Genomic DNA, 57,671 nt, shown 5'->3' on the forward strand with positions numbered 1-57,671 from the left:
GTGGGTGACGGGGCAGCCGGAAGGGGCGGGGGGAGGGGCGGGAGGGCGGTCGGAAGGACGGCCGGGTGGACGGTTGGGTGGTCCGTTCGCAGCAGTGGGTGGGGCGTCGCGTGGCGGGCGGTCGGAGGGCGGCCGAGGATGGAGCTCGCACCTGTCTCCTCACGGTTGGGAACAGCACATGATGCGTCGTCTCACTGTCATGCTCACCGCTCTCTTCGCCGCCGGGCTCCTTGCTACAGGGTCCGCCGTCGCGGCGCCCGAACCGGAAGAGCTGACCCCGCGGGAGCAGGCGGGGCTGCAGTTCGCCGGCGATGTGCTCGGCGCGCTCTTCGGTGGCGGTCTGCGCTGACGCCTCGCGGCCGCGTTGGCGCCGCCGCAGAGTAACGCCGGCGTCGCGCAAAGAAGGCCGGCGTCGCACAGCGACGCCGGTCTCGCGCTGGAGTGAACGCCGGTCCCGCCCGCCGGTCCCGCGCGGTGGCAACGGCCCACGACTCGCCCTCGTACGGTTCTCAGGGGCCGTTCACCTCGTTGGCGATGTGGTGGGCCCAGTCGCGGATGCGGGTCATGTCCGGGTGATCGGTAGTCGGGGTCCGGTTGTCGTCGGGTCGCTCCCGATCCCGCTCCCGGCCCAGGTCCCGCTCCCGGCCCAGGTCCCGCTCCCGGCCCAGGTCCCGATCCCGCTCCCGGTCCCGATACCGGCCCCGGTCCGCCGTCGAGCGGCCGGAACGCCCGGGGCGACTGAGCCGACCGAACCGACCGAGCCGACCAGGGCGTCCGGGACGACCGGGACGGCCGGGACGGCCGGGACGACCACCGAACGTGATGTGCCCGCGGGCCCCCGCCCGGTCCATCGCGCGGCTCGCGCCCGGTACCGGTGGCGCGTCGGGCTCGCTCGCCGAGGTACTCGAAGGGCCGCTGCTGAACAGCCACACCGGGCGGGAGCGCAGCTGCGCGGAGTGCCGGCGGGCGAAGCGGCGGGCGTCGCGGTGCCAGCGGTTCGCGCGGAGCGCGCCGCCGAGTACGACGGCGTCGTACGGGCCCACGCTGACCACTTCCGCCGCGGGGCGCAGCTCTGTATCGAAGCCGTCCTCGCGCAGCACGGTGGCTATTTCCTCCGCGATGGCCTGGGTGAATTCGGCCTTGGGGCCGCAGGCGTAGGCGATCAGTACGCGGTGCTTGGCCATGGCGCTTCCTGGGGTTATGGCGCTTTCCCGAGACGGTCGGTGAGCTCGACGACGCCGTCGACGCGGGAGCCGGCGAGGGGGCTCCTCCGGCTAGCCACCGGGGATCTCCTCCCGCTCGAAATCCGGCTCGCGACCCGCCTCCGGGCCGCGGCCCCGTACGACTTCCCGATCCCGTACGACTTCCCGATCCCGTACAAGCTCCCGATCCCGTACACGTTCCGCGATGACCGCCGCCTGGATGCGGCGGCCGACCTTGAGCTTGGTCAGGATGGCGGAGATTCGGTTCTTCACTGTCTTCTCGGCGAGAAAGAGGCGGTCGGCGATCTGGCGGTTCGTCAGGCCCTCGCCGATCAAGTCGAGGATCTGCCGCTCCCGAGGGGAGAGGCGGGCCAGTTCCGGTGGGCCGGCGGGCGCCACCGGGCCGCGGACGCGGGCCAGAACGCGGGCGGTGGCGCCGGGGTCCAGCATCGACTGGCCGGCCGCCACCGTCCGTATGGCCGTCACCAGGTCGGATCCCTTGATCTGCTTCAGTACGTACCCCGCGGCGCCGGCCATGATGGCGTCGAACAGTGCCTCGTCGTCATCGAACGAGGTGAGTATCAGGCAGGCCACTCCGGGGAGCGCGCCGCGCAACTCCCGGCAGACGTCGATGCCTTCGTGGTCCCCGCTGTCGGTACTGGAGCCCAGGCGTACGTCGAGCACCGCGACGTCCGGCCGCAGGGCGGGGGCGCGGGCGAGCGCCTGGCGGGCGTCTGCCGCGTCGCCGACGACGGTCAGGTCCGGCTCGGCGTCCAGGAGGTCGCGCAGGCCGCGGCGGACCACTTCGTGGTCGTCCAGCAGGAAGACGCGGATGGGGGATGCCTTCGTACTGCCGGGCTCCGTCATGGTCTCGGCTCCGTCCTTGTCCTTGTCCGGTCGCTGTTCAGTCCGCTCGGTCCGCTCAGTCCGTATCCGGGCCGCCGACCCCAGCGTGGTGCACCCGCGCACGCACCACCATGGGCCGACAAGCCCCATCCGGGACCGGAGTGCCCTGGCAACCAAGGCCAGTCCGCGACCGTGTAGGCGTGTTGGTCAGTCCTCGACCGTCAGAGCCTGGGGGCCGGCTTCCTTCATGCGGGTCTTGATCCACTTGATGTGGGTGAGGGTTTCCTTGTGGTGGGCCGTCACTTCGGTGAGGAGGTCCTGGTCGCGCACCGCCTGGGCCACCTGGCCCAGGTAGATCCAGTGCACGTTCACGGCCTGCGCCGCGAGGAAGAGCTGCCGCAGGTCGCGGAGCAGGAGGAGGCCGGACTCCGGGCGGCGTGGTTGTCGCACTGGGTCGCGATGGTGCGGCACGGGTACGACGTGCCGTGGTCGGCGGCCTGGCGCTCGGCGGTCCGGCGGCAGGCGGTGGCGAAATCGGTCTCTGCGTCGTGGAGTTCGGAGAGCAGCAAGCCGATTTTGTTCATGGGATCAGCCTTCCGGGGATCAGCCTTCCGGGCCTTCCGTGGCGATGCTGTGCGGAGGAGGTGCCCCGTCCTCTGTTGGCTTCTCTTCCCCCGACGACTTCCGCACCCGTACCGCCGTCACCTTGTAGAGCGGTTGTTTGGAGACCGGGTCCCACACTGGGTCGGAGTGAGTTCGTTGGCAGCGCGGGTGTGAGGTGCGCGTGCGTCGTCTACGGGACGGCGGTCGAAGTACCCGTAGCGGAACGGGGCGAAGACGACCCCGGCCGGCCTTGCGCCAAGGCGCCCGATGCGGAGCCGGTAACGTGGCGGGATCATGATGAACTCCGGAACGGTTTCCCGCGACGACGAACTGCGTAACTGGCCTGCCGATGAGGCCGCGGCCCGGGCCGCCCAGGACCGGCTGCGCCGCCATGTGGTGCTCGACGAGCCGGGCCCCGAGCCGGACTTCGACGGCACGGTGGCAGGCGTGGACGTGGCGTACGACGACGAGCGGGGCGTCGTCGCCGCGGCGGCCGTCACGCTGGACGCCCGTACGCTGCGCGTCGTCGACGAGGCGACGGCGGTGGGGCCGGTGTCCTTCCCGTACGTTCCCGGCCTGCTCGCCTTCCGGGAGATCCCGACCGTGCTCGACGCGCTCGACCGGCTCGAGCGCGTCCCCGACCTCGTGATCTGCGACGGTTACGGGCTCGCCCACCCGCGCCGCTTCGGGCTCGCCAGCCACCTGGGAGTACTCACCGGGCTGCCGGTGATCGGCGTCGGGAAGAACCCGTTCACCTTCACGTACGAGGCGCCGGGGCCGGACCGCGGTGCCACCTCCGCGCTGCTGGACGGTGGCGAGGAGGTCGGCCGCGCGCTGCGAACGCGGCGGGGTGTGAAGCCGGTTTTCGTGTCCGTGGGGCACCGTGTCGGGCTGGACCACGCGTGTGCCCATACGCTGCGGCTGGCGACGAAGTACCGGCAGCCGGAGACCACCCGGGAGGCCGACGCCCTGTGCCGCCGGGCACTCGCGGAGGCCTGAGCGTCGAAAGCGTCAAAAAGAGGCCCGCGCCCGGGCCTTGAGCGGCGCGGCCGGGGGCTCCCGTTCGTCAGTCCGTCAGGTCCTGTTGCTCGACCACCCGGAAGCGCATTCCCGCCTTCGTCAGCCGTTCCGTGAGCGCGTCGCCCATGGCGACCGCGGCCGTCACCTGGCCTGCGGTCTCGGGGAGTTCGTCGTACGCGAGGGACAGGGCCGACTCGGCGAGCATCTTCGCCGTCTCGTCGTATCCGGGGTCGCCGCCCGCGACCTCCGTGACGAGCCGTCGGCCGCCGCCCTCGCCCACGAAGCGGACCTTGAACCAGCTCTTCGCCCGGCGCGTCTCGTCCGGGCCGTCGCCGGGCGCGAGCCGGGCCGACAGCCACCGGCGTGCGGGCGGGAGCTGGGCCAGTCCGGCCGTGACGCCTGCGCCCAGTACGCATCCGACCGCCACCGGAAGCGACTTGACGCCGGCGTAGTGGCGGTAGCGGAAATCCGGCCCGTACCGCTCCAGCGCGGCCGCCGAGCGGGCGACCATCTGCGGGTCGAGGGTCGGCAGCGGTACGCCCCAGACGCCCTGCTGCCGGGTCGGCGTCCCGGGCGCCGCGCGCACCGCACGGCCCACCGGGCGCGGCTCGACGCGCTGCCGCTCCCGGGCGGCGCGCGCCATGCCGAGCGGGCGGGACATCGCGGTGAGCGCGGAGGCCAGCGTGCCGCCCGAGAAGGTGGCGTTGGTGCGCACGAAGCCGGCCACCCGCAGCGGTACGCCCTCGGGCAGCAGTCCCACCGTGTAGTGCACGCCGAGGTCGTACGGAATGCAGTCGAAGCCGCAGGCGTGCACCAGGCGCGCGCCCGAGGCGAGCGCCGTCTCGTGGTGGCGCAGATACATCCGGTCGACGAATTCCGGTTCACCGGTGAGGTCCACATAGTCCGTGCCCGCCTCGGCGCAGGCCGCCACCAGCGGCTCGCCGTACGCGAGATACGGGCCGACCGTCGTGGCCAGTACCCGGGTCGCGGCGGCCACCTCGCGCAGAGACGCGGGGTCGGCGGCGTCGGCGTGCAGCAGCGGCAGATCGGCGCAGGCGGGGTGACGAGCCGCCAGTTCGTCCCGGAGCTGCTCCAGCTTCGCCCTGTTGCGCCCGGCCAGTGCCCAGCGGCAGCCCTCGGGGGCGTGCGCGGCCAGGTAGGCGGCGGTGAGCCGGCCCGCGAAGCCGGTCGCGCCGAAGAGGACGACGTCGTACGCCCGTCCCGCGGCAGCCTGTCGTCCCATGGTGCGGCCCTTCGGTGTGATCGTGTCGGCAGGTGTCGCACGCTAAGGACGAGCTGTACGTGGCGTCAACACGGCCCTGCGCGCGACGTGGCGGGAAGACGGCCGTTCCGGCCGGCCACGGGACTCACTCCGTACGGTCGGCCTCCCGCCCCATAGTGATCCCACGGACGCCGTCCAGCTCCGCCAGGCGTTCGAGCAGATCGTGCGGCGAGGCGGTGCCCTCCAGGCGGAGGAGTACTTCGCTGGCGACCCGGTCGGGTTCTTCCGGCCCGGTCTCGACCTGTACGTCGGTCACCTGGAAGCCGCTGCCGGTGCACAGCTCCAGCATCCGGCCGAGCAGGCCGTGCTGGGAGCGGTAGGCGAGCCGGAGTTCGAAGCGTTCCAGGGACGGGGTCATCGACATCCGGTCGGTGATCTTGGGGAAGCCGCGTACGACGAGGAAGTGCACGGCCGTCGAGGCGAGCGCGAGCAGCGGCAGCCCGCCGCCGCAGGCCATGCCGATGGCGCAGGTCAGCCAGATGGTCGCGGCCGTGGTCAGGCCGCGTACCGCGTCCTTCTTCACAAAGATCAGGCCACCGCCGATGAAACCGATGCCGGAGACGACCTGCGCGGCGACCCGGGACGGGTCGAGTCCGACGCCCTCGATACCGGTGACCGCCCCGAAGCCGTGGATCGACACCTCCATGAAGAGCGCGCTGCCGACGCCCACGAGGGTGTGGGTGCGCAGGCCCGCGCTCTTCTGGCGCGCCTCGCGTTCCAGCCCGATGAGGGAGGACAGCAGCAGCGCCATGGCCAGCTCGATGATCTGGCGCCAGCCCTGGCCGGTGGCGGGGTCGAACAGTGCGGCGGCGAGGTTCGAGGAAGGCATCCGGCCATTGTCATCACTGTCCCCGCGCGGACAAGGGAGGCCGCCCGCAAAGCTCCCAGGAGCCCGCCCGGAAAGCCCCAGGAGGGGCTTGTGGAAAGTGGAACACGTTCTTAACATCACGAGTGTTACAGCATTGGTGTCACAAGCTGGGGGCGCGATGGCGCAGACAGGGAACGGCCCGCTGAGCGGAGTGCGCGTGGTGGAACTCGCCGGTATCGGGCCGGGCCCGTTCGCCGCGATGCACCTCGCCGACCTCGGCGCCGACGTCGTACGCGTGGACCGCCCCGGCGGCTCCGGCATCGGCGTCGATCCGGCGCACGACCTCACCAACCGCGGCAAGCGCTCGGTGCTCGTCGACCTGAAGGCTCCGGAGGGGCCGGGGCAGGTGCTCGACCTGGCCGAGCGGGCCGATGTACTCATCGAGGGCTACCGGCCGGGCGTCGCCGAACGGCTGGGTGTCGGCCCCGAGGCGTGCCTGGCCCGCAACTCCCGCCTCGTCTACGGCCGGATGACCGGCTGGGGCCAGGACGGCCCGCTCGCCGACACCGCAGGGCACGACATCGGGTACATCGCGCTCACCGGTGCGCTCGGCATGACCGGCACCGCCGACGGGCCGCCCGTCGCCCCCGCCAACCTCCTCGGCGACTACGCCGGCGGCTCGCTCTACCTCGTCATCGGCATCCTCGCCGCGCTCCAGCACGCGCGCGCCGAAGGCGGCAGTGGCCAGGTCGTGGACGCCGCGATCGTCGACGGCACGGCCCACCTCACCACCATGATCCGCGGCATGCTGGAGGCGGGCGCCTGGCAGGACCGGCGCGCCGCCAACCTCCTGGACGGCGGGGCGCCCTTCTACGGCACGTACGAGACGGCCGACGGCGGCCACATGGCCGTCGGCGCTCTGGAGCAGCGCTTCTACGCCGAGTTCCTGCGGCTGCTCGGCCTGGCGGACGAGGTGCCTCCGCGGGAGGACTTCGCCCAGTGGGGCGCGCTGCGTACGGCCATCGCCGACCGGTTCCGTACCCGTACGCGCGAGGAGTGGACGGCCGTCTTCGACGGGTCCGACGCGTGCGTGGCGCCCGTGCTGTCGCTGCGCGAGGCGCCGGACCACCCCCATCTCGCGGCCCGCGGCACCTTCGTCGAACACGCCGGTGTCACCCAGCCGGCGCCCGCGCCGCGCTTCTCGCGCACGCCCGGCGCGGTGCGCGGCGGCCCCGCCCTGCCCGGCGCGGACACCGAAGCGGTGGCCCGCGACTGGGACGTCCCCGCCCTGACCACCACCGCTCGTCCCGAGGACGGCACCGAGGAAGGCCCGCAACGATGACCCAGCCGACGCAGATGGCGCGCCAGATCTTCACCGAGGACCACGACGCCTTCCGCGAGACCGTGCGCACCTTCCTCAAGAAGGAGGTCGAGCCGCACTACGAGCAGTGGGAGCAGGACGGCATCGTCAGCCGGGAGGCCTGGCGCGCCGCCGGCCGCCAGGGACTGCTGGGGCTCGCCGTGCCCGAGGAGTACGGCGGCGGGGGCAATGCCGACTTCCGCTACTCCGCCGTGCTGGCCGAGGAGTTCACCCGGGCCGGCGCCGCGGGCCTGGCCGTCGGCCTGCACAACGACATCATCGGCCCGTACCTCACCTCGCTGGCCACCGAGGAGCAGAAGCGGCGCTGGCTGCCCGGCTTCTGCAGCGGCGAGATCATCACCGCGATTGCCATGACCGAGCCGGGCGCGGGCTCCGACCTGCAGGGGATCAGAACGACCGCCGAGGACCGCGGCGATCACTGGGTACTGAACGGCTCCAAGACCTTCATCTCCAACGGCATCCTCGCCGACCTGGTCGTCGTGGTCGCCAAGACGACCCCCGAAGGGGGCGCTCACGGACTCAGCCTGCTGGTAGTCGAGCGCGGCATGGAGGGCTTCGAGCGGGGCCGGAACCTCGACAAGATCGGGCAGAAGGCCCAGGACACCGCCGAGCTGTTCTTCAATGACGTGCGCGTGCCCAAGGAGAACCTGCTCGGGGAGCTGAACGGCGCCTTCATCCACCTGATGACCAATCTCGCGCAGGAGCGGATGGGCATAGCGGTGGCCGGCATCGCCGCGGCCGAGCACCTGCTGGAGATCACCACGCAGTACGTCAAGGAGCGCGAGGCGTTCGGGCGGCCGCTCGCCAAGCTCCAGCACATCCGGTTCGAGATCGCCGAGATGGCCACCGAGTGCGCTGTGACGCGGACGTTCCTGGACCGCTGCATTGTCGACCACTCGGCCGGGCAACTGGATGCCGTACACGCCTCGATGGCCAAGTGGTGGGCCACCGAGCTGCAGAAGCGGGTGGCCGACCGCTGTCTGCAACTGCACGGCGGGTACGGCTACATGAACGAGTACCGCGTCGCCAAGGCGTTCACCGACGGCCGCATCCAGACGATCTACGGCGGCACCACCGAGATCATGAAGGAGATCATCGGCCGCTCGCTGCTCGGCTGACGCTACGTCAGCGCGGCTCACCCTCACCCCTTTGAAAGGCTGCACACCGTGACTTCCGAAGCGTACGTATACGACGCGATCCGCACCCCGCGCGGCCGCGGCAAGGCCGCCGGCGCGCTGCACGGCACCAAGCCGATCGATCTGGTCGTCGGCCTGATCCACGAGGTGCGCCGGCGCTTCCCGGACCTCGACCCGGCCGCCGTGGACGACATCGTGCTCGGCGTCGTCGGCCCGGTCGGCGATCAGGGCTCCGACATCGCCCGTATCGCGGCCATCGCCGCCGGGCTGCCCGACACCGTCGCCGGCGTACAGGAGAACCGCTTCTGCGCCTCCGGCCTGGAGGCCGTCAACCTGGCCGCCGCCAAGGTCCGCTCCGGCTGGGAGGATCTGGTACTGGCCGGCGGCGTCGAGTCGATGTCGCGCGTACCGATGGCCTCGGACGGCGGCGCCTGGTTCAACGACCCGATGACCAACTTCGACACCAACTTCGTCCCGCAGGGCATCGGTGCCGACCTCATCGCCACCATCGGGGGCTGGAGCCGCCGCGACGCGGACGAGTACGCCGCGCTGTCCCAGGAGCGCGCCGCCGCGGCCTGGAAGGACGGCCGCTTCAAGCGGTCCGTCGTCCCCGTCACCGACCGCAACGGGCTGACCGTCCTGGACCACGACGAGCACATGCGCCCCGGCACGACCGCCGACTCGCTCGCCGCCCTCAAGCCCTCCTTCGCCGCCATCGGCGACATGGGCGGCTTTGACGCCGTGGCGCTGCAGAAGTACCACTGGGTCGAGTCCATCGACCATGTCCACCACGCGGGCAACTCCTCCGGCATCGTGGACGGCGCGGCCCTGGTCGCGATCGGCTCCAAGGAGGTCGGCGAGCGGTACGGCCTGACCCCGCGCGCCCGGATCGTCTCCGCGGCGGTCTCCGGCTCCGAGCCCACCATCATGCTCACCGGCCCCGCCCCCGCCTCCCGCAAGGCGCTCGCCAAGGCCGGCCTGACCATCGACGACATCGACCTGGTCGAGATCAACGAGGCGTTCGCTGCCGTCGTGCTGCGCTTCGCGCAGGACATGGGCCTGAGCCTGGACAAGGTCAACGTCAACGGCGGCGCGATCGCCATGGGCCACCCGCTCGGCGCCACCGGCGCGATGATCCTCGGCACCCTCATCGACGAGCTGGAGCGCCAGGACAAGCGCTACGGCCTGGCCACCCTCTGCGTCGGCGGCGGCATGGGCGTCGCCACCGTCATCGAGCGCCTCTGACCGTCCGTCCCGACCCCTTACGGAGAACGCACCATGAGTGAAGCCAGCACCATCCGCTGGGAGCAGGACGAGACCGGCGTCGTCACCCTCGTCCTCGACGACCCGAGCCAGTCGGCGAACACGATGAACGACGCCTTTAAGACCTCCCTCGCCGCGGTCGCCGACCGCCTGGAGGCCGAGCAGGACAACGTACGCGGCATCATCTTCACCTCCGCCAAGAAGACCTTCTTCGCCGGCGGCGACCTGCGCGAGCTGATCGCCGTCCGCCGGGAGAACGCCCAGCAGGCGTTCGAGGCGGGCCAGGGCATCAAGCGCGACCTGCGCCGCATCGAGACGCTCGGCAAGCCCGTCGTCGCGGCCATCAACGGCGCGGCGCTGGGCGGCGGTTACGAGATCGCGCTCGCCTGCCACCACCGTGTCGCGCTGGACACCCCCGGCACCAAGATCGGCCTGCCCGAGGTCACCCTCGGCCTGCTCCCGGCCGGCGGCGGCGTCGCCCGTACGGTACGGCTGCTCGGCATCGCCGACGCGCTGCTGAAGGTCCTCCTCCAGGGCACCCAGTACAACGCCACGCGCGCGAAGGACAACGGGCTGATCCACGAGGTCGCGGAGAGCCCCGAGGAACTGATCTCCAAGGCGCGCGCGTTCATCGACGCCAACCCCGAGTCCCAGCAGCCCTGGGACGTCAAGGGGTACAAGATCCCCGGCGGCACGCCCGCGAACCCCAAGTTCGCGGCGAACCTGCCGGCGTTCCCCGCCAACCTCAAGAAGCAGCTCAACGGCGCGCCGTACCCGGCCCCGCGCAACATCCTCGCGGCCGCCGTCGAGGGCTCCCAGGTCGACTTCGAGACCGCGCAGACCATCGAGGCGCGGTACTTCGTGGAGCTGGTCACCGGCCAGATCTCCAAGAACATGATCCAGGCGTTCTTCTTCGACCTCCAGGCCGTCAACTCCGGGGCCAACCGCCCGAAGGGGATCGAGGAGCGCAAGGTCACCAAGGTCGCCGTGCTCGGCGCGGGCATGATGGGCGCGGGCATCGCATACAGCTGCGCCCGGGCCGGCATCGAGGTGGTGCTGAAGGACGTCACCCCGGAGGCGGCGGCGAAGGGCAAGGCGTACAGCGAGGGGCTGCTCGCCAAGGCGCTAGCCAAGGGTCGCACGACCGAGGCCAAGCGCGACGAGCTGCTCGCCCGCATCACCCCGACCGCCGACCCGCAGGACCTTGCGGGCTGTGACGCCGTCATCGAGGCGGTGTTCGAGGACACCGCGCTCAAGCACAAGGTGTTCCAGGAGATCGAGGGCATCGTCGCGCCGGACGCGCTGCTGTGCTCCAACACCTCGACCCTGCCGATCACCGGCCTCGCCGAAGGCGTCCAGCGCAAGCAGGACTTCATCGGTCTGCACTTCTTCTCGCCGGTCGACAAGATGCCGCTGGTGGAGATCATCAAGGGCGAGCGGACCGGCGACGAGGCGCTGGCCCGCGCCTTCGACCTGGTACGCCAGATCCGCAAGACCCCGATCGTGGTCAACGACAGCCGCGGCTTCTTCACCTCCCGCGTCATCGGCCACTTCATCAACGAGGGCGTGGCGATGGTCGCCGAGGGCGTCGACCCGGCCTCCGTCGAGCAGGCCGCGGGCCAGGCCGGCTACCCGGCCAAGGTGCTCTCCCTGATGGACGAGCTGACCCTGACCCTGCCGCGGAAGATCCGCAACGAGACCCGCAAGGCGATCGAGGAGGCCGGCGGCAGCTGGGCACCGCACCCGGCGGACGCGCTGATCGACCGCATGGTCGACGAGTTCGGCCGGCCGGGGCGCAGCGGTGGCGCGGGCTTCTACGAGTACGGGGAGGACGGCAAGCGGGCCGGTCTGTGGCCGGGCCTGCGCGAGCACTTCACGAAGCAGGACGTCTCGATCCCCTTCAAGGACATGCAGGAGCGGATGCTCTTCTCCGAGGCGCTGGACACCGTGCGCCTCTTCGAGGAGGGCGTGCTCACCTCGGTCGCCGACGCCAACATCGGCTCCATCTTCGGTATCGGCTTCCCCGGCTGGACCGGCGGCGTGATGCAGTACATCAATGGGTACGAGGGCGGCGTGGCCGGCTTCGTGGCCCGCGCCAAGGAGCTCCAGGCGGCGTACGGCGAGCGGTTCGCGCCGTCGGCGCTGCTGCTGGAGAAGGCCGCGAAGGGCGAGCGCTTCAGCGACTGACGGAGGTGGGGGCGGGTCGCGCGGCGGCCCGCCCCCGCTCCCTCACCGCCCGCCGAACCACTCCCGCAGTTCGTCCTTCATGGACCTTTGAAAAGCAGTCACCAGCGCCTGCACGACCAGCGGCTGCATGTCGGCGGAGAGGGACTTGCGCCGGGCCACCTCGGCGGCGTCCGGCCCGCCGTCCTCGTACGCGGCCCCGACCTCGTCCCTGAACAGCCGGCTCAGTTCCCGGGCCGCCGAGCGGGTGTGCTCCAGCACGACCGTACGGGCCGCGAGGATGGTCTCCAGCGCGATCGGCACGTCCAGCAGCCGCACGCCCAGCTGCAGCAGCCCCGGATCCACCTGGAAGACGCCCGCCTCCTCGGTGCGCACCAGCACGCTCATCGCGCCCAGCCGGTCCAGGTCCTGCTCGGTCAGCGACCGGCCCACCCGCCGCTCCAACTGCGCGAGCGTCTGCTCCTCGGCCCGGTCCGGGAGCCAGCCGGCGACGAGGGCGCGGTGAATGGCCAGGTCCTGGGCGCTGAGGTCGGGCGGCAGCTGGTCCAGGTACCGTTCGATCGCCGACAGCGTCATGCCCTGGTGCTGCAGCTCCTCGATGAGCGCGAGCCGGGAGAGGTGGTCGGGGCCGTACCGGCCGACGCGGCGCGGGCCGATCTCCGGCGGCGGGAGCAGCCCGCGGGTGCTGTAGAACCGGATCGTACGGACCGTGACACCGGCCCGGGCGGCCAGCTCGTCGACGGTCAGGCTCAGCTCGGCAGCGGACTCCATCATGTTGAACAGTATTGCTGTCTCACCACTGATGTCACCACTCCTGCGGGTGAGGGAGCGCCGATTCGCCTCCCGGCCCACTGCCCCTGTCAGTAGCGTCCAGTGTTCGGTACAGCGCTCTCGGGGGATGCATGCTCGAACTCAGCGACGACCCGTTCACCGTCCGGGTACTGGTGGTCGGGCCGTCCGGATCAGGCAAGACGGTCTACCTCTCCAGCCTCTTCAAGCGCCTCCAGGTGCAGAGCAGCGCCGCGATCTTCCTGGAGTGCTCGCAGGCGCAGCGCGTCGAGCTGATGGGCATCTACCGCCAGGTGCGGGACAGCGGGGAGTGGCCCGCCTCGACGCGTGTGCACAACGACCGTGAGTACACCTTCGACTGCAAGACCCGGCGGAACGCCACGAACCACTCGGTGCTGCGCATCAAGTACCTGGACTACGCGGGCGAGCTGCTCACGGAGGCCACCCAGGACGACGCCGCCTCGCGGGCCCAGGAGGAGCTGACCGAGCGGCTGGTGGCGGCCGACACGGTGCTGTGCCTGCTGGACGGGCAGTACGTACGCGAGCTGCTGCGCGGCACCGACGAGGGCCTGGACCACTTCCACCACGAAATGTCGATGATCTTCGGGCTGCTGCAGTCGGCGGAGAAGCCGGTGCACTTCGTGATCACCAAGTGGGACCTGATCGCCGGATACGCCGGTACGGAAGCGGACTCGCTGGCCGCCGTCCAGGAGGCGCTGTGCGGCATGGAGGAGTTCGCGCACCTCGTGGGGAACGTCGCGATGGCGGGGAACGAGTACGTACCCGCCGTCCGGCTGCTGCCCGTCAGCTCGGTGGGCCCCGACTACGCGACGCTGGAGCCGGACGGCCGGATGCGCAAGCACCCGGGCGCGCTGCCGCACCCGCAGTACGTCGAGGTCCCGTTCCTCGCGATCCTGCCCGACATCTTCTCCTCGATCCTCGGCCGGCTGGACGAGGCGACCCGCCGCCAGCTCATCCGCGAGATCCAGCGCTGCACCGCCCTGACCGCCGCCGAGCGGATCAAGTGGCTGAGCGGCACCCTCAGCGCCCGGCTCAGCAAGGCCATCAGCGGCGTCCTGGGCGCCGTGGTGGGCGGCAAGAAGCTCGACAAGGTGAGCGAGGCCGCGGTGGAGATGTTCGCCAGCCGGCTCACGGAGCAGGGCGAGCGCAAGATGGGCCTGCGCGAGCAGGAGCTGGGGCAGGTCGACCGGCTCACCGAGGAGGCGGCCTCCGCGCGGCGGATCGCGATGGACCGCATGAACGCCGAGCTGGCCTCCTTCGTGGCCAAGATGCCGGCCTCCGTGCTGCGCGACGGTGAGGCGTTGTGAGCCGCAGGGGCGGGCGGGACGCCGGCTGCTGGCCCTTTCTGGTGGGGCGCGGCCGGGTGGTGGGCCAGCGCACGCTGCTCGTGCCGCGCTTCCTGGGCGAGCGCAATCTGTCCGGGCTGCTGCGCGACGCGATCACCGGCAGCCTGACGCAGGAGGGGGAGAGCCGGCACGCGGAGGCGCCGCTGCCGGGCGGCGGGCGCATCGGACTCTCGTACCGCATCGTCCAGGCGTCGCCGCCCGGCGCGGCCGGGGTGGTGCTGCGCGACCGCAGCGGCCGGCCCATCGAGCTCGCGTACGGCGTGGTCGTCACCGGGGCGTCGGGCGCGCGGGCACGGATGTCCGTGGCGGACGCCGACCTGCCGGGGCTGCGTCCGATGGTGCTGGAGGTCTTCGCGCGCTTCCTGGAGGACGAGCGGGCGTTCCCGCCCGCGGTGTCCCCGCGGGTGCCGGTGGCGGTGCTGGCCGCGGGGACCGTACCGGTACCGGAGTCCGGGCAGGCGGCGGAGCCGGCGTCCACCGCGCCCGACCGTGAGGACGCGCCCGACGCCCCGGCAGAGCCCGAGAAGGCCGTGCCGGGGCCCGAGGCGGCCGGAGGTCCGCAGCGGGCGCAGCAGGGCGAGGACGGCGAGGACGACGAGGACGACGCTCCCGAGGACCGCTACGGCCTGGTCGGGCGGCTCGTGGCGCTGCTCAGGGGGCCCGGCGGCGGGCTGTGGGCGGTCGTACTGCTGGCGGGCTGGCCGGTTGCGGTCGTGCTGGCGCTGGTACTGATCTTCAAGGACTGAGGGAGGCCGTCGGGCCGGTCCTGAAGGGGCGACCGAGGCTCAGCGGCTGGGCCCATGTGATCTCTTTCACAGACGGATGACCGTACTTCGGGGAAGGTGTGCGGTCGGCCGACTCGCGTGATCCGCGGCAGCCGGCCATCGCTCCACCGCCCTCCCGAAAGCGAGATGACGCACCTGTGAGCACGCACACCGTCCAGGAGGACGCCTACCGGCCGCCGGACGGGGGGACCGGCAACGCCCCGCACGACGCGGGCGACGCCGGATACAGCAAGGGCCTCAAGGCCCGGCACATCAACATGATCGCCATCGGCGGGGCGATCGGCACCGGCCTCTTCCTCGGCGCCGGCGGCCGGCTGGCCGCCGCGGGCCCCGCGCTGGCCATCGCGTACGCGGTCTGCGGCCTCTTCGCCTTCTTCGTCGTCCGGGCGCTGGGCGAGCTCGTGCTGCACCGCCCCTCCTCCGGCTCCTTCGTGTCCTACGCCCGTGAGTTCCTGGGCGAGAAGGGCGCCTACGTGGCGGGCTGGATGTACGTCGTGAACTGGTCGACCACCGGTATCGCCGACATCACCGCCATCGCGCTCTACACGCACTACTGGAGCCTCTTCACCGACGTGCCGCAATGGCTCATGGCGCTGATCGCCCTCGCGGTGGTACTCGCCGTGAACCTGATCTCGGTGAAGATCTTCGGTGAGCTGGAGTTCTGGTTCGCGATCATCAAGGTCGCCGCGCTCGTGGCCTTCATGCTGATCGGCATCTTCCTGCTCGCCACGCAGCACCCGGTGAGCGGCCACACGCCCGGCTTCGACCTGCTGAGCGACAACGGCGGACTGTTCCCGACCGGCCTGCTCCCGGTCGTGGTGGTCCTCCAAGGCGTCGTCTTCGCGTACTCCGCCGTCGAGATGGTCGGCGTCACCGCGGGCGAGACCAGCGAGCCGCACAAGGTCGTCCCCAAGGCCGTCAACTCGATCATGTGGCGGGTCGGCATCTTCTACGTCGGCTCGGTCGTGCTGCTGACACTGCTGATGCCGTGGGACAAGTACACCGACGGCGAGAGCCCCTTCGTCACCGTGCTCTCCAACGTCGGCGTGCCGGCCGCGGGCGACGTGATGAACCTCGTCGTGCTCACCGCCGCCATGTCCAGCCTCAACTCCGGCCTGTACTCCACGGGCCGCATCCTGCGCTCGATGTCGGCGGCCGGCTCCGCGCCGAAGTTCACCGGCCGGATGAACCGCCACCAGGTGCCGTACGGCGGCATCCTGCTCACCTCGGCGGTCTGCGTGCTGGGCGTCGGGCTGAACTACGTGGTGCCGGGCAAGGCGTTCGAGATCGTGATCAACATCGCGGCGCTCGGCGTCATCAGCACCTGGGTCGTGATCATGATCTGTCACATGGTGTTCGTCCGCCGGACCAAGGAGGGCCTCCTGCAGCGCCCCAAGTTCCGCCTCCCGGGCACACCGGTCACCGACATCGTCACCATCGCGTTCCTGCTCGGCGTCATCGTCCTGATGTGGTTCGACGGCGGCGTCGGCCGCGACACGGTCATGCTGGCCCCGGTGATCGCCGTGGCCCTGATCGCAGGCTGGTTCGCAGTCCGCGGCCGCGTCAACCGCATCGCCGCGGAACGCACCGCGTCCGGCGGCGCGGACGGCCCGGAAGGCCCGCCCGCACCCAAGCTCCCGGGCCCGCGCCACTGACCAGAAGCAGCCGACGCAGCGCCCCGGCCCATGTCTCTACGGAGACGGGGGCCGGGGCGCTGCCGTACAGTGGTCTGCCCCTTGACCGGCCTTACGTACTCGGCTTCTCGCCGGCACCGGCTTCGCTGCCAACCGCAACACGGTCCTCGCCCAGGGCGTCGCGCATCTGCTGGCGGCCGTCCCGCTGGCGTTGTTCTCCACGGCGGTCGGCAATGGGCGAGCGCGCCTGGCGGGTTGGGCGGCCGCGGCAGCGCTCCCAAGTCCTAGACGGCCGTCCCGGTCACCGGATAGTGGTCGCTGAGGTTCGTGTACGTGTAGTCCTTGCCGCCGCTGGTGACCGTCCAGGGCGGGCACTGCTCCTTGACGACCTCGTTGCGCCAGTCGGTGGGGCGGGTGTGGCCGGTGCGGTGGAGGATGTGGTCCAGGTCCTCGCGGGGGTCGGTGGGGTAGCGGTCGCGGGCGATGGAGTTGTCCTGGGTGTCGAAGGAGTACGGGTGTCCGGTGCGGGTGTCGGCGGCTGTGAGGCCGGCGGCGCTCAGCATCGCCCCGTACTCCTCGCTCCGTGAGTCGACGTTGAAGTCGCCCGCCACCATGACCTGCTCGCCCGCCGGGATCTGTTTGGCGTCCAGGAAGGCGTCCAGTTCCTTGAACTGCTTCGCGCGGGTCGTGGCGGCCTCGCCCGCGGCGCAGCCGGGGTCGGTGGACTGCGTGTGGGTGCCGACGACGTGCACCTTCGTGCCGTTCACGTCCAGTACGGCGTAGACGAAGCCCTTGTTGGAGTAGGAGTCCGAGCCGCAGGCGTCCTTGTAGATGTACTGCTCCTTGCGGAGCACCGGCCACTTGCTGAGGACGGTGACGCCGCCGTCCTCCGGGGTGAGCGAGGAGTACGCGCCTCCGGTGGCGTCCCAGCCGTCCTTGCCGCGGCCCATGACCGGGGTCTGGTACGGATACGCCGCAGCGGCGTTCGCCTTCAGGGCGTCGGAGGAGGAGTTGTCGAACGCCTCCTGGAGGACGACGACGTCCTGGCCGCGGAAGAAGTCCGCCGCGGGGATCTCCTTCGCGCGGTGGTCCTGGCCCCAGTTGGGGTAGAGCGTTTTGCTGAACAGGAATGCGTTGTAGGTGAGGACCTTCAGGGCGGGGGTGTCCGCGGTGGTGGCCGGTGCGGCCGATGCTGTGGCGGACGTGAGGAGTGGTGACGCGGCGACGGCTATCGCGGTGGCGAGGACGGCGGCACGCGTGCGTCGCCGTGTGGAGTGCGGCACTGAATCTCCCTGTGGGGGTGGGGGGTTGATCCGGTGCCGCACATCCAATCAGGCGCGGTTACCTTCTGGTAACCGGTGGTCGGCGGGAAGATTTATTCCGGGCGGTGGCCGTCCTGCGCGTGGACGTCGTCCTGCGTGTGGACGTCGTCGTGCGCATGGGCGTCGCCGTGTGCGTGTACGTTGTTTGTTGCCGCGATCTTCTTCCAGGACTTCGGCTGCGCCGCCGGGGCCTTGCCGGCCGCGATCGTGGCGCCCTGCGCCGCCGGGGCCGACGGCTTGGCGGGCTGGTACAGCCAGGTGTCGAAGAAGGCGGCGAGCGGCTTGCCGGACTTCTCCTCGGCGAACTTCACGAAGTCGGCGACCGAGGCGTTGCCGTACTTGTTCTCCGTCGGCCAGGATTTGAGGATCTCGAAGAAGGTCTTGTCGCCGAGCTTGTTGCGCAGCGCCTGGAGGGCCAGCGCGCCCCGGTCGTAGACCGCGATGTCGAACTGGTTCTCCGGGCCCGGGTCGCCCGGCTTCACCGTCCAGAAGGCGTCGTCGGCCGGGTGCCGGTCGTACACGTAGTCCGCCAGCTCCTGCGCGGTGCCCTCACCCTCCTTCTCCGACCACAGCCACTGGCTGTAGCGCGCGAAGCCCTCGTTGACCCAGATGTCCTTCCAGTCCTTCAGGGACACGCTGTCGCCGTACCACTGGTGGGCCAGCTCGTGCACGACGACGGAGACGTTGGTGCCCGCGTCGAAGGCCTTCTTGCCGTAGAAGGGGCGGGTCTGGGTCTCCAGCGCGTAACCGGCCGGGACGTTCGGTACGTAACCGCCGAGCGCGTTGAACGGGTACGGGCCGAAGACCGTCTCCAGCCACTCCGCGACCTCGGTGGTGCGCTCGATGCTGGCCTTCGCCGCGCCCTCGTTGCTGCCGAGGTCCTTGCTGACGGCGTTGATGACCGGCAGGCCGTTCGCCGTGGTGTCCTTGGTGATGTCGAACTTGCCGACCGCGAGCGTCGTCAGATACGTCGCCTGCGGCTTGTCCGAGCGCCAGTTGTAGCGCGTCCAGCCGAGCTTGGAGGACTGCGAGAGCAGCACGCCGTTGCTGAGCGCCTGGGTGCCGTCCGGCACGGCCACCGAAATGTCGTACGTCGCCTTGTCGGTGGGGTGGTCGTTGCTCGGGTACCACCAGACCGCCGCGTCCGGCTCCTGCGCGACCACGCCGCCGTCGGGGGTGCGCGCCCAGGCCGTGAAGCCGTCGATCTTCAGCTCGGAGGGCTTGCCCGCGTAACGGACGACGACGCTGATGTCCTTGCCCTTGGGCAGCGGCGCGGCCGGCGTCACCTCCAGCTCGTGCTTGCCGGACGCCTTGAAGGCCGCCTTCTTGCCGTTGACGCGGACCTCGCTGACCTTCAGGCCGAAGTCGAGGTTGAAGCGCGAGAGGTCCTGCGTGGTCTTCGCGAGGAGAGTCGCGGTGCCCTCCAGCAGATCCGTCTTCGGCTGGTACTTCAGGCGCAGGTCGTAGTGGGAGACGTCGTACCCGCCGTTGCCGCTCTCGGGGTAGTAGGAGTCGCCCACGCCCGGCGTGCCGGGGGAGTAGTCGGCAGCCGATGCCGGGATCGCCAGCAGCAGGCTGAGCGCGGCGGCGCCCGGCACGAGGAGTCTGTGACGCACGAGTCCTCCAACTCGTCGGAGAGACCGGTCGGTTCCGGCCTTCGTGGGGGTGGTGCCGATCCGGGTCGGGATCGCTTCCGACCCTATGTACTGCCGCGTCCCACGTCAGGTGCATGGCCATATCTGACACATGACCGACATCGGGCCGTCATGGTCACTTCCGTCCCTGCCACACCCTTACGTACCGCCCTGGCCTCGCGCTACGGTCCCGCGGGTGACCATACGCACGCGGCGAGGCCGCATACCGTGGCAAGCGTTCGTCGTGGCGGCCACCGCCGCCCTGCCGGCCGTCCTGCTCCCGCCCGGCGGCGTCGCGGAGGCCGCACCCGGCGCCTCCGGGGAGAGCAGGCCCGTGTACTCCTACGACCGCGCCATCCGCGAGTCGGTATGGGTGGACACGAAGCTGGACGGTGATTCGGACGGCAGGACCGACCGGGTCGCCGTCGACATCGTCCGGCCCCGCGAACCGGCGCAACAGGGCCGCCGCATACCCGTGATCATGGACGCGAGTCCGTACTACTCCTGCTGCGGCCGCGGCAACGAGAGCCAGAAGAAGACCTACGGCGCCGACGGCCGCCCCGTGCAGTTCCCGCTCCACTACGACAACTACTTCGTGCCGCGCGGCTATGCGACGGTCCTGGTCGACCTGGCCGGCACCAACCGCTCCGACGGCTGCGTGGACGTCGGCGGCCGCTCCGACGTGCGGTCCGCCAAGGCCGTCGTGGACTGGCTGGCCGGCCGCGCCCGCGGCTACGACGCCCCCACGGGCGGAAAACGGGTCACCGCCGACTGGTCCAACGGCAGGACCGGCATGATCGGCAAGAGTTACGACGGCACCGTGGCCAACGGAGTCGCCGCCACGGGCGTGCCGAACCTGAAGACCATCGTGCCCATCGGCGCCATCTCCTCCTGGTACGACTACTACTTCTCCCAGGGCGCGCCGCTCTACGACTCCGGCCCCGAGTGGCTGTCCGACTACGTCGAGAGCCCCGCGGCCCGCACCCGCTGCGCAGCCGTACAGAAGGAGCTCGTCGACGGCGCCCCCAGGAGCGGCGACTGGACCGGCCTGTGGGACGCGCGCGACTACGTGAAGGACGCGCACAAGGTGAAGGCCAGCGTCTTCGTCGTGCACGGCATGCAGGACCTCAACGTCCGCACCAAGCACTTCGGGCAGTGGTGGGACGCGCTGGCGAAGAACGGTGTGGAGAGGAAGATCTGGCTGTCCCAGACCGGCCACGTCGATCCGTTCGACTTCCGGCGGGAGGCGTGGGTGTCCGCGCTGCACCGGTGGTTCGACCACTACCTGATGGGTTACGAGAACGGCGCCGACCGCGCCCCGATGGCCGACATCGAGCGGGCCCCGGGGGAGTGGACGACGGACCGCGTCTGGCCCGCGCCCGGCACGGCCGCCCGTACCACCCTGCGGCCCGGCAAGGGCGAGCAGCCCGGCGTCGGGGTGCTCGGGACGAAGCCCGCGCCGCCCGGTGCCACCGAGACCTTCACCGACGACCCGAAGCTGAGCGAGACCGACTGGGCGGCGCACGCCGATCAACCGACCGCCGCGAAGGCCGCGTTCAGCACCGCGCCGCTGGCGGCACCGCTGCGCCTCTCGGGCGCCGGCAAGGTCACCGTGACCGCCACGCCCTCCACCGCCACAGCCCACCTCTCGGCCGTACTGGTCGACCTCGGCCCCGCCACCATCCGCGACTACACGGGGCAGGGCGAAGGCATCACCACGCTGGACCGGCGCACCTGCTGGGGCGCGAGCCGGGACGGCGACAGCGCCTGCTACAAGGAGACCGCGCCCGACACCGAGAAGGTGCGGCAGACCGTCTTCAGCCGCGGCTGGGCCGACCTCGGCACCTACGCCGACCCGCACAAGGGCCGCCCGCTGACGCCCGGGAAGCCGTACACGATCACCCTGGACCTGGCCGCGACCGACCATGTCGTACCCGCCGGGCACCGGCTCGCGCTGATCATCGGCGGCACGGACGCCGGTCTCATCGACCCGCCCTCCACCCGGCCGACGCTCAGCGTCGACCTGTCCCGCACCAAGGCCGAACTGCCGCTCACGGGCGCAGCGCGCGCCCTCTCCGGTACGCCGAAGGCACCGCACACCGGGGCGGGCCCGCTCGCGGGACTGGACGCGCCGCGCCCCGGCCGGCCCGTACCGGACGCCCGCTGACCACCGGGCCGGGGCCGCAGCGTACGCACGCGGCCCCGGCCCGGAGCACCCTGTCCGCTCCACCAAGGGAGGCACCACTTCGTGAGGTACAGATTCCGCGCCGCGCTCCTCGGCGCCGTCACCACCGCGCTCACCACGGCCTTCCTGGCCGCACCGGCGCCGGCCACGGCCGCGGCGCAGGAAGGGCCGCGTACCGGCTTCGAGACCAGTAACGGCGCGCGCTGGACCACCCAGCCCGAGGAGCAGGAGTTCCTCGCCCGCGTCGACCGGGACAGCGCGCGCACGCGCGTCGACCGCATCGGCTCGACGAAGCAGGGACGCCCGCTCCAGCTCGTCCGTATCGGCGCCACGCAGCCGCCCAGCGCCGAGCAGATCCGCCGCGGCAACTCGGTCCTGCTGATCTGCTCCCAGCACGGCAACGAGCCCTCCGGGCGCGAGGCGTGCCTGTCCACCATCCGGAACCTCGCCTACGCCACCGACGCGGCCACCCGCCGCTTCCTGGAGCACACCAGCGTCCTGGTCCTCCCGACCGCCAACCCCGACGGCCGGGCCGCGAACACCCGCGGCAACTCCGACGGCGTGGACATCAACCGCGACCACCTCGCCCTGAAGACCGCCGAGGCCCGCACGATGGCCGCGCTGTTCCGCGACTACCGCCCGGACACCATCTACGACCTGCACGAGTACGGAGCCACCCCGCCGTACTACGACAAGGACTTCCTCTCCCTGTGGCCGCGCAGCCTCAACACCCAGGACGCGGTGCACGACGAGGCCCATACGCTCTCCGAACGGTACGTACGCCCCACCGTTCAGGACAGCGGCTTCAGCACCGGCATCTACGGCATCTGGACCGACCCGGAGACCGGCGAGCCCATCAAGCAGGTCGCGGGCGACGGACAGGAGCGCATCCTGCGCAACACGTCGGGCGTGAAGAACTCCGTCGGACTGCTCGTCGAGACCCGTACGACGCCGCTCACACAGGCCGAGAAGGACGATCCGGCCGTGAACAACCGGCGCCGGGTCGACTCCCAGCTCGCCGGGCTGAAGGGCACGTTCGCCTTCCTCGATGAGCGCCGTGGCCGGATCGAGGCGGCCACCACGGCGGCGCGGCTGGCAGGATACGCGGACCGCGGGCCCGTCTACTTCGGCGGCGCCGACAACGATCCGGCAACGGACGAGGAGATCCTCCAGGACCCGCCGTGCGCCTACCGGCTGGACAAGGAAAGCTATGCGGAGGTCGGAGACGAGCTCGCGCTGCACGGTGTACGGGCCGAGCGCGACGGCGACGGTGCCGTCGTACGGCTGCGCCAGCCCCTGCGGGCGCTCGTGCCGCTGCTGCTCGATGAACGATCGGCATATCACCTTACGGCCGCGAAGCCGTCAACCACGTGTTAAACCGTGGTAGGGGGTAATGGCTAGGGGAAATCCAGCCCATCGAAAGGTCACCACGTGACGGACAGAGAGAACGAACCGGGGGGCGGGAGCGGGGCGACGAGCCCGATCGACCTGCCCCCGGAGTCGCAGCGTGCCCGCCCCGCCCAGACCGACCGCGTGGTCTTCGGCGTCACGGCACTGCTCACCCTGGCCTTCATCGTCTGGGGAGCGACCTCCACCGAGTCACTCGAGAAGGCATCGGGCACGATGCTCGACTGGCTCATCAAAAACGGCGGATGGGCCTTTGTACTGGCCGCGTCCGGCTTTGTGATCTTCGCGATCTGGCTGGCCATCAGCAAGTACGGGCGCATCACCCTCGGAAGGGAGGGCGAGAACCCCGAGTTCCGTACGGTCTCCTGGATCGCGATGATGTTCAGCGCCGGCATGGGCATCGGCCTGATGTTCTACGGCGTGAGCGAGCCGCTGGGGCACTTCAGTACCCATCCGCCGGGTACTCACCCCCGGGACGCCGCGCAGGCCATGGATACGGCGATGGCCACCACGCTGTTCCACTGGACGCTGCACCCGTGGGCGATCTACGCGGTGGTCGGGCTCGGCATCGCGTACAGCACCTTCCGGCGGGGCCGCCGACAGACGATAAGTGCCGTTTTCACCCCGTTGATCGGAGCCCGGCGGGCCAACGGTACGGGCGGCCGCATCATCGACATCCTCGCGATCTTCGCGACGCTCTTCGGCTCGGCCGCCTCGCTGGGTCTGGGAGCGCTGCAGATCGGCAGCGGTATCAAGGTCCTCGGCTGGAAGGACAGCGTCAGCACGACCCTGCTGGTCGTCATCATCACCGTGCTGACGATCGCGTTCATCCTCTCCGCGGTCTCCGGCATCGCCAAGGGCATCCAGTGGCTGTCCAACATCAACATGGTGCTGGCGCTGATCCTGGCCGTCTTCGTGTTCATCGCGGGGCCGACCATCCTCATCCTGAACATGGTGCCCACCGGGGTCGCCACGTTCTTCGACGAACTGCCGCAGATGGCCGGCCGTACGGGCGCCAGCAGCGGTGAGGGCGTCGAGGGCTGGCTGCGCAGCTGGACGGTCTTCTACTGGGCGTGGTGGATCTCCTGGACGCCCTTCGTGGGCATGTTCATCGCACGCATCAGCCGGGGCCGCACGATCCGTCAGTTCGTCGGCGGCGTCATCCTGGTGCCCAGCGTCGTGAGCCTCATCTGGTTCGCGATCTTCGGGCAGTCCGCGATGTTCCTGAAGGAGCGCAAGCAGCTCTCGGACACCTCCTCCGTGGAGGGGCAGCTCTTCGATGTGCTGCACCAGTACCCGGTTGCCACCCTCATGAGCGTGATTGTCATGATCCTGGTCGGCATCTTCTTCGTGTCCGGTGCGGACGCCGCGTCCATCGTGATGGGCACGCTGTCCCAGAAGGGCACCATGGAGCCCACCAAGCCCGTCGTCATCTTCTGGGGCGTGGTCACGGGCGCGGTCGCCGCGATCATGCTGCTCATCGGTGGCGGCAGCGGCGACGCCCTCACGGGTCTGCAGAACCTCACAATTCTGGTCGCGGCACCGTTCACCCTTGTCATGATCGCCATGTGTTGGTCGCTCCTGAAGGATCTGCGGAGCGATCCGCTGATCGTTCGGGGGCAGCTCGGCGAGGAGGCCATCGAGGCCGCGGTCGTGGCCGGACACGAGAAGTACGAGGGCGACTTCGAGATCCGGATCGGGCCGTCCAACGGCGGCTCGGGGGAGGAGACGACGGTCATCAGCGACAAGGACGGGCCGGCTCCGGCGGGTACCGGGAAGGACTGACTGGCAGGTGTGTCAGGGAGCGGAGGGCCGTTGTGGCCCTCCGCTCCGGCGTGTCCGGAGGCTGTCAGGCCGCCGCGTCCAGCAGCCGCAGCACCTCGTCCGCGCACCCCCACGCCACGGTGACGCCCGCGCCGCCGTGCCCGTAGTTGTGCACGCACAGCCCGCCGCCGGGCAGCCGCTCGGCCTCCAGGCGGACCGCGGGCCGGGCCGGGCGCAGCCCCACCCGGTGCGCGAGGATCCGTGCGTCGGCCAGTGCGGGGTGGATGCGGGCACAGCGCGCCACGATCGCCTCGGCGACCGCCGGATCGGGCTCGGTGGACCACGCGCCCTCGACCGCCGTGCCGCCCAGCACGACGCCGTACGGCTGCGGCAGCACGTACGTCGTGGTGTCCGCGTGGCCGTCGGCGTCGACGAACCACTCCTCGATGCCCGGATTCTCGACGATCACCAGCTGGCCCTGTACCGGGCGTACGTCCGGATCCGGCACCAGCTCCCGGGCGCCCAGGCCCGAGCAGTTCACCACCGCGCCGGCGTCCTGTGCGAGGGCGTCCAGGGAGTCGACCGGGCGCCGCTCCACGGTGCCGCCGGCTGCGGCCAGCCGCCGCTCCAGGTACTGGAGATGCGCGTCCATGGCCACCAGAGGGGTGCGGGCCCGCAGGCCCTCGGGTATGCCGGCGGGCAGCTCTTCGGGGCGCGCGGCGCGCAGCCCCGGTACGGCGTCCCGCCAGCGGTCCGGCACCGACGCCGCCGCCATCGTGCCCGTCACCATCCGTACGCCCGTGCCTTCAGTGTCCGCGAGTCCCGCCAGCGCTTCGTAGCCGCGCACCGACCACTCGACCGCCGCCTCCTCCGGGAGGATGCGGTACGGCCAGCACAGCCCGCCGGCCACCGAGGACGTCGTTCCGGCGCCTTGGTCCCGGCTGATCACCCGGACCGCACGGCCGGTCTCGGCGAGCTGGACGGCGCAGGTCAGGCCAGTGACACCGGCTCCGATCACGATCACATCGTTCGTCATGCGAGGACCGTATCCGGACTCCCTTCGGCCTTTTGTGATCTTGGGTTAACCCTCCGGCAGCGACCCGGACAAAGCAGGCACTTAGGCTGGTACCAGCAGACCGTCGGCCGACGACGCCCCACGGACCGTCCGTACTCGTACGCAGCGAAGACCCCTTCCGTACTGTCCCGCATCCGTACGCAGCCGACTCGAGGAGGCCCATGCCCCGCGCCGTACCCGTCTGGCTCGCCCACCCCTTCCGCTGGCAACGGCTGCCCGTCCCGTGGCCGGCGGTGGTCAGAGGGGCGCTGTGCGCCGGGCCGCTGCTGGGCGCGGGCGTCGCCACCGGGCACCCGGCGGCCGGCGTCCTCGCGGGCCTGGGCGCGATGCTCGCGGGCGTCAACGACCGCCCCGGGACCCGGCGCAGGGGCGTCGTGCACATCGGGCTGCCCGCGCTGGCCGTCGCCCTGGGCATGTTCGCCGGCGCCTCCCTCGAGGGCGTCGGCTGGTGGCTGGTGCTCGCCCTCTTCGGCATCGGGTTCGTCTCCGGCGCCGGCAGCGTCGCCGGGCCCGTGCGGTCCGCCGCCGGCATGCAGATGCTGGCCGCCGCGATCCTCGGCGCCGGCATGCCGCTGCCACAACTGGAGCCGTGGACCAAGGGCCTGCTGACGCTGGCCGGCGCCGGCTGGCTGCTCCTGCTGCGCCTCGTGCTGCGCTCGCCGCGCCCCCCGGGCGGGTCGCTCAGCGGCGAGCGCGCGGCCGTCGCCACCGTCTTCGACGCCCTCGCCGACGCGCTGACGGCCGTCGGCACGCCGGGTGCCGAACCGGCCAGGCGCGCGCTGACCACGGCACTGGACCGGGCCGACGAGGCCATGCGGCTGCGCCGGCTGCTGCGCCGCAGGCCCCGTACCGACGAGCGCCGGCTCATCGAACGCTTCGCCGCCGCCACCGCGCTCTGCGAGGCCAGCGTCGCGCTGCTCTGGGAGGCCCGCCCGCTCCCGTCCCGGGTGGCACAGGGCCCGCGCGCCCTCGCCAGGGCGCTGCGCACCGGGCGGGCCCCCGGTCGGCTGCCGGCGCCCGAGAGCTCCACGCCTGCGCGCAGTGCCTTCGACCGGGCGCTGCTGGACGCGGCGGTGGTCTTCGCGCGCACCCAGCCGCCGGCCGGCGGCACCGCGGCGGGGGCCACGGACGAGCGGCTCCTCCGGGGGCTGCGTCCCGCCGCCCCCGTGGATGCCCCGGAGCGCCGCGTACCGGAGGAGGACAGCGGCGCCTGGGCCCCCTTCGGGTCGCGCGCGGCCTTCGAGACGGGGCGCTGGGCCTCCTTCGCGCGCGGTGTCGCGGGCGTGTTCGCCTGGCGTCGCGGGCCCGGCCGCCGAGTCTTCGGGCCCGCCGGGCGCAACTACGGCCTGCGGGTCGGCATCTGCATCGCCGCCTGCACCGCCATGGCGCTGCTGCTGCGCGCGGAACACTGGTACTGGCTGCCCGCCACCGCCACGTTCCTCGTCAAGCCCGACCTCGGCCCGCTGTTCTCCCGTACGGTCAACCGCTTCGCCGGTACCGCCTTCGGCGTGCTGGTCTTCGCCGTGGCCGGACTGGCGCTGCCCGACGCGTGGTGGCCCGTGGTGATGGCCACGGCGGGCGGCGCGCTGCTGCCCTTCGCGACCCGGCACTTCGCCCTGCAGACCGTCGCGATCACCCTCATGGTGCTGTCCTTCGTGCACGTCAGCGGCGCACCGGAGGCCGCGCCCGAGCGGATCGTCGACACCTCGATCGCCTGCCTCATCGTGCTGGTCGTCGGCCATCTGCCGCGGCTGGCGGACCCGCGGCGCCGGGTCGGCCCGCGGGTCGGCGCCGCGCTGCACTGCACGGAGGCGTACTTGCGGCAGGTCCTCGCGACCGAGCCCGGGACGGACACGGGGGAGCGGCTGGCGCTGCGCCGGGCGGCCTACCAGGCGCTGGGCGAGGCCCGTACCGCCGCCGAGACGGCGGCTGCCGAGCTGCTCGCGCACCGCCGCGGCGACCCCGACTGGCCGACCGTCGTCAAGGCCGCCGAGCGCATCGTGGACGCGACCACGGCCGCCGCCGTCCGCCTGGACCAGGGCGCACAGCGGCCCAGCGAGGAGGACGCGCGACGGCTGTGCGCCGTCCTCACGGACATGGCGGCCGCGCTGAACGCGCCGCGCCGCCACCGCCCCCGGCCGCTGCCGCCGCCCGCCCTGGAGTCGGTCCCGGACTGCGCCACACTCAGCGACGTCGCGGCCGAACTGGAGCGGATGCGGGGGTACGCGGGGGCGGTGTGAGACGCAAAGGGGCGGCCCGGCCGGTACGACCGGCCGGGCCGCCCCGTAGGACCGTCAGCGCCCGCCCTTGTCCTTGCCGAGCAGGCCCGCGCGGCGCAGCGCGTCGGCCATCGCGCCGTTCGCGGGGGCCGCGTCCCGGCCGCCGCCGCGCCCGCCGCGGTCGTTGCCGCCATTGCCGCCGCGCCGGCCCTGGCCGCCGCCTTGACCGCCGCCCTGGCTGCCGCCCTGCCGCTGCCGCGGGGCGCCGCCCCCACGCTGCTCACCGCGCTCCTCACGGCGCGCGCCGCGGGCGCCGCCCTGACCGGCGGCCGCCGTGTGGTCGTCGTCCAGCCGCAGCGTCAGCGAGATCCGCTTGCGCGGGATGTCCACGTCGAGCACCTTCACGCGCACGATGTCGCCCGGCTTCACCACGTCACGCGGGTCCTTCACGAACGTCTTCGACATCGCCGAGACGTGCACCAGCCCGTCCTGGTGGACGCCGATGTCGACAAAGGCACCAAAGGCGGCGACGTTCGTGACGACGCCCTCCAGGAGCATCCCGGCCTGCAGGTCGCCGATCTTCTCGACGCCCTCCTTGAAGGTGGCCGTCTTGAACTCGGGCCGCGGGTCGCGCCCCGGCTTCTCCAGCTCGCCCAGGATGTCCGTCACCGTCGGCAGACCGAAGGAGTCGTCCACGAAGTCGGCCGGCTTCAGGGTGCGCAGCACAGCGGTGTTGCCGATCAGCGAGGGCACGTCGCTGCCCGCTGCAGTGACGATCCGCCGCACTACCGGGTACGACTCCGGGTGCACGCTGGAGGCGTCCAGCGGGTCGTCGCCGCCCCGGATGCGCAGGAAGCCCGCGCACTGCTCGTACGCCTTCGGGCCCAGCCGCGCCACGTCCTTGAGCGCCTTGCGGGTACGGAACGGGCCGTTGGCGTCGCGGTGCGCCACGATGTTGTCCGCCAGCCCCGAGCCGATGCCCGACACCCGCGAGAGCAGCGGCGCCGACGCGGTGTTGACGTCCACGCCCACGCCGTTCACGCAGTCCTCGACCACCGCGTCCAGGGAGCGCGAGAGCTTCACCTCGGAGAGGTCGTGCTGGTACTGACCGACGCCGATCGACTTGGGATCGATCTTGACCAGTTCGGCCAGCGGGTCCTGAAGGCGGCGCGCGATGGAGACCGCGCCCCGCAGCGACACGTCCAGCTCCGGCAGCTCCTGGGAGGCGAACGCGGAGGCGGAGTACACCGAAGCGCCCGCCTCGGACACCATCACCTTCGTCAGCTTCAGCTCCGGCTGCGCGGCGATCAGGTCGGCGGCCAGCTTGTCCGTCTCGCGCGACGCCGTACCGTTGCCGATCGCGATGAGCTCCACGTTGTGCTCACGGGCGAGCTTCGCCAGCGTGGCCAGCGAGGCGTCCCACTTCTGCTGCGGCACGTGCGGGTAGATCGTGTCCGTCGCGGCCACCTTGCCGGTCGCGTCCACGACGGCGACCTTCACGCCCGTACGGAAGCCGGGGTCCAGGCCCATCGTGGCGCGGGTGCCGGCCGGCGCGGCGAGCAGCAGGTCGCGGAGGTTCGACGCGAAGACCCGTACCGCCTCGTCCTCGGCGGCCTGGCGCAGCCGCAGCCGCAGGTCGATGCCGAGGTGGACCAGGACGCGGGTGCGCCAGGCCCAGCGCACGGTGTCCAGCAGCCAGCCGTCGGCCGCGCGGCCGCGGTCGGCGATCCCGAACTTGTGCGCGATGGCCTGCTCGTAGGCCGTCCGGCCCTCGGCCGGCTCGGTCTCCGGCTCCAGCGCGAGGTCGAGGATCTCCTCCTTCTCGCCGCGGAACATCGCCAGGACGCGGTGCGAGGGCAGCTCCGTGAACGGCTCGGCGAAGTCGAAGTAGTCGGCGAACTTCGCGCCCGCCTCCTCCTTGCCCTCGCGGACCTTCGAGGCCACCTGCCCGCGGGTCCACATCCGCTCGCGCAGCTCGCCGATGAGGTCCGCGTCCTCGCTGAACCGCTCGGTGAGGATGGCGCGCGCGCCTTCGAGGGCCGCGGCCGGGTCGGCCACGCCCTTGTCGGCGTCCACGAACGCCGCGGCGGCCGCCTGCGGCTCCACCGACGGGTCGCTCAGCAGTCCGTCCGCGAGCGGCTCCAGACCGGCCTCACGGGCGATCTGAGCCTTCGTCCGCCGCTTGGGCTTGAACGGCAGGTAGATGTCCTCCAGGCGGGCCTTGGACTCCGCGCCCCGGATCTGCGCCTCCAGAGCCGCGTCCAGCTTCCCCTGGGACCGTACGGACTCCAGGACGGCCGTCCGGCGCTCCTCCAGCTCCCGCAGGTACCGCAGCCGCTCCTCCAACGCGCGCAGCTGCGCGTCGTCGAGCATCTCCGTGGCTTCCTTGCGGTACCGGGCGATGAACGGCACGGTCGAGCCGCCGTCGAGCAGTTCGACCGCGGCCTTCACCTGCCGCTCCCTGACGCCGAGCTCCCCGGCGATCCTGCTCTCGATGGATCCGAGGGCCCCCGCGGCCCCGGGGGCCTGGGTGGGTCCGGTGGACTCGGTGGTTGCCGTCACGATGCTCCCGACCTGCCTTCTCGCGCTGTGCTTGAGCCTGCATTGTGCAGGGTCGCGGTACGGCCTGTCGCGTGACCCGGGCAGGAGGGCACAGGTGTGACAAGAGGCACGGCACTACGGGGCGGGCCGCCGCGTCAGGCGGCTCGCCCCGGTGGCGGGCCCCGCGCGTCCGGTGGCCCGCCCCGTGGCCGGGCTCAGCCCTGGCCGAACAGGTCGGCGGGGAAAGCCCCGTTGCCGACCGCGGTGGTGGTGAACTCCGTGGCCAGCTCGGTCAGCCGGGCGACGCCCTCGGCACCGAGGTGCGCGTACGGGGCCGCGTCGAGCCGGTCGGTGGCCTCCTCCAGGTCGGCGCGGAGCTTCGTACCGGCCTCGGTCAGGCCGAAGTCGGCGTCCAGGATGCCGCGGTCGCGCAGCGTCTCGCGCGCGGCCTGCCACTCCTCGGCCGACCAGCCGCGGGTCGCCAGGATCCACTTGGTGCTCATGCCGCGGCCGCTGGCGGTGTGCGAGGCCAGCGCCTCCAGGGGGCCCAGGCCCGCGTCGGCGAGCGCGATGAGGTGGCCGTCGCCGCGGTGCTCGCGCAGCAGGGTCGCGGCGTGCCAGTACGCCAGGTGCGGCGCGTCCGGTACGGGCAGGTCGGCGTGGGCGGCGTACAGCGGACGGGCGTGCCGGGAACACGCCTCGGCGGCGCGCAGCGCGAGCCGGGCCGCCTCGGCCATCTTGTCGGACTCCACCAGCTCGTCGCCCAGCAGCCGGCGCAGCGTGCTGTCGGCCGCGCGCAGCCGCGCGTCGAGCACCTGCTGCGGGGTGACGGTCGCCCAGGCGTCCGGGATGTGCCGGGCGATCAGCTCGTACTTGAAGTTGTAGAACGTCGCGGCGATGACGCCGGGGCCCACCGGACCCATGGCGGCGGCCCGGCCCAGGAAGTAGGCGGCGCTGCGGTCCTCGATGCCGAGCTTCGCCAGCTCCTCGGGGAAGTCCGGCGAGAAGTACACCGTGGAGTGCAGCGGGTTGATGACGTTGTGGCAGTGCCGTCCGGCGCGGTCGGGCAGCGCGGAGCGGTCCTGCGGGGAAGCCGTTGTAGTCATGGCGGCACGTTACCGACCCGTCGGTATGCCCGGTAGACCGGGGCGGGCCGGAGCCGGAGTCGGTGGCATGGCAGGAAAGGTGGGAAAGTCGTCATTGCCGCCACCCGGCCGCGCGCCCAGGATGGGGCCATGCCATCGCGCGACGTACTGGTCGTTCTCTTCGACGACGTCCAGAGCCTGGACGTCACGGGCCCTATGGAGGTCTTCGCGGGCGCGGGTCTCTGTATGCCCGGCGCCTACGAGGTACGTACCGCCACGCTCGACGGCGGGCCGGTCCGCACCTCCAGCGGCCTGCGGATCACCCCGGACCTCGCGCTGGCCGACGCGGCGCCCCCGGACACCCTCCTCGTGCCCGGCGGACCGGGCACCCGTGAGCCCGACCCACGGCTCGTCGACTGGCTGCGTACGCAGGCGCCGCGGGCCCGCCGCAAGGTCTCCGTGTGCTCGGGCGCGTTCCTGCTGGCCGCCGCCGGGCTGCTGGACGGTCACCGCGCCACCACCCACTGGGCGCTGTGCGACGCGCTGGCCGACCGCTTTCCCGACGTCCACGTCGACGCCGAGCCGATCTTCATCCGGGACGGCGACCTGGCGACGTCCGCCGGCGTCACCTCGGGCATCGACCTCGCACTGGCCCTCGTGGAGGAGGACCTCGGCCGGGAGGTCGCGCTGACAGTCGCCCGCCATCTCGTCGTCTTCCTGCGCAGACCCGGCAATCAGACGCAGTTCAGCGCCCAGCTCGCCGCGCAGACCGCGGAGCGGCCGCCGCTGCGCGAGGTACAGCACTGGATCACCGAACACCCGGCCGCCGACCTGTCGGTGGACGCGCTCGCCGCCCGCTGCGGGCTCTCACCTCGGCATTTCGCCCGCGCCTTCCGCGATGAAGTCGGCATGACGCCAGGTCGCTATGTCGACAGAGTCCGACTGGAGGCCGCCCGGCGGCTCCTTGAGGACACCACCGACGGCATCGAACGCGTCTCCCGGCGCTGCGGTTACGGCACCCCCGAAGCCATGCGCCGCGCCTTCGTGCGCGCCCTCGGCACGGGCCCGGCGGAGTACCGGCGCCGGTTCCGCCCGCACCAGCAGACCGCGTGACTCCACGCCTTGCTCCACGCCTTCCGAACACCTTCCGAAGGGACAGCCATGCAGATCGCCATCCTTCTCTACGACCGCTTCACCACACTCGACGCCATCGGGCCCTTCGAGACGCTGCGGGGTCTCCCGGGTGCCGAGACCGTGTTCGTGGCCCAGCGGACCGGACCCGTACGCAACGACAGCGGGCAGCTCGCGATGGTCGCGGAAGCCACGCCGGCCGAGGTGACGCGCCCCGACATCCTGGTCGTGCCGGGCGGCCCCGACCAGTCCGCGGTGCTGACGGACGAGGCACTGCTCGACTGGCTGCGGACCGTCGACGCCGCCACCACCTGGACCACGTCCGTCTGTACGGGATCGCTGCTGCTGGCCGCCGCCGGGCTGCTCAAGGGCCGGCGCGCCACCTCCCACTGGCTCGCGCTCGACCGGCTGAAGGAGTACGGCGTCGAACCCACCGGCGAGCGGGTCGTCTTCGACGGCAAGTACGTGACGGCGGCCGGGGTGTCGTCCGGCATCGACATGGGCCTGAGCCTGCTCGGCCGGCTGGGCGGCGACGAACTGGCGCAGACGGTACAGCTGGCCATCGAGTACGACCCGCAGCCGCCGTACGACAGCGGCTCCCCGGAAAAGGCCCCGGCCAGGATCGTCGAGCGGCTGCGCGGCGACAGCGGGCTGGTGCTCTGAGGGCGGGCCGGACCGGTAGTGGTGGCCGGGCGGCTCACACCGTCCAGTCGAAGCGCGGTGCCCGGCGCTCCAGGAAGGCGGTGACGCCCTCCGCCGTGTCGCCGCTGCCGCGCGCCTGCTCCTCCCAGTACGCGCTCCGCTCCGGGCTCGTGGGGCCGGCGGCGAACTCCTTCGCCGCTGCCTGGGTGAGCTGCGACCGGCTCGCCAGTACGGCCGAGAAGTCCGCGACCCGCTTGTCCAGCTCGCCCTCCGGCAGTACCTCGTCCACGAGCCCGGTGCGCAGCGCCCGCTCACAGTCGATCAACTCACCCGAGAACAGGAGGTACTTGGCGGTCGCCGGGCCGACCAGCCGCACCAGCCGCTGGGTGGACGCGGCCGGGTAGACGATCCCCAGCTTCGCCGGCGTGATGCCGAACAGCGCGCCCTCCTCGGCGAACCGCAGGTCGCAGGCGGCCGCCAGCTGGCTGCCGCCGCCCACGCAGTAACCGCGGATCGCGGCCAGCGACGGCTTGGGGAAGGCGGCGAGCGCCTCCTCCGCGGCCAGCGCGAGGCCCCGGTTCTCGTCGCCCGACTCCCGCAGCGACCCGATGTCCGCGCCCGCGCAGAAGGTGTTCCCCTCGCCGGTCAGCACGAGCACGCGGACGGAACGGTCCCCGGCCAACCGCTCCACCAGCTCCGGCACCGCCCGCCACATGTCGCTGGTCATGGCGTTCCGCTTGGCGGGGTTGCTGATCGTGACGATCGCGGTGCCGTCGCTGACGCGCGTACTGAGCCCTGGGGTCGTGGGGGTCATGCAGGGGATCGTAGAGCGGCAGGCCCGCCCACGTCCCTGCCCACGAAGCGTGATCACCACCACGCCCGGCCCCGCGCGCCCGCGCCCCAGCCCCCGCCCCCGATATCCCCGCGCCCCCCGCCCGCCCCGCCGCTACGATCGGCGGTCTGATGTCTGCCACCCTCGTTGCCAAGAATCTCGCCGCCGGGCACGGCGACCGGACGCTCTTCGCCGGGCTCGACCTCGTTGTCGCGCCGGGTGAGGTGATCGGGCTGGTCGGTGCCAACGGAGCGGGCAAGTCCACGCTGCTGCGGCTCTTCGCGGGGCTGGACGCCCCGCAGGAGGGCGACCTGCGGCTGAGTCCCGCCACCGCGACCGTCGGCCACCTCCCGCAGGAGCCCGAGCGGCGGCCGGGGGAGTCCGTGCGCGCCTTCCTCGCCCGCCGCACCGGCGTCGCCGACGCGCAGATCGCGCTGGACGAGGCGACCCAGGCGCTGGTCGAGGAGAGGCCGGGCGCGGACGACGCGTACGCGACCGCCCTGGAGCGCTGGCTCGCGCTCGGCGCCGCCGACCTCGACGAGCGGGCCGAGGAGACCGCGGCCCAGCTCGGCCTGGCGATCGGCCTGGACCAGCAGATGACCTCGCTCTCCGGCGGCCAGGCGGCCCGCGCCTCGCTCGCCTCCCTGCTCCTCTCCCGGTACGACGTCTTCCTCCTCGACGAGCCGACCAACGACCTGGACCTGGACGGCCTGGAGCGGCTGGAGCGGTTCGTCACCGGCCTGCGCGCCGGCACCGTCCTGGTCAGCCACGACCGCGAGTTCCTGACCCGGACCGTGGACCGGGTGGTCGAACTGGACCTGGCCCAGCAGCAGGTGAACACCTTCGGCGGCGGGTACACCGCGTATCTGGAGGAGCGCGAACGGGCCCGGCGGCACGCCCGCGAGGAGTACGAGGAGTACGCCGAGACCAAGGCGTCCCTGGAGGCCCGCGCCCATCTCCAGCGCAACTGGATGGAGAAGGGCGTCAAGAACGCCCGCCGCAAGGCCCCCGACAACGACAAGATCGCCCGCAAAGGCCGGGTGGAGGCCACCGAGAAGCAGGCCGCCAAGGCCAAGCAGACGCAGCGCATGATCGAGCGGCTGGACGTCGTCGAGGAGCCGCGCAAGGAGTGGGAGCTGCGGATGGAGATCGCGGCCGCGCCGCGCTCCGGAGCGGTGGTCGCCACGCTGCGCGGCGCGTGCCTCAAGCGCGGCGACTTCCGCTTCGGCCCGGTCGACCTCCAGATCGACTGGGCGGACCGGGTCGCGATCACCGGCCCGAACGGCTCCGGGAAGTCGACACTGCTCGGCGCGCTGCTCGGCCGGCTCCCGCTGGACGAGGGGCAGGCGTACCTGGGGCCCGGCGTGGTCGTCGGGGAGATCGAGCAGGCCCGCGGGCAGCTCTTCCAGCGCCCGGAGGCCGCCGGTGAACCGCTCTTGGACGCCTTCCGCCGATCCGTCCCCGACATGGCACCGGCGGACGTCCGGACGCTGCTGGCGAAGTTCGGGCTCAAGGCCGGACACGTGCTGCGCCCGGTGGCCACGCTGTCGCCGGGGGAGCGGACCCGGGCGGCGCTCGCCCTCCTGCAGGGCCGCGGGGTGAACCTCCTCGTACTGGACGAGCCGACCAACCACCTCGACCTCCCGGCGATCGAGCAGCTGGAGTCCGCGCTCGCGTCGTACAACGGCACGCTGCTGCTGGTCAGCCACGACCGCCGGCTGCTGGAGGCGGTGGACACGTCCCGGCGGATCGAGGTGGCGGACGGGCGGGTCACCGAGCGCTGAGAGCCGGGCGCGCGAGCCCGGCGCACAGGCCCGCGGCGCCCGAGCCCGGCGCACGAGCCCGCCGGAGCGCCTGACCGGAAGCCGCCGTACGGCGTCCGGTAATGGATTTGGCCCTGTGGCAGGTAACCCGTAAGGTTGTGTTCACCGACGCGGGGTGGAGCAGCTCGGTAGCTCGCTGGGCTCATAACCCAGAGGTCGCAGGTTCAAATCCTGTCCCCGCTACTGACGCAACAGTGCGTGTCAGAGGCCCCTTCCTCCGGGAAGGGGCCTCTGACGTATGCGCGGGTTCTCCGTGGAGCTGACGCCCGGGGCGAAGCGGGAGAAAGGTATCCCTTCCCGGCGGTTTTGAAACGGGAACAAAAGGGTCAGAGTCGATCCCCGGCGTGATCGTCGCGCAGAAAAGCGGTCGGAAGCCGTCGATAAGTGCTGACTTTTTGTCAGCAGGCCAGTCCGGACGGTGGGATTCCCAACACTCGAAGGGTGAGGATGCCTTCCGGACCCCCAGCCGAACCCCCCGAGGAGCTGACGGCCCCGCTCGCGTACGAAGGTGTCTGGAGGTTCACCGCTCCGGCACTGGAGTCCTCGGTGCCACAGGCGCGGCACGCGGTACGGGATCTGCTCCGCGACCAGCGCGTGCCGACGGGGCCCGACATCGTGGACGGCCTGCTGTTGATCACTTCCGAGCTGGTCACCAACGCGGTGCAGCACGCAGCCCTGCTCTCCCCGCAGATCCTCGTCGAGCTGGCGGTCGGCGCCGACTGGGTGCGGGTCTCCGTCGAGGACAACCACCCCTACCGCCCCAAGGCGCTGGAGGCCGACGAGGAGGACCTCGGCGGCCGCGGCCTCTGGCTGATCAAAATGATCACTGCGGAGGCCGGCGGGAAATGCGGCGTGGAGCACACGGCGAGCGGCGGCAAGGTCGTCTGGGCCGAACTGCCGCTCGCCCGTGTGCCCGCGCCTACCAGCCCGCCGTCGTCCCTGTGAGCTCCCGGATCGCCGGGCGCGCCGCGTCCAGCACGGTCATGAACCACACCGAGAACGGTGCCTCGGAGTGCCGCCGGGCCAGCTCGTCCGGCGTCACGAAGGCGTACTCCCCGACCTCCTCGGGGTCCGGCTCCGGAGCGTCCCGGACCAGACCAACGAAGAGGTGGTTGTACTCCTGCTCGACCAGCCCGGACTCCGGGTCCGGGTGGTTGTAGCGCACGGTGCCGGCCTCGCCGAGCAGCGACGGGGCGATGCCCAGCTCCTCGGCGGTGCGCCGGGCCGCGGCCGCGAACGGCTTCTCGCCCGGATACGGGTGGCCGCACGCCGTGTTGGACCACACGCCGGGGGAGTGGTACTTCCCCAGCGCCCGGCGCTGCAGCAGCAGCCGGCCCTGCTCGTCGAAGAGGAAGACGGAGAAGGCCCGGTGCAGTTGGCCCGGTGCCTGATGGGCGGCGAGCTTCTCCGCCGTGCCGATCGTTCTACCGTCCTCGTCCACCAACTCCAGCATGATCGGCTCGTCGGCCGTGTCCGTCGCCGTCATCGCGGCGGTCCCGGTGGTCTGTCCGTTGGCAGGTGTGATCGGCATGCCCATCCTTTGTGTTTCCTCGGTCCTCGATGGTCAAGTCTGCCCTAGTAGCGCCCGTATCAGGCGTACGGCGACGCCTCGTGTGCGGCGTGGCAGAACGCACGGCGCGCAGCAGGGGCTGCGCGCCGTCTCAGAGGGACCGGGCGCTGTCTCCCTGGGCCTCCGGGTGCCGCAGGCACCAGCCCTCCCAGGCCGATGCGACCATCGCGTCGATGCCGTGCCGTGCGCGCCAGCCCAGCTCCTTCGTGGCCAGCTCGCACGAGGCGACCACCCGTGCCGGGTCGCCGGCCCGCCGCTCCTTGACGACGGGCGCCAGGTCCGAGCGGCCGCTGATCCCGAGGACGAGGTCCGCCATCTCCCGTACGGAGACGCCCTGGCCGGTGCCGACGTTGAGCGTGAGGTCCCCGGGGCCGTCCTGGCCCGTGAGCCGCCGTGCGGCGGCAACGTGCGCCTCGGCCAGGTCCTCGACGTGGATGTAGTCCCGGACGCAGGTGCCGTCGGGGGTGTCGTAGTCGGCGCCGAAGATCAGCGGCGGTTCACCGGCCGTGACCTTCTCGAACATCATCGGGATGATGTTGAAGACCCCGACGTCCGCCAGCTCCGGTGCCGCCGCGCCCGCGACGTTGAAGTACCGCAGGCACGCGGTCTCGATGCCGTGCGCCCGGCCTGCGGCGCGCACCAGCCACTCGCCCGCGAGCTTGGTCTCGCCATAGGGGTTCATCGGCAGGCACGGGGTGTCCTCGGTGACCAGGTCCACATCCGGCATGCCGTACACCGCCGCCGAGGAGGAGAGGACGAAGCGCCGCACGCCGGCCGCCGCCACCGCCTCCAGCAGCACGGTCAGCCCGTGCACGTTCTCCCGGTAGTACGTCAGCGGCTGTTCCACCGACTCACCGACCTGCTTCTTCGCGGCGAGGTGGATGACGCCGGTCACGCCGTGCTCCGCGAGCGTGGCGTCCACCACGTCACGGTCCTGTACCGAAGCACGTACGAGGGGCACCCCCGCGGGCAGCCGCTCGGGGAATCCGCTGGAGACGTCGTCCAGTACGACGACCCGCTCACCCGCCGCCGCCATGGCCCTCGCCACATGCGCGCCGATATAACCCGTCCCACCTGTGATCAGCCATGTCATAACCGGCACCCTAACCAGGGCCGCAGTTGTTCATCGACGGCAAGATCGACCATGATGATCGCGGCAGACGCCACCGCCGGACGGCCACCGCCCGGTGAATGCGTGGTGAACGGCCGCATCCGGCGATCCGATAACCTCTGCCGACGTGCCACCGACCCCTCCGGGGTCCGAGGTGTGCCACGACTGCTGCCCGGGTAGTTCGTACTGAATGCGGACCGGCCGGCGGCCTTGCCAGCATTCAGGGAGTGAATTCGTCTGTCGACCGCAATCCTCACCGGTGCGCCGGTCGCCGGGTCGTCGCTCGAAGGCGACCTGCGCGAGCTGGGCTTCGATGTCCGCAGCGCGGCCGACGCCGCCGAGGCGGCCCGGCTGCTGGCCGAGGTCCCGGCAGGCCGGCGGGTCGCACTGGTCGACCCGCGGTTCGTCGGTCACCTGCACAGCCTGCGGCTGGCGCTGACCGACCCGCGTTTCCCGGCCGCCGCGGTCACCGGCGCGCTCACGGCGCAGCCCGAGGCGCGCGCCGCGCTCACCCGGGCGCTCGCCACGACGGGCTCCGCCGACGGGCTCCCGGACGCCGTCGCGGAGACGCTGGACGCCGAGGGCGTATCGGTGCACCGCCCCGAGCTCGGCTCGCTGGTCGCATCCGTACCCTCCGGCGCACAGCAGCGTCATGAGGCGCGGGCCGCGGTGAGCGCCGTGGACGAGGAGGCCGTGCGCCTCCGTACCGCGGTGAAGTCCCGCGATGGGTTCTTCACGACGTACTGCATCAGCCCGTACTCCCGGTACATCGCCCGCTGGTGCGCCCGCCGCGGCTTCACGCCCAACCAGGTCACGACCGCGTCCCTGCTCACCGCGCTGATCGCGGCGGGCTGCGCGGCCACCGGGACGCGCGGCGGTTTCATCGCCGCGGGCGTGCTCCTCCTCTTCTCCTTCGTCCTGGACTGCACCGACGGGCAGCTCGCCCGCTACTCCCTGCAGTACTCGACGATGGGCGCCTGGCTGGACGCGACGTTCGACCGCGCCAAGGAGTACGCGTACTACGCGGGCCTGGCGCTGGGAGCGGCGCGCGGCGGCGACGATGTATGGGCGCTGGCGCTCGGCGCGATGGTGCTGCAGACGGTCCGGCACGTCGTCGACTTCTCCTTCAACGAGGCGAACCACGACGCCACCGCCAACACCAGCCCGACCGCGGCCCTCTCCGGCAAGCTCGACAGCGTCGGCTGGACGGTCTGGGCCCGCCGGATGATCGTGCTGCCCATCGGCGAGCGCTGGGCCCTGATCGCGGTCCTCACCGCCGTCACGACCCCCCGCATCGTCTTCTACGTGCTGCTCATCGGCTGTGCGCTGGCCGCTTGTTACACCACGGCGGGCCGTGTGCTGCGCTCGCTGACCCGCAAGGCCCGCCGTACGGACCGGGCAGCGCAGGCCCTCGCCGACCTCGGCGACTCCGGGCCGCTCGCCGAGGGCTTCGCCGCCGCCTTCCAGGGCGCGGCTCGCAAGCTCCCCGGCTTCGCGGCCCCCGTGATCGCCGCCGTCGGCGCCGCTGTGATGATCGCCACCGCCGCGTTCGCCGGCTGGGGCAGCCCCTGGGTCTGCGTCGCCGCGCTGGTGTACGCCGTACTCTCCGGCCTGGCCGTCGCCCGCCCCCTCAAGGGCGCGCTGGACTGGCTCGTGCCGCCGCTCTTCCGCACCGGCGAATACGTCGCGATTCTGGTGATTGCGGCCCGTTCCGAGGTGAACGGAGCGTTGCCGGCGGCATTCGGGCTGGTGGCCGCGGTCGCCTACCATCACTACGACACGGTGTACCGCATCCGCGGCGGCAGCGGCGCGCCTCCGCGCTCTCTGGTGCGGGCGACCGGCGGACACGAGGGCCGTGCCCTCGTGGTCTCGGTCGCGGCGGCCGCACTGCCCACCTCAGGTTTCACAATCGCGCTCACGGTCCTCGCGGGGGCCCTGGCGCTGCTGGTGCTCATCGAGAGCATCCGCTTCTGGGTGTCCTCCCATGCACCCGCCGTACACGACGAAGGAGAACCCGCATGATCGGCCTCGTGCTGGCGGCCGGCGCCGGACGGCGTCTGCGTCCCTACACCGACACTCTGCCCAAGGCCCTGGTGCCGGTCGACGGTGACACCACCATCCTCGACCTCACCCTCGGCAACTTCGCGGAGATCGGCCTGACCGAGGTCGGGATCATCGTCGGCTACAAGAAGGAGGCCGTGTACGAGCGCAAGGAGGCGCTGGAGGCGAAGTACGGCCTCAAGCTCACCCTGATCGACAACGACAAGGCCGAGGAGTGGAACAACGCCTACTCCCTGTGGTGCGGCCGTGACGCGATCAAGCACGACGTGATCCTCGCCAACGGCGACACCGTGCACCCGGTCTCCGTCGAGAAGACCCTGCTCGCCGCGCGCGGCGACGGCAAGAAGATCATCCTCGCGCTGGACACGGTCAAGGACCTGGCCGACGAGGAGATGAAGGTCGTCGTCGACCCCGAGAAGGGCATGACGAAGATCACCAAGCTGATGGACCCGGCCGAGGCGACCGGTGAGTACATCGGCGTCACCCTCATCGAGGGCGAGGCCGCCGACGAGCTGGCCGACGCCCTCAAGACGGTCTTCGAGGCGGACCCGCAGCAGTTCTACGAGCACGGCTACCAGGAGCTCGTGAACCGCGGCTTCCGGATCGACGTGGCCCCGATCGGCGACGTCAAGTGGGTCGAGATCGACAACCACGACGACCTCGCGAAGGGCCGTGAAATCGCATGCCAGTACTGACGAGGCTCATCCCCTCGCCAGTCGTCGTCGACATCCGGCCGGGGGCGCTCAACGACCTGGCCGGTGTCCTCGCCGACCAGAGGATCTCGTCGTCAGGCAAGCTCGCCATCGCCATCAGCGGCGGCTCCGGCGCGGTGCTGCGTGAGCGGCTCGCGCCGGCGCTGCCCAGCGCCGAGTGGTTCGAGGTGGACGGTGGCACGCTCGACGACGCCATCAAGCTCGCCGACGCCATGAAGAAGAAGGGGCGCTACGACGCGGTCGTGGGCCTCGGCGGTGGCAAGATCATCGACTGCGCCAAGTTCGCCGCGGCGCGCGTGGGCCTGCCGCTGGTCGCCGTCGCGACGAACCTGTCGCACGACGGCCTCTGCTCGCCGGTCGCGACCCTCGACAACGACGCGGGCCGCGGCTCGTACGGCGTGCCGAACCCGATCGCGGTCGTCATCGACCTCGACATCATCCGCGAGGCCCCGGTCCGCTTCGTGCGCTCCGGCATCGGCGACGCGCTGTCCAACATCTCCGCGGTCCGCGACTGGGAGCTCGCGGCGCGCGAGCGCGGCGAGGACATCGACGGCCTCGCGGCCGCGATGGCGCGCCAGGCGGGCGAGGCCGTCCTGCGCCACCCCGGCGGCGTCGGCGACGACGCCTTCCTGCAGGTGCTGGCCGAGGGCCTGGTCCTCACCGGTATCGCGATGTCCGTCTCCGGCGACTCGCGGCCGGCGTCCGGCGCCTGCCACGAGATCAACCACGCCTTCGACCTGCTCTTCCCCAAGCGCGCTGCCAGCCACGGCGAGCAGTGCGGCCTGGGCGCGGCCTTCGCGATGCATCTGCGCGGGGCGCGCGAGGAGTCGGCGTACATGGCGCAGGTGCTGCGCAGGCACGGCCTTCCGGTCCTGCCGGAGGAGATCGGCTTCACCGTGGACGAATTCGTCCAGGTCGTGGAGTACGCCCCGCAGACGCGGCCGGGCCGTTACACGATCCTCGAACACCTGGACCTGTCCACCGATCAGATCAGGGACGCATACGCCGACTATGCCAAAACCATCGGTAGCTGAACTCCGGCCGGTCGTTCACCCGGAGGGGGTGAAGGACCGGCGGAGCGGTGAGCACTGGGGCGGCCGGCTCTACATGCGCGAGATCTCGCTGCGCATCGACCGGCACCTGGTGAACACCCGGGTCACGCCCAACCAGCTGACCTACCTGATGACCGTCTTCGGCGTCCTCGCCGCCCCGGCACTGCTGGTGCCGGGGGTGTGGGGTGCCGTGCTCGGCGTGGTCGCGGTCCAGCTGTACCTGCTGCTCGACTGCGTCGACGGCGAGATCGCCCGCTGGCGCAAGCAGTACTCGCTCGGCGGCGTGTATCTGGACCGGGTCGGTGCCTACCTGACCGACGCCGCGGTCCTCGTCGGCTTCGGCCTGCGCGCCGCCGACCTGTTCGGCTCCGGGCGGATCGACTGGCTCTGGGCCTTCCTCGGCACCCTCGCGGCGCTCGGCGCCATCCTGATCAAGGCGGAGACCGACCTCGTCGGCGTCGCCCGGCACCAGGGCGGGCTGCCGCCGGTCAAGGAGGCGGCGTCCGAGCCGCGCTCGTCCGGCATGGCGCTGGCCCGCAAGGCCGCCGGGGCGCTCAAGTTCCACCGGCTGATCCTCGGGATCGAGGCGTCCCTGCTGATCCTGGTGCTGGCGATCCTGGACGCGATCAGGGACGACCTGTTCTTCTCGCGGCTCGGCGTCGCCGTGCTGGCCGGTATCGCGCTCCTCCAGACGCTGCTCCACCTCGTGTCCATCCTGGCTTCAAGCAGGCTCAAGTGACCCAGACCCCACAGAACCTGAAGCTCGGCGCGGTCGTCCTCACCATGGGCAACCGCCCCGAGGAGCTGCGCGCGCTCCTCGACTCCGTCGCCAAGCAGAACGGCGACGCGGTCGAGGTGGTGGTCGTCGGCAACGGCTCGCCGCTGCCGGAGCTGCCCGACGGCGTACGGACCGTGGAGCTGCCGGAGAACGTCGGCATCCCGGCGGGCCGGAACGTCGGCATCGAGGCGTTCGGCCCCGCGGGCGCCGACAAGGACGTCCTGCTCTTCCTGGACGACGACGGCCTGCTCGCCAACATGGACACCGCCGAGCTGTGCCGCGAGGCGTTCGCCCGCGACCCCAAGCTGGGCATCATCAGCTTCCGCATCGCGGACCCGGACACCGGGGAGACCCAGCGCCGCCACGTACCGCGGCTGCGCGCGGCCGACCCGCTGCGCTCCTCGCGCGTCACGACCTTCCTCGGCGGCGCGAACGCGGTCCGCACGAAGGTCTTCGACGAGGTCGGCGGGCTGCCCGACGACTTCTTCTACGCGCACGAGGAGACCGACCTCGCCTGGCGGGCCCTGGACGCGGGCTGGATGATCGACTACCGCGCCGACATGGTCCTGCTGCACCCGACCATGGCGCCCACCCGGCACGCCGTCTACCACCGGATGGTGGCGCGCAATCGGGTGTGGCTGGCGCGCCGCAACCTCCCCGCGCCGCTCGTCCCCGTCTACCTCGGGGTATGGCTGCTGCTCACGCTGGCCAGGCGACCCTCTCTGCCGGGGCTGCGGGCCTGGCTGGGGGGCTTCAAGGAGGGCTGGACCACTGCATGCGGCCCCAGGCGCCCCATGAAGTGGCGTACCGTGTGGCGCCTGACCCGACTGGGCCGGCCGCCGGTCATCTGACAAGCTCGGGTCGGAGAGCAGCATCCGGCGCGACCCGGGGGTACCCAGAGCCTGTGGCACCCCCTGGGAAGCGCACCTTGAGGACGAAAGTGTCAACTGTGAGCGAGACCAGGCACGACAGTGCGGTCGCCATGAATGCGCCGCGGGCCCCCGAAGGCGGGCTCAAGCCGGTGCAGCTGGCCCAGAAGTACGGGCTGACGCAGAGCGGCGCCCGGCCGAGCCTGCCGGAGTACGTCCGTCAGCTCTGGCAGCGGCGTCACTTCATCTCGGCGTTCTCCAGCGCCAAGCTGACCGCCCAGTACAGCCAGGCCAAGCTGGGCCAGCTGTGGCAGGTGGCCACGCCGCTGCTGAACGCGCTGGTCTACTACTTGATCTTCGGTCTGCTGCTCGGCACCAGCCGGGGCGTGCCGGACTTCGTGCCGTTCCTGGTGACGGGCGTCTTCATCTTCACGTTCACGCAGAGCTCGGTGCTGGCGGGGACGCGGGCGATCTCGGGCAACCTCGGTCTGGTGCGGGCGCTGCATTTCCCGCGTGCCTGCCTGCCGATCTCGTTCTGTCTGATGCAGCTCAAGCAGCTGATGTTCTCCATGGGCGTGCTCGTGGTGATCCTGCTGGCGTTCGGGCAGGTGCCGGGCTGGTCGTGGCTGCTGGCCATTCCGGCGCTGTGCGTGCAGTTCGTCTTCAACACCGGCCTCGCGATGATCATGGCGCGGCTGGGCAGCAAGACGCCGGACCTGGCGCAGCTGATGCCGTTCATCCTGCGGACGTGGATGTACGCGTCCGGCGTGATGTACAGCATTGACCAGATCATAAAGAGCAAGCACGTCCCCGGCTTCGTGCACTTCCTGCTGGATGTGAATCCCGCCGCGGTCTACATCGACCTGGTGCGCTTCGCGCTGATCGACTCCTTCACGTATCAGCAGCTGCCGGCCCATGTGTGGGCGCTGGCCGTCGGCTGGGCGGTCGTGATGGGCGCGCTGGGCTTTGTGTACTTCTGGAAGGCGGAGGAGCGGTACGGCCGTGGCTGAGCAGCAGAGCACCGATCTCGAGCAGCCCGCGGTGGAGCAGGCCGCGGCCGCCGAGGAACGCATTCCGACCGTCATCGCGGATGATCTGCACATCGTGTACCGGGTCTACGGCTCGGGCGCGGGCCGGGGGAGTGCCACGGCGGCGCTGAACCGGATCATCCGCCGCAAGCCCTCCACGGGCGTGCGGGAGGTGCACGCGGTCAAGGGCGTGTCCTTCACCGCCTACCGGGGCGAGTCGATCGGCCTGATCGGCACCAATGGCTCGGGCAAGTCCACGCTGCTCAAGGCGGTGGCGGGCCTGCTGCCGGCTGAGCGCGGCCACGTGTACACGCACGGCCAGCCCTCCCTGCTGGGCGTCAACGCCGCCCTGATGAACGACCTGACCGGCGAGCGCAACGTCATCCTGGGCGGCCTGGCCATGGGGATGACCCGCGAGCAGGTCCGCGAGCGCTACCAGCAGATTGTCGACTTCTCCGGGATCAACGAGAAGGGCGACTTCATCAGCCTGCCGATGCGCACCTACTCCTCCGGCATGGCCGCCCGGCTGCGGTTCTCCATCGCCGCCGCCAAGGACCACGACGTCCTGGATTGACGAAGCCCTCGCGACCGGCGACCGGAAGTTCCAGAAGCGGTCGGAAGCCCGCATCCGGGAGCTGCGCAAGGAGGCCGGCACGGTCTTCCTGGTCAGCCACAACAACAAGTCCATCCGGGACACGTGTGACCGGGTGCTGTGGCTGGAGAAGGGGGGCCTTCGATGTTGAAGAAATGGTCAACTCTGGCCGCGGCAGGAACAGTTGTGGTGCCCGGTGGAGTTGTCCGGATCGTTGCTTCGCGGTTCGGTACCCACTCGGACGAGTGTGAGATGTACGGCGTAAGCTGTACGGGTGCGGAACGGCACATGTGGTACAAGTCGGGCAAAATGGTCCGACGGTGGCGATGAGCGCCCTGATCGGACCGGCTGCGCGTGCGGCGTGTCCGAAATATGAAGTTTTAGCGTGGCGGTGTAGAACGGGAGACGTGACGGCAATGGCTACGGGATCTCTCCGGCTCCGGAACGCGCCGGGCAGCCTCCGGTGAGCCCGGAGCCTGTCGCGCCCGAGCGCGCCGTCCTCGACAAGGCCGCGCACGAGAACTTCCCCGTCGCGCCGTTCTTCCTGCCCCGCGCCTGGCGCGCCGACCTGATGGCGGTCTACGGCTTCGCGCGGCTGGTCGACGACATCGGCGACGGCGACCTCGCGCCGGGCGGCGGCGACGCGGTACTGCTCGGCCTCGACCGCGCCCAGTCCGAGGACCGGCTCGCGATGCTGGACGCCCTGGAGGCCGATCTGCGCCGGGTCTACAGCGACCGGGCGCCGGGCCCCCGGCACCCCCTCATGCGCCGCCTCGGCCCCACCGTGCGCCGCTGCGCTCTGAGCCCTGAGCCGTTCGAGCGTCTGATCGAAGCCAATCGGCAGGACCAGCGCGTCAGCCGTTACGAGAGCTACGCGGACCTGCTGGACTACTGCGAACTGTCCGCCAACCCCGTGGGCCGGCTGGTCCTTGGCATCACGGGCACGACCACCCCCGAGCGGATCCGCCGTTCGGATGCCATCTGCACCGCCCTCCAGATCGTCGAACACATCCAGGACGTCGCCGAGGACCTCCGGAGGGACCGCATCTATCTGCCCGCCGAAGACATGAAGCGCTTTGGTGTCGCGGAAACCGACCTGGCCGCTCCGACAGGGGGCGCACAGGCGCGCGCGCTGGTTGCATTCGAGGCGGAACGCGCCCGTGACCTGCTGAATGAAGGTGCCCCGCTGGTGGGTAGCGTCCACGGCAGACTCAAGCTGCTGCTCGCCGGCTTCGTCGCCGGCGGACGCGCCGCCCTCCAGGCGGTGGCGGCCGCCGATCACGACGTCCTCCCTGGACCGCCCAAGCCCAGCAAGCTCAGTCTGCTGCGCGCGGTAGGGGCGACACTGCGAAGAGAGGGGTGAGTCGGACCGTGGAGGCAAGTACACACGCGTCCGCGCCGGTGCTCGCTGCGTACCGCTACTGCGAGGCCGTTACCGGGCAGCAGGCGCGCAACTTCGCTTATGGGATCAGACTGCTGCCCGCCGACAAGCGCCAGGCGATGTCGGCGCTGTACGCGTTCTCGCGCCGGGTGGACGACATCGGCGACGGCGCGCTGGCGCCCGCCGAGAAGGAGCAGCGGCTCGCGGACACCCGCGGACTGCTGGCGCGCATCAAGGACGGCCGGGTCGCCGAGGACGACACCGACCCGGTCGCGGTCGCGCTCGCGGACGCCGCGCGCCGCTTCCCGCTGCCGCTGGACGGCCTGGACGAGCTGATCGACGGCGTCCTGATGGACGTGCACGGCGAGTCGTACGAGACCTGGGACGACCTCAAGGGTTACTGCCGCTGCGTCGCCGGGGCCATCGGGCGGCTCTCGCTCGGCGTGTTCGGCACCGTGCCCGGCGCGCCGGAGGCCGACCGCGCTCCTGAGTACGCCGATACGCTGGGGCTCGCCCTGCAGCTGACCAACATCCTCCGGGACGTGCGGGAGGACGCGGCCAACGGCCGTACGTACCTGCCCGCCGAGGACCTTGAGAAGTTCGGCTGCGCCGCGGGCTTCCACGGCTCCGTCCCGCCCTCCGGGGCGGACTTCGCCGGGCTCGTCCACTTCGAAGTACGCCGGGCCCGCGCCCTGTTCGCCGAGGGCTTCCGGCTGCTGCCCATGCTCGACCGGCGCTCCGGTGCCTGCGTCGCCGCGATGGCCGGCATCTACCACCGCCTGCTGCGCCGGATCGCCGACGACCCCGAGGCGGTGCTGCGCGGCCGGGTCTCGCTGCCCGGCCACGAGAAGGCGTTCGTCGCCGTCCGCGGCCTCTCCGGGCTCGACGCCCGGGCCATCGGCCGCCGACAGGCCGTCAGGAGGCGCGCATGACACTCGGAGCGAGCCGGGGCGCGTCCGTACAGGTATGCGCCGTGCGAGGGGCAACCCCGCGGCGTACTGCTGCGTCCATGACAGCGGCATTCCGGGAGGACGCATGACTTCCGCCGACACACGGCCGGCCACGCACGTCACCGCGGGCGCCTCCGCCGACGGGGGCGCCACGGCGGTCGTCGTCGGCGGCGGCCTCGCGGGCACCACCGCTGCCCTCGCGCTCGCCGACGCCGGGCTGCGCGTCACCCTCGTCGAGGGCCGGCCACGCCTCGGCGGCCTCGCCTTCTCCTTCCGCCGCGACTCCGCGGCCGGCGAGCTGAGCGTGGACAACGGCCAGCACGTCTACCTGCGCTGCTGCACCGCCTACCGGGGCTTCCTGGAGCGCGTCGGCGGCGCGCACCTGATGCCGGTGCAGGACCGGCTGGACGTGCCGGTGCTGGACGCCGACCCGGCGCGCGCCGCGGCCGGTATGCGCCTGGGCCGGCTGCGCCGCACCGCCCTGCCCGTACCGCTGCACCTCGCCGCAAGCCTGGCCGGCTACCCGCACCTCTCGCTCGCCGAGCGGGCCTCCGTCGGCCGCGCCGCGCTCGCCCTGAAGGCCCTGGACCCGGCCGACCCCGCGCTGGACCGCATCGACTTCGCGAGCTGGCTCGCCCGGCACGGCCAGTCGCCGCGCGCCGTCGAGGCGCTGTGGGACCTGGTCGGCGTCGCCACGCTGAACGCCCGTGCCGGTGACGCCTCCGCCGGGCTCGCCGCCATGGTCTTCAAGACCGGCCTGCTCTCCGACCCGGGCGCCGCCGACATCGGCTGGTCCCGCGTCCCGCTCGGCGAGGTCCACGACACGCTCGCCCGGGCCGCGCTGGAGAAGGCCGGGGTGCGTGTGGAGACCCGTACGCGCGCGAGCGCTCTGACCCGGACCGACGAGCAGCGCTGGCAGGTCACCGTCGAGAACGGGCCGCACAGCCAGGAGCAGCTGGCCGCCGACACGGTCGTACTGGCCCTGCCGCAGCGCGAGGCGCACGGCCTGCTGCCGCCCGGCGCGCTGGACCGCCCGGACCGGCTGCTGGACATCGGTACGGCCCCCATCCTCAACGTGCACGTGCTCTACGACCGCAAGGTCCTGCGCCGCCCGTTCTTCGCGGCGCTCGGCTCGCCGCTGCAGTGGGTCTTCGACCGCACGGAGGCGTCCGGGCTGGAGGGCGGCGGGCAGTACCTCGCCGTCTCGCAGTCCGCGGCGCAGGACGAGATCGACCTGCCGGTCGGCGTGCTGCGCGAGCGGTACCTCCCGGAGCTCGCGCGGGTGCTGCCCGCCGCGCGCGGCGCGAAGGTCCGCGACTTCTTCGTCACCCGCGAACGCACCGCGACGTTCGCACCCGCACCGGGCGTCGGCCGCCTCAGGCCCGCCGCCCGCACCCAGTCCGCCGGCCTGTACCTGGCCGGTGCGTGGACCGCCACAGGGTGGCCCGCGACCATGGAAAGCGCTGTTCGCAGCGGCATCAGCGCCGCCCGCGAGGCACTCACCGAACTCGGCTTCCCCCAGGGATCACTGCCCCAGGAGGCGGCATGAATACGAGTACGCGCGCTCGCACGAGCACGAGCACCGGAAACAGAGGAGAAACCGTGAATCCGGCTTCCCCAGTAATCGACACCGAGGGCGTCACCGCACTCCTGGAGCGCGGGCGCAGGCTCGCCACTCCGGTGCTGCGGGCCGCCGTTGACCGGCTCGCGCCTCCCATGGACACCGTAGCCGCGTACCACTTCGGCTGGATCGACGCCGCTGGAGCGCCGTCGGCGGGCGACGGCGGCAAGGCCGTCCGCCCCGCGCTCACCCTGCTCTCGGCGGAGGCCGCGGGCGCAGCGCCCGAGACGGGCATCCCCGGCGCCGTCGCCGTGGAGCTCGTGCACAACTTCTCGCTGCTGCACGACGACCTCATGGACGGCGACGAGCAGCGCCGCCACCGCGACACCGTATGGAAGGTGCACGGACCCGCCCAGGCCATCCTGGTCGGCGATGCGCTCTTCGCGCTCGCCAACGAAATACTGCTGGAGCTGGGGACCGTGGACGCCGGGCGCGCAGCCCGCCGGCTCACCGCCGCCACCCGCAAGCTGATCGACGGCCAGGCCCAGGACATCTCGTACGAGCACCGGGACCGGGTCACCGTCGCGGAGTGCCTGGAGATGGAGGGCAACAAGACCGGCGCGCTGCTGGCCTGCGCCGTCTCCATCGGCGCGGTACTGGGCGGCGCGAGCGACCACACCGCCGACGTCCTGGAGAAGTACGGCTACCACCTCGGCCTCGCCTTCCAGGCCGTCGACGACCTGCTCGGCATCTGGGGCGACCCGGACGCCACCGGCAAGCAGACCTGGTCCGACCTGCGGCAGCGCAAGAAGTCGCTGCCGGTCGTCGCCGCCCTGGACGCCGGCGGCCCGGCGTCCGAGCAGCTCGCCCGTATCCTGGCCGCCGACGCCAAGAAGAGCGACACCGAGATCGCCGATTTCACGGAGGCGGAATTCGCCTCCCGCGCAGCTCTCATCGAGGAGGCCGGTGGCCGCGAGTGGACCTCGGAGGAGGCCCGCCGCCAGCACGCCACCGCGATCGCCGCACTCGACGAGATCGATATGCCCGAAGAGGTCCGCGCACAGCTGACCGCCCTCGCGGACTTCGTCGTCGTACGGAAGAGATGATCACGATTACACCGAATTAGTTCGCAGTCGCCGGCCGGTGCCGGCCGCCCCCGGTAGGCCATACCGGGGCCCGGCACCGGCCGACGGAAGCCCCATGCATTTGTCTTTGATTACTGCAGAAGGGGAAGCCATGACAGCGACGACCGACGGAAGCACCGGGGCACTGCCGTCCCGGGCACCCGCGGCCAGCGATGCCACCGCTGAGACCACCGACCAGAGGCCCGCGACCCCGCCCCCGGCGCCCGACGACCTGACGGGCGCGGCGCGGCAGGCGACCGCCCGGGCCACCGATTACCTCCTCTCCCTCCAGGACCCCGCCGGCTGGTGGAAGGGCGACCTCGACACCAATGTGACGATGGACGCCGAGGACCTGATGCTCCGCCAGTTCCTGGGCATCAGCGACCCGAAGACCACCGAGGCCGCCGCCCGTTTCGTACGCGGAGAGCAGCGCGACGACGGTACGTGGGCCAGCTTCTACGGCGGCCCCGGCGAGCTCTCCACCACCATCGAGGGCTATGTCGCCCTCCGCCTGGCCGGCGACCGGCCCGACGAGCCGCACATGGCCAGGGCGTCCGCCTGGATCCGTGCGCAGGGCGGCATCGCCGCCTCCCGCGTCTTCACCCGCATCTGGCTGGCCCTCTTCGGCTGGTGGAAGTGGGCGGACCTGCCGGACCTGCCCCCGGAGCTCATCGCCCTTCCGAAGTGGTTCCCGCTCAACATCTACGACTTCGGCTGCTGGGCCCGGCAGACCATCGTCCCGCTGACGATCGTCTCGGCCCACCGGCCCGTACGCCCCGCGCCGTTCGCCCTCGACGAGCTGCACACCGACCCGCGGAACCCGAACCCGCCGCGGCCGCTCGCCCCCGTCACCACCTGGGACGGCGTCTTCCAGCGCCTGGATGCGGCGCTGCACGTCTACCGCAAGGTCGCGCCGCGCCGGCTGCGCCGCAGCGCCATGCGCACCGCGGCACGCTGGATCATCGAGCGGCAGGAGAACGACGGCTGCTGGGGCGGCATCCAGCCACCCGCGGTGTACTCGGTCATCGCCCTGCATCTGCTCGGCTACGACCTGGACCACCCCGTGCTCCGCGAGGGCCTGGCCTCCCTGGACCGCTTCGCCGTCTGGCGCGAGGACGGTCACGGTGCTCCCGTCCGCATGATCGAGGCCTGCCAGTCCCCGGTCTGGGACACCTGCCTCGCCACCATCGCGCTCGCCGACGCGGGCCTGCCCCGCGACCACCCGCAGCTCGTCAAGGCCGCGGACTGGATGCTGGACGAGCAGATCGACCGGCCCGGCGACTGGGCGGTGCGTCGGCCGACGCTGCCCTCCGGCGGCTGGGCCTTCGAGTTCGAGAACGACAACTACCCGGACATCGACGACACCGCCGAGGTCGTCCTCGCGTTGCGCCGGGTCGAGCACCCGGACCCGCAGCGCGTCGAGGACGCCGTGCGCCGCGCCGTGCGCTGGAACCTCGGCATGCAGTCCCGCAACGGGGCCTGGGGCGCCTTCGACGCCGACAACACCAGCCCCTTCCCCGACCGGCTGCCCTTCTGCGACTTCGGCGAGGTCATCGACCCGCCGTCGGCCGACGTCACCGCGCACGTCGTGGAGATGGCGGCGGACGTCGGCAGCACCCACGACCCGCGCATCCGGCGCGGCATCGAATGGCTGCTGGCCGAGCAGGACCCGACCGGCGCGTGGTTCGGCCGCTGGGGCACCAACTACGTCTACGGCACCGGCTCCGTACTGCCCGCGCTCGTCGCGGCCGGCATCCCCGCCTCGCACCCCGCGATCCGCCGCGCGGTCGCCTGGCTGGAGAGCGTGCAGAACGACGACGGCGGCTGGGGCGAGGACCAGCGCTCCTACAAGGACCGCGACTGGATCGGGCGCGGCGCCTCGACCGCCTCGCAGACCGGCTGGGCGCTGATGGCGCTGCTCGCGGCCGGCGAGCGGGACAGCAAGGCCGTGGAGCGCGGCGTGCAGTGGCTGGCCGCCACGCAGCGCCCCGACGGCTCCTGGGACGAGCCGTACTTCACCGGTACCGGCTTCCCCTGGGACTTCTCGATCAACTACCACCTCTACCGGCAGGTCTTCCCGCTCACGGCCCTGGGCCGCTATCTGGGCGGCGGTCCGGCCGGAGCGGCCGTGAGGTCCTAGATGACCGACTCGGACGGCCCGTCCCCGGGCCCGCCGCCCCCGCTGCTGGTCGCCTGCGCGCTCGGCATCGAGCGCCTCGCGCTGCGCGGCGGCCCGGCCGGCACGGTACTCCGCACGGGCATGGGCCCGCAGGCCGCGGAGCGGGCCATCGGCGCCGCGCTCGGCGCCGGCTCGCCCACCGCGGCCTCGCCCGTCGTCGCCAGCGGCTTCTGTGCCGGGCTCGCGCCGGGCATGCGCCCCGGTGACGTGGTCGTCGCGGAAGCCACCCGCGAGCACCACCCGGACCGCCCCGAGGCCGTCTGCCGCGACAACGCGCCGCTGGTCGCGGCCCTGAAGGAGCGCGGCCTGACCGTGCACTCCGGGCTGCTGCTCGGCAGCGACCACGTCGTGCGCGGCGCCGAGCGGACCGCGCTGCACGCCGCAGGAGCGGTCGCGGTGGACATGGAGTCCGCCGCGACGCTCGGCAGCGCGCTGCGGGCCGGGCCCCGCCCCATTGCGGCCGTCCGAGTGGTCGTGGACGCTCCAGAGCACGAACTCGTTCGTATTGGCACGATACGCGGGGGAATATCGGCCTTCCGTGTCTTGTGTGCCGTCCTTCCCGTTTTCTTTGAATGGCACCGTTCTTTGCTGCTCCCCAGGAGGTGAGCCAGATGGCCATGCCGCTCCGTCAGACCATCAGGGTCGGGACCTATCTCTTTGAACAGAAAATGCTCCGGCGGCGTGCGAAGTTCCCGCTCATCGTCGAGCTGGAGCCGCTTTACGCGTGCAACCTCGCATGCGAGGGCTGTGGAAAGATCCAGCACCCGGCCGGGGTGCTGAAGCAGCGGATGCCGGTCGCCCAGGCGGTCGGTGCCGTACTGGAATCCGGCGCCCCGATGGTCTCCATCGCGGGCGGCGAGCCCCTGATGCACCCTCAGATCGACGAGATCGTGCGCCAGCTGGTCGCCAAGAAGAAGTACGTCTTCCTGTGCACCAACGCCATGCTGCTGCGCAAGAAGATGGACAAGTTCACCCCGTCGCCGTACTTCGCCTTCGCGGTGCACATCGACGGGATGCGCGAGCGGCACGACGAGTCCGTGGCCAAGGAAGGCGTCTTCGACGAGGCCGTGGAGGCCATCAAGGAAGCCAAGCGCCGCGGCTTCCGGGTCACCACGAACTCCACCTTCTTCAACACCGACACCCCGCAGACCATCATCGAGGTGCTCAACTTCCTCAACGACGACCTCAAGGTCGACGAGATGATGCTGTCGCCCGCCTACGCCTACGAGAAGGCCCCGGACCAGGAGCACTTCCTCGGCGTCGAGCAGACCAGGGAGCTGTTCAAGAAGGCATTCGCGGGCGGCAACCGGCGCCGCTGGCGGCTCAACCACAGCCCGCTCTTCCTGGACTTCCTGGAGGGCAAGGCGGACTTCCCCTGCACCGCCTGGGCGATCCCGAACTACTCCCTGTTCGGCTGGCAGCGCCCCTGCTACCTGATGAGCGACGGGTACGTCCCCACGTACCGGGAGCTGATCGAGGAGACCGACTGGGACAAGTACGGCCGCGGCAAGGACCCGCGCTGCGCCAACTGCATGGCGCACTGCGGCTACGAGCCGACCGCCGTCCTGGCGACCATGGGCTCCCTGAAGGAGTCGCTGCGCGCCGCCCGCGAGACCGTCGCCGGAAGCCACGGGTGACGTCATGACCATTGGTGAGCCTCCCGGGGGTCCGGGGGTTGTCCCCCGGACAAGCACAGCGCTGGGGCTCCCCGAGGTCCCGGCCCGGCCCCTGGCCATCCGGCGCGTCTCGCGCCGGATCCAGGTCGGGCCGGTGGCCGTGGGCGGGGGAGCGCCCGTCTCCGTACAGTCGATGACGACGACGCGTACGGCCGACATCGGGGCGACGCTGCAGCAGATCGCGGAGCTGACGGCGTCCGGCTGTCAGATCGTCCGCGTGGCCTGCCCGACGCAGGACGACGCGGACGCGCTGCCGGTGATCGCGAAGAAGTCGCAGATCCCGGTGATCGCGGACATCCACTTCCAGCCGAAGTACGTCTTCGCGGCGATCGACGCGGGCTGTGCGGCGGTGCGGGTGAATCCGGGCAACATCAAGCAGTTCGACGACAAGGTCAAGGAGATCGCCAAGGCGGCCAACGACGCCGGCACTCCGATCCGCATCGGCGTGAACGCCGGGTCGCTGGACCGCCGTCTGCTGCAGAAGTACGGCAAGGCCACGCCCGAGGCGCTGGTGGAGTCGGCCCTGTGGGAGGCATCGCTCTTCGAGGAGCACGGCTTCCGCGACATCAAGATCTCCGTCAAGCACAACGACCCGGTCGTGATGGTCAACGCCTACCGGCAGCTGGCCGCGCAGTGCGACTATCCGCTGCACCTGGGTGTGACCGAGGCGGGTCCGGCTTTCCAGGGCACGATCAAGTCCGCGGTCGCCTTCGGCGCGCTGCTGAGCGAGGGGATCGGCGACACCATCCGGGTCTCCCTCTCCGCCCCGCCCGCCGAGGAGGTCAAGGTCGGTATCTCCATCCTGGAGTCGCTGAACCTGCGGCAGCGCCGGCTGGAGATCGTCTCGTGCCCGTCGTGCGGGCGGGCGCAGGTGGATGTGTACAAGCTGGCCGAGGAGGTCACCGCCGGGCTGGACGGCATGGAGGTGCCGCTCCGTGTCGCGGTGATGGGCTGTGTGGTCAACGGCCCCGGTGAGGCCCGCGAGGCCGATCTCGGCGTCGCCTCCGGCAACGGCAAGGGGCAGATCTTCGTGAAGGGCGAGGTCATCAAGACCGTGCCGGAGTCGAAGATCGTGGAGACCCTCATCGAGGAAGCCATGAAGATCGCCGAACGCATGGCAGCCGAGGGAGCGGCGACGGGCGCCCCGAACGTCACCGTCGGCTGAACCGACCCCCGGCGCCGCCGCCGGCCGACGACCCGGCGGCTCCGTCGGCAAGTACAAAAGAGGAGGGGGACCCAGCATGTCGATGCTCGAACACATCCGGGAACCGCAGGACCTCAAGGAGGTGCCGGCGGACCGCCTCGGTCAACTGGCCGCGGAGATCCGCCAGTTCCTCATCCAGGCGGTCGCCCGCACCGGCGGCCACCTCGGACCCAACCTGGGCGTGGTCGAGCTGACCATCGCCCTGCACCGGGTGTTCGACTCGCCCGCCGACCGCATCCTGTGGGACACCGGGCACCAGTCGTACGTCCACAAGCTCCTGACCGGTCGGCAGGACTTCTCCAAGCTCCGCGGCAAGGGTGGCCTGTCCGGGTACCCCTCGCGCGAGGAATCCGTTCACGACGTCATCGAGAACAGCCACGCCTCCACCGTGCTCGGCTGGGCCGACGGGCTGGCCAAGGCAAACCAGGTACTGGGGAAGCGCGACCACGTCGTCGCGGTCACCGGAGACGGCGCGCTCACCGGCGGCATGGCCTGGGAGGCGCTCAACAACATCGCGGCCGAGGACCGGCCGCTGATCATCGTCGTCAACGACAACGAGCGCTCCTACGCGCCCACCATCGGCGGCCTCGCCGACCACCTCGCCACGCTCCGCACCACCGACGGCTACGAACGCTTCCTGTCCTGGGGCAAGGACGTACTGAACCGCACGCCGGTCGTCGGCCGGCCGCTCTACGAGTCGCTGCACGGCGCGAAGAAGGGCTTCAAGGACGCCTTCGCGCCCCAGGGCATGTTCGAGGACCTGGGCCTGAAGTACGTCGGCCCGATCGACGGCCACGACATCGAGGCCGTGGAGTCCGCGCTGCGCCGCGCCGCCCGCTTCCACGGCCCCGTACTGGTGCACTGCCTCACCGAGAAGGGGCGCGGCTACCAGCCGGCCCTGGAGGACGAGGCCGACCGCTTTCATACCGTCGGCGTGATGGACCCGCTCACGTGCGCGCCGGTCGCGCCGCCCGGTCCGCCGTCCTGGACCTCCGTCTTCGGCGACGAGATGGTCCGCATCGGCGCCGAGCGGCCGGACGTGGTGGCCCTCACCGCGGCGATGCTGCAGCCCGTGGGGCTGGGCAAGTTCGCCGCCGCGTACCCGGACCGGGTCTGGGACGTGGGCATCGCCGAACAGCACGCCGCGGTCTCGGCGGCCGGGCTCGCCACGGGCGGCCTGCACCCGGTCTTCGCGGTCTACGCCACCTTCCTCAACCGCGCCTTCGACCAGATCCTGATGGACGTCGCGCTGCACAAGTGCGGGGTCACCTTCGTACTGGACCGGGCCGGCGTCACCGGCACCGACGGGCCCAGCCACAACGGCATGTGGGACATGTCGATCCTCCAGGTCGTACCGGGCCTGCGGATCGCCGCCCCACGTGACGCCGACCAGCTCCGCGCCGAGCTGCGCGAGGCCGTCGACGTCGACGACGCGCCGACCGTCGTGCGCTACCCCAAGGAGTCCGTCGGCGACCCGATCCCCGCACTGGAGCGGATCGGGGGAGTGGATGTCCTCGCGCGCGGCGACGGGGAGGACGTGCTGCTGGTCGCGGTCGGCGTGATGGCGCCGGTCTGCCTGGAGGCGGCGGCCCTCCTCGAAGCGCGCGGCATCGGCGCCACGGTGATCGACCCCCGCTGGGTCAAGCCGGTCGACCCGGAGATCCCACGGCTGGCCGCACGGCACGCCGCGGTGGCCGTAGTGGAGGACAGCAGCCGCACCGGCGGCGTCGGCGCCGCGGTCGGCCAGGCGCTGCGCGATGCCGACGTCGATCTGCCGCTGCGCACCTTCGGCATCCCCGAACAGTTCCTCGCGCACGCCAAGCGGGGCGAGGTGCTGGCCGACATCGGGCTGACCCCGGCGG

47 protein-coding genes, 1 tRNA gene and 1 pseudogene (1 of these 49 running past the window's edge) are annotated in these 57,671 nt (G+C 71.6%); 34 read left to right on the forward strand and 15 right to left on the reverse strand.

The features are described from left to right. Positions 1-199 precede the first annotated feature (199 nt). Positions 200-349, forward strand: a complete 150-nt coding sequence (locus IF04_RS39040; protein ID WP_169746120.1) for a hypothetical protein — start codon at positions 200-202, stop codon at positions 347-349. Between the two features lie 160 nt (positions 350-509). On the opposite strand, the gene IF04_RS39605 is transcribed toward IF04_RS39040, so the two are convergent. From IF04_RS39605 to IF04_RS38640, 3 genes are all read right to left on the reverse strand, one after another. Next, positions 510-1,184, reverse strand: a complete 675-nt coding sequence (locus tag IF04_RS39605) for a flavodoxin domain-containing protein (RefSeq protein WP_063829449.1) — start codon at positions 1,182-1,184, stop codon at positions 510-512. Positions 1,185-1,274: 90 nt separating this feature from the next. Then, on the reverse strand, positions 1,275-2,069 hold the full coding sequence (locus IF04_RS0108755; RefSeq protein ID WP_078600031.1) for a response regulator: 795 nt from the start codon (positions 2,067-2,069) through the stop codon (positions 1,275-1,277). Between the two features lie 186 nt (positions 2,070-2,255). Further along, positions 2,256-2,498, reverse strand: a complete 243-nt coding sequence (locus IF04_RS38640) for a hypothetical protein (protein WP_157847627.1) — start codon at positions 2,496-2,498, stop codon at positions 2,256-2,258. Between the two features lie 447 nt (positions 2,499-2,945). On the opposite strand from IF04_RS38640, the gene IF04_RS0108765 reads away from it, so the two are divergent. Next, a complete protein-coding gene (locus IF04_RS0108765; RefSeq protein ID WP_051830920.1) occupies positions 2,946-3,650 on the forward strand; it encodes an endonuclease V in 705 nt (234 codons plus the stop codon). 67 nt (positions 3,651-3,717) lie between these two features. Here the strand turns inward: IF04_RS0108765 and IF04_RS0108770 are convergent, their stop codons facing one another. Both IF04_RS0108770 and IF04_RS0108775 read right to left on the reverse strand, forming a co-directional pair. Next, positions 3,718-4,914: a saccharopine dehydrogenase family protein gene (locus tag IF04_RS0108770; RefSeq protein ID WP_030253186.1), complete on the reverse strand. Its 1,197-nt coding sequence runs from the start codon at positions 4,912-4,914 to the stop codon at positions 3,718-3,720. A gap of 124 nt (positions 4,915-5,038) precedes the next feature. Beyond that, positions 5,039-5,782, reverse strand: coding sequence for an MgtC/SapB family protein (locus IF04_RS0108775; RefSeq protein ID WP_030253188.1), 744 nt, complete (start codon positions 5,780-5,782; stop codon positions 5,039-5,041). A 157-nt stretch (positions 5,783-5,939) separates the two neighbouring features. Here IF04_RS0108775 and IF04_RS0108780 point away from each other — a divergent pair, with 157 nt between their 5' ends. Genes IF04_RS0108780 through IF04_RS0108795 form a run of 4 tightly spaced genes read left to right on the forward strand, consistent with a single transcriptional unit; the run spans position 5,940 to position 11,728 of the window. After that, positions 5,940-7,103, forward strand: coding sequence for a CaiB/BaiF CoA transferase family protein (locus IF04_RS0108780; RefSeq protein ID WP_078600033.1), 1,164 nt, complete (start codon positions 5,940-5,942; stop codon positions 7,101-7,103). Between the two features lie 14 nt (positions 7,104-7,117). Continuing rightward, positions 7,118-8,260 (forward strand): acyl-CoA dehydrogenase family protein, encoded by a 1,143-nt coding sequence (locus IF04_RS0108785; RefSeq protein WP_030253192.1) that lies wholly within the window; start codon positions 7,118-7,120, stop codon positions 8,258-8,260. 48 nt (positions 8,261-8,308) lie between these two features. Beyond that, positions 8,309-9,523 carry an acetyl-CoA C-acetyltransferase gene (locus IF04_RS0108790; protein WP_030253194.1) on the forward strand — a complete coding sequence of 405 codons (1,215 nt, stop codon included), beginning with the start codon at positions 8,309-8,311 and terminating at the stop codon, positions 9,521-9,523. A 33-nt stretch (positions 9,524-9,556) separates the two neighbouring features. Then, complete coding sequence (locus tag IF04_RS0108795) at positions 9,557-11,728, forward strand: 3-hydroxyacyl-CoA dehydrogenase NAD-binding domain-containing protein (RefSeq protein ID WP_030253196.1); 2,172 nt, start codon at positions 9,557-9,559, stop codon at positions 11,726-11,728. A 42-nt stretch (positions 11,729-11,770) separates the two neighbouring features. On the opposite strand, the gene IF04_RS0108800 is transcribed toward IF04_RS0108795, so the two are convergent. Continuing rightward, the gene (locus IF04_RS0108800; protein ID WP_030253199.1) at positions 11,771-12,499 is read right to left on the reverse strand and encodes a MerR family transcriptional regulator; all 729 of its coding nucleotides are present in this window, start codon (positions 12,497-12,499) and stop codon (positions 11,771-11,773) included. A 128-nt stretch (positions 12,500-12,627) separates the two neighbouring features. Between IF04_RS0108800 and IF04_RS0108805 the strand changes: the two genes are divergently transcribed. From IF04_RS0108805 to IF04_RS0108815, 3 genes are all read left to right on the forward strand, one after another. Next, positions 12,628-13,842: a TRAFAC clade GTPase domain-containing protein gene (locus tag IF04_RS0108805; RefSeq protein ID WP_030253201.1), complete on the forward strand. Its 1,215-nt coding sequence runs from the start codon at positions 12,628-12,630 to the stop codon at positions 13,840-13,842. Continuing rightward, complete coding sequence (locus tag IF04_RS0108810) at positions 13,839-14,627, forward strand: hypothetical protein (protein WP_030253204.1); 789 nt, start codon at positions 13,839-13,841, stop codon at positions 14,625-14,627. The genes IF04_RS0108805 and IF04_RS0108810 overlap by 4 nt, the downstream gene beginning before the upstream one ends. A gap of 176 nt (positions 14,628-14,803) precedes the next feature. Continuing rightward, entirely contained in the window at positions 14,804-16,321 is a 1,518-nt protein-coding gene (locus tag IF04_RS0108815) for an amino acid permease (protein WP_051830922.1), read from the forward strand. A 263-nt stretch (positions 16,322-16,584) separates the two neighbouring features. Here the strand turns inward: IF04_RS0108815 and sph are convergent, their stop codons facing one another. Together sph and IF04_RS0108825 are read right to left on the reverse strand one after the other, a co-directional pair. Next, entirely contained in the window at positions 16,585-17,583 is a 999-nt protein-coding gene (sph, locus tag IF04_RS0108820) for a sphingomyelin phosphodiesterase (protein ID WP_030253208.1), read from the reverse strand. A 92-nt stretch (positions 17,584-17,675) separates the two neighbouring features. After that, positions 17,676-19,238, reverse strand: a complete 1,563-nt coding sequence (locus IF04_RS0108825; RefSeq protein ID WP_030253211.1) for a M1 family metallopeptidase — start codon at positions 19,236-19,238, stop codon at positions 17,676-17,678. Positions 19,239-19,368: 130 nt separating this feature from the next. Here IF04_RS0108825 and IF04_RS0108830 point away from each other — a divergent pair, with 130 nt between their 5' ends. The 3 genes from IF04_RS0108830 to IF04_RS0108840 all read left to right on the forward strand — a co-directional run bounded on the left by IF04_RS0108830 (position 19,369) and on the right by IF04_RS0108840 (position 24,633). After that, positions 19,369-21,423, forward strand: coding sequence for a Xaa-Pro dipeptidyl-peptidase (locus tag IF04_RS0108830; protein WP_078600035.1), 2,055 nt, complete (start codon positions 19,369-19,371; stop codon positions 21,421-21,423). Positions 21,424-21,504: 81 nt separating this feature from the next. Next, on the forward strand, positions 21,505-22,818 hold the full coding sequence (locus IF04_RS0108835; protein ID WP_030253215.1) for a M14 family metallopeptidase: 1,314 nt from the start codon (positions 21,505-21,507) through the stop codon (positions 22,816-22,818). A gap of 54 nt (positions 22,819-22,872) precedes the next feature. Next, positions 22,873-24,633: a BCCT family transporter gene (locus IF04_RS0108840; protein WP_051830923.1), complete on the forward strand. Its 1,761-nt coding sequence runs from the start codon at positions 22,873-22,875 to the stop codon at positions 24,631-24,633. Positions 24,634-24,697: 64 nt separating this feature from the next. Here IF04_RS0108840 and IF04_RS0108845 read toward each other — a convergent pair whose 3' ends face one another. Then, a complete protein-coding gene (locus IF04_RS0108845) occupies positions 24,698-25,648 on the reverse strand; it encodes an FAD-dependent oxidoreductase (RefSeq protein ID WP_030253219.1) in 951 nt (316 codons plus the stop codon). Between the two features lie 200 nt (positions 25,649-25,848). Between IF04_RS0108845 and IF04_RS40100 the strand changes: the two genes are divergently transcribed. Further along, positions 25,849-27,927 carry an FUSC family protein gene (locus IF04_RS40100; protein WP_030253221.1) on the forward strand — a complete coding sequence of 693 codons (2,079 nt, stop codon included), beginning with the start codon at positions 25,849-25,851 and terminating at the stop codon, positions 27,925-27,927. Positions 27,928-27,981: 54 nt separating this feature from the next. Here the strand turns inward: IF04_RS40100 and IF04_RS0108855 are convergent, their stop codons facing one another. Together IF04_RS0108855 and IF04_RS0108860 are read right to left on the reverse strand one after the other, a co-directional pair. Beyond that, on the reverse strand, positions 27,982-30,402 hold the full coding sequence (locus IF04_RS0108855) for a Tex family protein (RefSeq protein WP_037958911.1): 2,421 nt from the start codon (positions 30,400-30,402) through the stop codon (positions 27,982-27,984). 260 nt (positions 30,403-30,662) lie between these two features. Next, positions 30,663-31,553 carry an SCO6745 family protein gene (locus IF04_RS0108860; protein ID WP_030253225.1) on the reverse strand — a complete coding sequence of 297 codons (891 nt, stop codon included), beginning with the start codon at positions 31,551-31,553 and terminating at the stop codon, positions 30,663-30,665. 129 nt (positions 31,554-31,682) lie between these two features. On the opposite strand from IF04_RS0108860, the gene IF04_RS0108865 reads away from it, so the two are divergent. Both IF04_RS0108865 and IF04_RS0108870 read left to right on the forward strand, forming a co-directional pair. Further along, positions 31,683-32,645 (forward strand): GlxA family transcriptional regulator, encoded by a 963-nt coding sequence (locus tag IF04_RS0108865; protein WP_030253227.1) that lies wholly within the window; start codon positions 31,683-31,685, stop codon positions 32,643-32,645. A gap of 48 nt (positions 32,646-32,693) precedes the next feature. Further along, positions 32,694-33,326, forward strand: coding sequence for a DJ-1/PfpI family protein (locus tag IF04_RS0108870; RefSeq protein ID WP_030253229.1), 633 nt, complete (start codon positions 32,694-32,696; stop codon positions 33,324-33,326). A gap of 34 nt (positions 33,327-33,360) precedes the next feature. Here the strand turns inward: IF04_RS0108870 and IF04_RS0108875 are convergent, their stop codons facing one another. After that, positions 33,361-34,119 carry an enoyl-CoA hydratase/isomerase family protein gene (locus IF04_RS0108875; RefSeq protein ID WP_030253231.1) on the reverse strand — a complete coding sequence of 253 codons (759 nt, stop codon included), beginning with the start codon at positions 34,117-34,119 and terminating at the stop codon, positions 33,361-33,363. A 149-nt stretch (positions 34,120-34,268) separates the two neighbouring features. On the opposite strand from IF04_RS0108875, the gene IF04_RS0108880 reads away from it, so the two are divergent. The 3 genes from IF04_RS0108880 to IF04_RS0108890 all read left to right on the forward strand — a co-directional run bounded on the left by IF04_RS0108880 (position 34,269) and on the right by IF04_RS0108890 (position 36,905). Beyond that, positions 34,269-35,921 carry an ABC-F family ATP-binding cassette domain-containing protein gene (locus IF04_RS0108880; protein ID WP_030253234.1) on the forward strand — a complete coding sequence of 551 codons (1,653 nt, stop codon included), beginning with the start codon at positions 34,269-34,271 and terminating at the stop codon, positions 35,919-35,921. A 148-nt stretch (positions 35,922-36,069) separates the two neighbouring features. Then, positions 36,070-36,143: transfer RNA gene (locus tag IF04_RS0108885), tRNA-Met, on the forward strand. A gap of 264 nt (positions 36,144-36,407) precedes the next feature. Beyond that, positions 36,408-36,905 carry an ATP-binding protein gene (locus IF04_RS0108890; protein WP_030253236.1) on the forward strand — a complete coding sequence of 166 codons (498 nt, stop codon included), beginning with the start codon at positions 36,408-36,410 and terminating at the stop codon, positions 36,903-36,905. On the opposite strand, the gene idi is transcribed toward IF04_RS0108890, so the two are convergent. The 3 genes from idi to IF04_RS39620 all read right to left on the reverse strand — a co-directional run bounded on the left by idi (position 36,880) and on the right by IF04_RS39620 (position 39,055). Continuing rightward, on the reverse strand, positions 36,880-37,491 hold the full coding sequence (gene idi / locus IF04_RS0108895; RefSeq protein WP_030253238.1) for an isopentenyl-diphosphate Delta-isomerase: 612 nt from the start codon (positions 37,489-37,491) through the stop codon (positions 36,880-36,882). The genes IF04_RS0108890 and idi overlap by 26 nt on opposite strands. 130 nt (positions 37,492-37,621) lie before the next feature. Beyond that, the gene (gene galE / locus IF04_RS0108900; protein ID WP_030253240.1) at positions 37,622-38,623 is read right to left on the reverse strand and encodes a UDP-glucose 4-epimerase GalE; all 1,002 of its coding nucleotides are present in this window, start codon (positions 38,621-38,623) and stop codon (positions 37,622-37,624) included. Between the two features lie 30 nt (positions 38,624-38,653). Continuing rightward, positions 38,654-39,055, reverse strand: a complete 402-nt coding sequence (locus IF04_RS39620) for a hypothetical protein (protein ID WP_245654341.1) — start codon at positions 39,053-39,055, stop codon at positions 38,654-38,656. Here IF04_RS39620 and IF04_RS0108905 point away from each other — a divergent pair. From IF04_RS0108905 to dxs, 16 genes and pseudogenes are all read left to right on the forward strand, one after another. Then, on the forward strand, positions 38,936-40,663 hold the full coding sequence (locus IF04_RS0108905) for a DUF5941 domain-containing protein (RefSeq protein ID WP_245654359.1): 1,728 nt from the start codon (positions 38,936-38,938) through the stop codon (positions 40,661-40,663). The two genes, IF04_RS39620 and IF04_RS0108905, sit on opposite strands and share 120 nt — an antisense overlap. Next, positions 40,660-41,397: a phosphocholine cytidylyltransferase family protein gene (locus tag IF04_RS0108910; protein WP_030253244.1), complete on the forward strand. Its 738-nt coding sequence runs from the start codon at positions 40,660-40,662 to the stop codon at positions 41,395-41,397. Before IF04_RS0108905 ends, IF04_RS0108910 begins: the two co-directional genes overlap by 4 nt. Continuing rightward, positions 41,385-42,449: an iron-containing alcohol dehydrogenase family protein gene (locus IF04_RS0108915; RefSeq protein ID WP_030253246.1), complete on the forward strand. Its 1,065-nt coding sequence runs from the start codon at positions 41,385-41,387 to the stop codon at positions 42,447-42,449. The genes IF04_RS0108910 and IF04_RS0108915 overlap by 13 nt, the downstream gene beginning before the upstream one ends. Further along, positions 42,427-43,206 (forward strand): CDP-alcohol phosphatidyltransferase family protein, encoded by a 780-nt coding sequence (locus IF04_RS0108920; protein WP_051831044.1) that lies wholly within the window; start codon positions 42,427-42,429, stop codon positions 43,204-43,206. The genes IF04_RS0108915 and IF04_RS0108920 overlap by 23 nt, the downstream gene beginning before the upstream one ends. A gap of 44 nt (positions 43,207-43,250) precedes the next feature. Continuing rightward, a complete protein-coding gene (locus IF04_RS0108925) occupies positions 43,251-44,096 on the forward strand; it encodes a glycosyltransferase family 2 protein (protein ID WP_051831046.1) in 846 nt (281 codons plus the stop codon). Between the two features lie 98 nt (positions 44,097-44,194). Then, positions 44,195-45,124 carry an ABC transporter permease gene (locus IF04_RS0108930; protein ID WP_030253252.1) on the forward strand — a complete coding sequence of 310 codons (930 nt, stop codon included), beginning with the start codon at positions 44,195-44,197 and terminating at the stop codon, positions 45,122-45,124. 31 nt (positions 45,125-45,155) lie between these two features. After that, a pseudogene (locus IF04_RS35605) lies at positions 45,156-45,885 on the forward strand (ABC transporter ATP-binding protein). Positions 45,886-46,197: 312 nt separating this feature from the next. Further along, positions 46,198-47,097: a squalene synthase HpnC gene (hpnC, locus tag IF04_RS0108940; protein WP_030253254.1), complete on the forward strand. Its 900-nt coding sequence runs from the start codon at positions 46,198-46,200 to the stop codon at positions 47,095-47,097. Further along, positions 47,094-48,047 carry a presqualene diphosphate synthase HpnD gene (gene hpnD, locus IF04_RS0108945; RefSeq protein ID WP_037958849.1) on the forward strand — a complete coding sequence of 318 codons (954 nt, stop codon included), beginning with the start codon at positions 47,094-47,096 and terminating at the stop codon, positions 48,045-48,047. The genes hpnC and hpnD overlap by 4 nt, the downstream gene beginning before the upstream one ends. A 103-nt stretch (positions 48,048-48,150) precedes the next feature. Continuing rightward, positions 48,151-49,614, forward strand: coding sequence for a hydroxysqualene dehydroxylase HpnE (gene hpnE / locus IF04_RS0108950; protein ID WP_030253259.1), 1,464 nt, complete (start codon positions 48,151-48,153; stop codon positions 49,612-49,614). Next, positions 49,611-50,732: a polyprenyl synthetase family protein gene (locus IF04_RS0108955; protein ID WP_051830927.1), complete on the forward strand. Its 1,122-nt coding sequence runs from the start codon at positions 49,611-49,613 to the stop codon at positions 50,730-50,732. Before hpnE ends, IF04_RS0108955 begins: the two co-directional genes overlap by 4 nt. Before the next feature lie 130 nt (positions 50,733-50,862). After that, positions 50,863-52,890, forward strand: coding sequence for a squalene--hopene cyclase (gene shc / locus IF04_RS0108960; RefSeq protein ID WP_030253264.1), 2,028 nt, complete (start codon positions 50,863-50,865; stop codon positions 52,888-52,890). Next, a complete protein-coding gene (locus IF04_RS0108965) occupies positions 52,891-53,535 on the forward strand; it encodes a phosphorylase family protein (RefSeq protein ID WP_030253266.1) in 645 nt (214 codons plus the stop codon). A 5-nt stretch (positions 53,536-53,540) separates the two neighbouring features. Beyond that, positions 53,541-54,566, forward strand: a complete 1,026-nt coding sequence (gene hpnH, locus IF04_RS0108970; RefSeq protein ID WP_030253268.1) for an adenosyl-hopene transferase HpnH — start codon at positions 53,541-53,543, stop codon at positions 54,564-54,566. A gap of 4 nt (positions 54,567-54,570) precedes the next feature. Further along, positions 54,571-55,770: a flavodoxin-dependent (E)-4-hydroxy-3-methylbut-2-enyl-diphosphate synthase gene (ispG, locus tag IF04_RS0108975; protein WP_078600037.1), complete on the forward strand. Its 1,200-nt coding sequence runs from the start codon at positions 54,571-54,573 to the stop codon at positions 55,768-55,770. A 76-nt stretch (positions 55,771-55,846) separates the two neighbouring features. Further along, positions 55,847-57,671: the 5' portion of a 1-deoxy-D-xylulose-5-phosphate synthase gene (gene dxs, locus IF04_RS0108980; RefSeq protein ID WP_051830929.1), read on the forward strand. Its footprint extends 89 nt past the window's final position; only the first 1,825 of its 1,914 coding nucleotides appear in the window; its start codon is at positions 55,847-55,849; the stop codon falls past the right edge of the window.

This window comes from Streptomyces violens (assembly GCF_000717745.1).
Lineage (GTDB): Bacteria > Actinomycetota > Actinomycetes > Streptomycetales > Streptomycetaceae > Streptomyces > Streptomyces violens.

Excerpts from the sequence above, each read along its gene's own strand:
- IF04_RS39040 (WP_169746120.1), top strand. The coding sequence starts at position 200 with ATGCTCACCGCTCTCTTCGCCGCCGGGCTCCTTGCTACAGGGTCCGCC.
- IF04_RS39605 (WP_063829449.1), bottom strand. The coding sequence starts at position 1,184 with ATGGCCAAGCACCGCGTACTGATCGCCTACGCCTGCGGCCCCAAGGCC.
- IF04_RS0108755 (WP_078600031.1), bottom strand. The coding sequence starts at position 2,069 with ATGACGGAGCCCGGCAGTACGAAGGCATCCCCCATCCGCGTCTTCCTG.
- IF04_RS0108765 (WP_051830920.1), top strand. The coding sequence starts at position 2,946 with ATGATGAACTCCGGAACGGTTTCCCGCGACGACGAACTGCGTAACTGG.
- IF04_RS0108770 (WP_030253186.1), bottom strand. The coding sequence starts at position 4,914 with ATGGGACGACAGGCTGCCGCGGGACGGGCGTACGACGTCGTCCTCTTC.
- IF04_RS0108775 (WP_030253188.1), bottom strand. The coding sequence starts at position 5,782 with ATGCCTTCCTCGAACCTCGCCGCCGCACTGTTCGACCCCGCCACCGGC.
- IF04_RS0108780 (WP_078600033.1), top strand. The coding sequence starts at position 5,940 with ATGGCGCAGACAGGGAACGGCCCGCTGAGCGGAGTGCGCGTGGTGGAA.
- IF04_RS0108785 (WP_030253192.1), top strand. The coding sequence starts at position 7,118 with ATGGCGCGCCAGATCTTCACCGAGGACCACGACGCCTTCCGCGAGACC.
- IF04_RS0108795 (WP_030253196.1), top strand. The coding sequence starts at position 9,557 with ATGAGTGAAGCCAGCACCATCCGCTGGGAGCAGGACGAGACCGGCGTC.
- IF04_RS0108800 (WP_030253199.1), bottom strand. The coding sequence starts at position 12,499 with ATGATGGAGTCCGCTGCCGAGCTGAGCCTGACCGTCGACGAGCTGGCC.
- IF04_RS0108805 (WP_030253201.1), top strand. The coding sequence starts at position 12,628 with ATGCTCGAACTCAGCGACGACCCGTTCACCGTCCGGGTACTGGTGGTC.
- IF04_RS0108830 (WP_078600035.1), top strand. The coding sequence starts at position 19,369 with ATGACCGACATCGGGCCGTCATGGTCACTTCCGTCCCTGCCACACCCT.
- IF04_RS0108845 (WP_030253219.1), bottom strand. The coding sequence starts at position 25,648 with ATGACGAACGATGTGATCGTGATCGGAGCCGGTGTCACTGGCCTGACC.
- IF04_RS40100 (WP_030253221.1), top strand. The coding sequence starts at position 25,849 with ATGCCCCGCGCCGTACCCGTCTGGCTCGCCCACCCCTTCCGCTGGCAA.
- IF04_RS0108860 (WP_030253225.1), bottom strand. The coding sequence starts at position 31,553 with ATGACTACAACGGCTTCCCCGCAGGACCGCTCCGCGCTGCCCGACCGC.
- IF04_RS0108865 (WP_030253227.1), top strand. The coding sequence starts at position 31,683 with ATGCCATCGCGCGACGTACTGGTCGTTCTCTTCGACGACGTCCAGAGC.
- IF04_RS0108870 (WP_030253229.1), top strand. The coding sequence starts at position 32,694 with ATGCAGATCGCCATCCTTCTCTACGACCGCTTCACCACACTCGACGCC.
- IF04_RS0108875 (WP_030253231.1), bottom strand. The coding sequence starts at position 34,119 with ATGACCCCCACGACCCCAGGGCTCAGTACGCGCGTCAGCGACGGCACC.
- IF04_RS0108880 (WP_030253234.1), top strand. The coding sequence starts at position 34,269 with ATGTCTGCCACCCTCGTTGCCAAGAATCTCGCCGCCGGGCACGGCGAC.
- IF04_RS0108890 (WP_030253236.1), top strand. The coding sequence starts at position 36,408 with ATGCCTTCCGGACCCCCAGCCGAACCCCCCGAGGAGCTGACGGCCCCG.
- idi (WP_030253238.1), bottom strand. The coding sequence starts at position 37,491 with ATGCCGATCACACCTGCCAACGGACAGACCACCGGGACCGCCGCGATG.
- galE (WP_030253240.1), bottom strand. The coding sequence starts at position 38,623 with ATGACATGGCTGATCACAGGTGGGACGGGTTATATCGGCGCGCATGTG.
- IF04_RS0108910 (WP_030253244.1), top strand. The coding sequence starts at position 40,660 with ATGATCGGCCTCGTGCTGGCGGCCGGCGCCGGACGGCGTCTGCGTCCC.
- IF04_RS0108915 (WP_030253246.1), top strand. The coding sequence starts at position 41,385 with ATGCCAGTACTGACGAGGCTCATCCCCTCGCCAGTCGTCGTCGACATC.
- IF04_RS0108920 (WP_051831044.1), top strand. The coding sequence starts at position 42,427 with ATGCCAAAACCATCGGTAGCTGAACTCCGGCCGGTCGTTCACCCGGAG.
- IF04_RS0108925 (WP_051831046.1), top strand. The coding sequence starts at position 43,251 with ATGGGCAACCGCCCCGAGGAGCTGCGCGCGCTCCTCGACTCCGTCGCC.
- hpnE (WP_030253259.1), top strand. The coding sequence starts at position 48,151 with ATGACTTCCGCCGACACACGGCCGGCCACGCACGTCACCGCGGGCGCC.
- IF04_RS0108955 (WP_051830927.1), top strand. The coding sequence starts at position 49,611 with ATGAATACGAGTACGCGCGCTCGCACGAGCACGAGCACCGGAAACAGA.
- shc (WP_030253264.1), top strand. The coding sequence starts at position 50,863 with ATGACAGCGACGACCGACGGAAGCACCGGGGCACTGCCGTCCCGGGCA.
- IF04_RS0108965 (WP_030253266.1), top strand. The coding sequence starts at position 52,891 with ATGACCGACTCGGACGGCCCGTCCCCGGGCCCGCCGCCCCCGCTGCTG.
- hpnH (WP_030253268.1), top strand. The coding sequence starts at position 53,541 with ATGGCCATGCCGCTCCGTCAGACCATCAGGGTCGGGACCTATCTCTTT.
- ispG (WP_078600037.1), top strand. The coding sequence starts at position 54,571 with ATGACCATTGGTGAGCCTCCCGGGGGTCCGGGGGTTGTCCCCCGGACA.